This window comes from candidate division KSB1 bacterium (assembly GCA_034506255.1).
In the GTDB taxonomy this organism is placed as follows: Bacteria; Zhuqueibacterota; Zhuqueibacteria; order Zhuqueibacterales; family Zhuqueibacteraceae; genus Coneutiohabitans; species Coneutiohabitans thermophilus.
In genome coordinates, this window is record JAPDPX010000002.1 from 547,328 (window position 1) to 604,189 (window position 56,862).

Consider the following 56,862-nt stretch of genomic DNA (forward strand, 5'->3'; position numbering starts at 1 on the left):
ATCTCCCCGATGAGATCTTCGGCATCGAGCCCAACCGGCACGTGATCTATCTCGCCGTGAAGGCGCAGCAGGCCAATCAGCGCCAGGGTACCCACAAGACCAAGACCCGCAGGGAGGTGAGCGGCGGTGGCAAGAAACCGTGGAAGCAAAAAGGCCGCGGCGTGGCGCGTGCCGGCTCCACGCGCTCGCCATTGTGGGTGGGAGGCGGCCGCGTGTTTGGCCCGCAGCCGAGGGACTACAGCCAGTCCCTCAATCAAAAAGTGAAGAAGCTGGCGCGCCGCTCCGCTTTGTCGCTCAAGGCGAAAGCCGGTGAGATGGTGGTGGTGGAGGATTTCACCGTTGCCAGTGGCAAGACGCGGGAAATGGCCGGTATTTTGAAAAATCTTGGAGCGGACAAGCTCAAAACGCTGCTGCTGATACCGCAGGCCGATCCGGCTTTGTTGCGCGCGAGTCGCAATCTCTACCGCCTGCGGCTGCAGCTCGGCTCGGATGTCTCCACTTTCGAGTTGCTCAATTGTCAGAAGTTGTTCATCCAGGAGAGCGCCGTGTCGCGGCTCGCGGGAGTGTTGCAGCCATGAGAACCCCGGAAGAAATCTTGCGTCGGCCGTTGTTGACCGAGAAGAACTTGAAGCTGGCGGAGACCAGGAACAAATACGGCTTTGAAGTTTTGCCGGATGCCAACAAGTTCGAGATCAAACGCGCCGTGCAAAAGAAATTCAATGTCGAAGTCACCGCTGTTCATGTCGTCAGGGTCAAAGGCAAGAGCAAGCGCATGAACACCCGCCGCGGTGTCACTTCCGGCCGGCGCCGCAATTACAAGAAGGCAGTGGTGACGCTCAAGGCGGGCCAGAAGATCGATTTCTATGCGGGCCTGGCCGCCTGACGACAGCGCGGGACGGGCTCTGACACAGACCAGCGAGAGATCAGGATTTCATATGCCGATAAAAACATTCCGACCGCTGACACCGAGTTTGCGGTATCGCACGGTGTCGACGTTTGAGGAAATTACCAAAACCAAGCCGGAGAAGTCCCTGCTCGAACCGCTGCGCAAATCGGGCGGACGCAACAATCTCGGCCGGATGACCAGCCGGCACCGCGGTGGCGGCCACAAACGCCTGTACCGCCGCATTGACTTCAAACGCGACAAGGACGGCATTCCCGGCAAAATCGCCGCGATTGAATACGACCCCAACCGCTCGGCGCGCATCGCGCTGGTGCATTATGCGGACGGCGAGAAGCGCTACATTCTCGCGCCCATTGGTTTGAATGTCGGTGATGTTGTCACGTCGGGTCCGAATGCGGAGATCCGGGTGGGCAACTGTCTGCCGTTGAGCCAGATTCCCCTGGGCCTGACGGTGCACAATGTGGAATTGCGCCAGGGGCGCGGCGGCCAGCTCGCACGCAGCGCCGGCAGTGCGGTTCAGCTCGTGGCGCGTGAAGGCAACTATGCCCAGCTCAAATTGCCCTCCGGAGAGGTACGCATGGTGCGGGTGGAGAATCGCGCGACCATCGGCCAGGTGGGCAATACCGATCACGAAAACATCAGTTGGGGCAAGGCCGGTCGTTCGCGCTGGCTGGGCTGGCGGCCGCGGGTGCGAGGCGTGGCGATGAATCCGGTGGATCATCCCATGGGGGGCGGTGAGGGCAAAAGCTCGGGTGGGCGCCATCCCTGCTCGCCCTGGGGCCAGAAGGCCAAGGGCTTGAAGACGCGTCGGCGCAAGAAAGCCTCGAGCAAATACATCATCAAGTCACGCAAAGGTCTCAGTTTGAACAAGTCTCTCTAAGAGAGGTTGAACGCACATGCCGCGAAGTGTCAAAAAAGGCCCCTATGTCGACCCCAATTTGGCCAAGCGAATTGCGGAGATGAACAAGCGCAACGAGCGCAAGGTGGTCAAGACCTGGGCGCGCCGCTCGACGATCACCCCGGAGTTTGTCGGTCATACCCTGGCCATTCACAATGGCAACAAGTTCATTCCGGTGTTCATCAGCGAAAACATGGTCGGCCACAAACTCGGCGAATTTGCGCCGACCCGCACCTTTCGCGGCCATGCCGGCAAATCGGCAACCGAGAAAACGACGAAAGTGAAAGCCGCACCAGCAGCCTAGGAGAACAGACGAGTCATGGAAGCACGTGCCAAACTGCGCTACCTGCGCATGTCTCCACGCAAAGTCCGGCGGGTGATCAACCTTGTCCGCGGCAAGGGCGTCGAGGAGGCGCTCAATCTGTTGCATTTTACGCGCAAACGGGCGGCCCTGCCAATTGAGAAAACGATTCGTTCCGCGGTGGCGAACTACATCAACGGCACGGCATCCAAGAAGGCTTCCACCGAGGATCTTTTTGTCAGGCGGGCGTTTGTTGACGGCGGCTTCACCATGAAGCGATTCCGTGCCGGTTCGATGGGGCGGGCCTCGCGCATTCGCAAACGGTCCTGCCACATCACCATCGTGGTTTCAGACGGAGAACCGTTGGACAATCAAGCAAACTAGCGAGGAGGTTTTTTGGGTCAGAAAACGAATCCCATTGGTTTGCGCCTGGGCATCGTGCGCGACTGGGAATCGAATTGGTTCGGCGGGCGGAACTTCCAGCACAAGCTCAAAGAGGATCTGCACCTGCGCCGCTATGTGCGCAGCCGGTTGCAGCGCGCGGGGGTCTCCACCATCCAGATCGAGCGGGATCCCTCGGACAAGCGCATCACGGTGACGATTCACACGGCGCGGCCGGGCATCGTGATCGGCCGCAAAGGCTCCGAGGTTGACAAGCTGAAGGAAGAACTGCAGCGCGTGACCAGGAAGGAAATTCAGCTCAACATCACCGAGATCAAACGCCCGGAGCTGGATGCCTATCTGGTGGCGGAAAACATCGCACATCAGCTCGAAGCCAAGATCGCTTTCAAGCGCGCCATGAAAAAAGCCATCACCGGCACGATGCGCATGGGCGCGGAGGGCGTGCGCGTGTTGTGTTCCGGCCGGCTGGGCGGGGCGGAAATGGCGCGCACCGAGCAGTACAAAGAGGGCCGCATTCCGCTGCATACCCTGCGCGCGGACATCGATTTCGCACGCGCCACCGCCAAGACGACTTACGGCACCATCGGCGTCAAGGTGTGGATTTGCCGCGGGGAAATCATCGGCGGCCGCCACGTGTGAGCAAGGAGACCACAGGCCATGTTAATGCCGAAGAGAGTGAAATTTCGCAAGCAGCAGCGCGGCCGCATGAAGGGTACGGCGCAACGCGGCAATCACATCGCGTTTGGCGAGTTTGCCCTCAAAGCCCTGGAGCCGGCGTGGGTCACCGCGCGCCAGCTTGAAGCAAGCCGCGTCGCCATGACCCGGCATCTCAAGCGCGGCGGCAAGGTGTGGATTCGCGTGTTCCCGGACAAGCCGGTGACGGAAAAGCCCGCGGAGACCCGCATGGGCAAGGGCAAGGGCACGCCGGAATACTGGGTGGCGGTCATCAAACCCGGTCGCATTCTGTTCGAGATCGGCGGGGTGGCCAAAGAGGTGGCACAGGAGGCAATGCGGCTGGCAGCACACAAGCTTCCCATCAAAACCCGCTTTGTGAGTGCCAGCGATTTTGGCGAGTAAGTTCCTGTTTATTTCCCAAACCAACAGGCCGCAGGCTCATGAAAAGGTATGAGTTGAAAGAATTGACGCCGGCAGACATGGAACGCCGGCTGAAGGATTTGATGGAAGAGTATCAAAACTTCCGCTTTCAGCATGCGACGCGGCAGCTCGACAATCCCATGCGGTTGCGCATGATTCGTCGGGATATTGCGCGCTTGCAGACGATTTTGCAGGAATACCGCACGGGCCGGCGTGTCCCGCGCGAGGCCACCCGATAACCCCAGCAATCAATGACGAGCCAGTTTATGGAAAATACCGCGACCGCTGCACCCACGCGAAACCGGCGCAAGACCCGGATCGGCAAGGTGATCAGCAACAAGATGAACAAGAGCATAGTCGTCAGTGTCGAACGGCTGGTGCGGCATCCGCTTTACAAAAAGTATTTCAAACAAACCTCCAAGTTCATGGCGCATGATGAGGGCAACACCGCCGGTATCGGCGACACCGTCCTGATCATGGAGACGCGCCCGCTCAGCAAACGCAAGCGGTGGCGGCTGGTCGAAATTTTGGAGAAGGCCAAGTAAGGGCGCGGCGCCGCCAACAGACAGCGCAGGTTCGGCCGGAAACGAGAACGATGGCATCTTCCGCCGGTTGCTCGTGTTCCCGCCTCGCATCGACGGGAGTGGAATCATGGTACAAGAATACACGCGACTCAACGTTGCCGACAACACCGGGGCCAAGAAAGTCATGTGCATCCGGGTGATGGGTGGCAGCAAGCGCCGCTACGGCTCGGTGGGTGACATTATTGTGGTCACCGTCAAATCGGCGGCGCCCGGCAGCACGATCAAGAAGGGTGACATCAGCCATGCCGTCATCGTGCGCACCAAGCGTGAAGTCCGCCGCAAGGACGGCTCGTACATTCGCTTTGATGAGAATGCCGCGGTGCTGATCAACGAAGAGAAGGAGCCCAAAGGCACGCGCATCTTCGGGCCGGTGGCGCGCGAGCTGCGCGACAAACAGTACATGAAGATCATTTCGCTGGCGCCGGAAGTGTTGTGAGTGCCGGCGCGCGGCAAGAGGAAGGATCCCATGAGAATTCGCAAAAATGACCTCGTGATGGTGATCAGCGGCGACCACCGCGGCCGGCAGGGCAGGGTCCTGAAAGTTTTCCCGGAAAAGCAGCGCGTGATCGTGGAGGGCATCAATCTGATCAAGCGGCATACCCGGCCCAGCCAGCGCAATCAGCAGGGTGGAATCATTGAAAAGGAAGCCCCCATCCACGTGTCGAATGTGATGTTGATCGACCCCAAGCTCGGGGTTCCGACGCGGATCGGTATTCAGACCATCAACCATTCCAGCAAGAACTCCCGGAATCGGGTGCGCGTGGCCAAGAAAAGTGGTGAGATCATTGTCGAAGCGAAGGTGAAGTGATGGCAGAGAAGTCCAAAACCAGCACACCTGCGAAAGGCAAAGGCAAGGGCAAAGGCGAAGGCGCCGCCCCGGCCACGGTGGCTGAGAGCAAGGGCGGCAAACCGGTGCAGGAGAAGCTGCCGGCGGATTACGTTCCCGGGTTGCTGCTGAAATACCGCCAGGAAATCGTGCCCGCGCTGCAGAAACGGTTCAACTATGCCAACCCGATGCAGGTGCCGCGCCTGGCAAAAATCACCATCAACATGGGAGTGGGGGACGCCGTCGATGATCAGAAATATCTCGATGCGGCCATGAGTGATCTGGAGATCATTGCCGGGCAAAAACCGATTGTGACCCGCGCCAAGAAGTCGATCTCGAACTTCAAGCTGCGCCAGAACATGGCGATTGGCTGCATGGTGACCCTGCGGCGCTGGCGCATGTATGAGTTTCTGGAGCGCTTCATTTCGATAGCCGTGCCGCGCATCCGCGATTTTCGCGGGCTGCCCGACAAGGCCTTTGACGGCTTCGGCAACTATTCCATTGGGGTGAAGGAACAGATCATCTTCCCGGAAATCAACTACGACAAAGTCACCAAGATTCGCGGCATGAACATCACGTTTGTGACGACCGCCAAGACGGACGAGGAAGCCTACGAGTTGTTGTCGGGTTTTGGCATGCCCTTCCGGCGGAAGTAGCAAACTTTTATTGTTAGGGATTGAACGTGGCGAAAAAGTCATTGCGGGCCAAACAACAACGGCCACCGAAATTTTCCACTCGCCGGTACAACCGCTGCATGCAGTGCGGCCGGCCGCGCGCGTATCTGCGGCGTTTTGGTCTGTGCCGCATCTGTTTCCGCATGTTGTCCCTGGAGGGCAAGATCCCGGGCGTCACCAAGGCGAGTTGGTAAAACATAAAGATTTGGGAGCCTCTTCATGCAGACGGATCCGATTTCCGATTATCTCACGCGCATTCGCAATGCCGGCAAGGCCAGGCATCCCAAGGTGGACATCCCGGCCTCGCGCACCAAAATCAGCATCACCAGGATTTTGCAGCACTACGGCTACATCAAAGATTATTTGATCATCGAGGACGGGAAACAGAACCTCATTCGCATCTACTTGAAGTATGACGAATACGAGCGCCATGTGATTCGCGGGTTGCGCCGGATCAGTGTTCCCGGCTTGCGCAAATATGTCGGGGTCAAAAATTTCCCGCGCGTGTTCAACAATTACGGCCTGGCCATTCTGTCGACCCCCAAGGGTGTCCTCACCGATCGCGATGCCCGCAAGCTGCATGTCGGTGGCGAAGTCTTGTGTTACGTGTGGTAAGAAAAATTTGAGAAGGAATCATCCGTGTCGCGCGTAGGCAAAAAAGCGATTCCGATACCCGGCGGTGTCCAGGTGTCGGTGGACGGCGCTGCCGTCAAAGTGAAGGGGCCGAAAGGCGAGCTGACCTGCACGGTTCATCCTCAAATGGGCGTGCACGTCGAGGAGGGGACGGTGAGCGTAACCCGCCCCAATGATGAGAAATCATTCAAAGCACTGCACGGCCTGTATCGCGCCCTGATCAACAACATGATTCTGGGGGTGACCAGGGGTTTCGAAAAGAAACTCGAAATTGTCGGTGTCGGATACCGTGCAGAAATGAAAAGCAAGCGGCTGCTGTTGCAGCTCGGCTATGGCCATGCCCTTGCCTTTCAACCGCCCGAGGGCATCGCGATCACCTGCGAGTCGCCGACCAGCATCAAGGTCAGCGGCATTGACAAAGGTTTGGTGGGCCAGGTGGCCGCCAAGATTCGATCGTTCAAACCACCGGAGCCCTACAAGGGCAAAGGAATCAAATATAGCGACGAAGTGGTGCGTCGCAAAGCCGGCAAGACAGCAGCCTAGGTGAAGGTGCCGTCTCCGCCTTGGCGGGCGGGGGGCGAAGGCGGATCATCAAGCCGGCCCCTGTGACAACGCAACAATGCATGGTCTATTTATTCTGGGAGAGGTTATGGGATTCAAGCGCATTGCACCCCGTGTGCGGCGGGACAAAAAGAAGAAATCATTCCGCTTCCGCAAGAAGATTGTTGGCACACCCGGTCGCCCGCGTCTGGTGGTTTTTCGCAGCCTGAAAAACATCTATGCGCAGTTGATTGATGACAGCGCCAAGAAGACGCTGACGACCGTCTCGACGGTCAGCAAGGATATTCGGGAGGAGATCAAGAAAGCCGAGACGAAAGTCCAGGCCGCCAACATCGTCGGCCGCGCGCTGGCGCTCAAGGCCCTATCCATGAACATCAAAAGCGTTGTGTTTGACCGCAGCGGCTATGTTTACCACGGTCGCGTGAAGGCGCTTGCCGATGGCGCCCGGCAGGGCGGTCTGCACTTCTAACGGAGAGCCATGGTACGCAAAGAGAAAATCAGCTCGGGTGAACTGGAACTGAAGGAGTATGTCGTCGCGGTGAATCGCACCGCCAAAGTGGTGAAGGGCGGCCGCCGTTTTGGTTTCAATGCGATCGTCGTGGTGGGCGACGGCAAGGGGCATGTCGGCTGCGGCCTGGGCAAAGCCAAGGAAGTCACCGATGCCATCGCCAAGGGCGCCGAGGATGCCAAGAAGAATTTGGTGCGGGTGCCGGTGCTCAAGGGCACGCTGCCGCACGAAACGCAGGGCAAGTTTGGCGCGGGAAAAGTCTTTTTGAAGCCCGCGTCACCAGGCACCGGAGTGATTGCCGGCGGGGCGGTGCGTTCCATCATGGAGGCCGCCGGCATTCAGGACGTGCTGACCAAATCGCTGGGGTCGGCCAACCCGCATAATGTTGTGAAAGCCACCATGCGCGCCTTGAGCAACATCATGGATGCCAGCGAGGTGGCGCGCCGGCGCGGTATGATCGTACGCGAGATGTTCACCCGTACGATGATTGAAGACAGTGAAGTGAGGCCATGAGCACAGAGAAGAAATTGAAGATCACCCAGGTGCGCAGCGTCATCGGCCATCTGCAGAAGCAAAAGCTCACCATGAAGGCTTTGGGCCTGCGGCGCATTCGGCAAAGCGTGGTGCACCGTGACACCCCGCAGATTCGCGGCATGCTGGCCAAAGTGAGGCACCTGGTAACGGTTGAACAAATTTAAGCACACTTTTTAAAGCGGAATCGGCAGTCATGGACTTATCCAGTTTGAAATACGCCAAAGGCTCGCACAAGAAGGCCAAGCGCATCGGACGGGGCGACAGCTCCGGCCACGGTGGCACCTCGACGCGCGGTCACAAGGGCCAACATTCCCGCTCCGGCTCCAAGCGCAAGGCCTGGTTCGAGGGCGGCCAGATGCCGTTGCAGCGCCGCATTCCCAAGCGTGGCTTCACCAACATTTTCAAGACCGTGTTTCAGCCGGTGAATCTGACGTCGTTGAACCGCCTTGACGGGATCAGTTCGATCACGCCCGAGGTGTTGCGCCAGCATGGCGTGATCCGCAAACGCAATCTTCCCGTGAAGATTCTCGGCAAGGGAGAGCTCAGCCGGGCGGTGGAAGTGCACGCCCACGGGTTCAGCAAGGGTGCGCAGGAGAAGATCGCGCGGGCCGGAGGCAAAGCCATCGTCATTCAACCGGCAATCACCGCGTCCGCGCAAACCAAGAGCTGAAAGGTCATGATTCTCAGCAGTTTCAAAAACATCTTCAAGATTCCCGAGTTGAAGAAGCGTGTGATTTTCACGTTTCTGCTGCTCTTGGTGGAGCGGATCGGAACACACATTCCGGTTCCGGGCATCAACAGCCAGGCCCTGCTCGCCTACTTGCAAGACGCCCAGGGGGGCGGCATCCTCCAGCTCTATGATCTGTTTGCCGGCGGCGCCTTCAGTCGCGCCACTATTTTTGCGCTGGGGATCATGCCCTACATCTCGGCCTCGATCATCCTGCAATTGCTCGGCGCCGTGATGCCCTATTTCCAACGCCTGCAAAAAGAGGGCGAGGAAGGCCGTAAGAAGATCACCCAGTACACCCGCTACGGCACGGTGCTGATCGCCTTCATGCAGGCCTACGGCGTCAGCATCTTTCTGGAGAACATTCAGGCGCTGCCCAATGGCATGGTGGTCGTGCCCGATCCCGGCTGGGGCTTTCGTCTGCTCACCATGTTGACCCTGACCGCGGGGACGGTGCTGATCATGTGGTTCGGCGAGCAAATCACCGAACGCGGCATCGGCAACGGCGTGTCGTTGATCATTTTCATCGGGATCGTTGCCCGGCTGCCCGATGCTTTGCTCGATGAGTTCCAGCAGGTGAGCGCGGGCAACCGGGAGATTCTGACCGAGTTGTTTCTGCTCGCATTGATGGTGGTCACCATGGGGGTGGTGGTGCTGCTCACCCAGGGTACGCGCAAGATTCCTGTGCAATATGCCAAGCGCGTCATCGGGCGCAAGGTTTATGGCGGGCAGAGCACGCACCTGCCCCTGCGGGTGAACACTGCGGGGGTGATGCCCATTATTTTCGCGCAGTCGATCATGTTCATCCCGACCACGGTCAGCACCTTTTTCCCCAACAGCGAGCTGATGACCAACTTTGCCCGCTATTTCGACATCACCTCGTCGGTCTACTGGGTGATGGAGGGCGTGCTGATTGTCTTCTTCACCTATTTTTACACCGCGATCGCCTTCAATCCCGTGGATGTGGCGGACAACATGAAGAAATACGGCGGGTTCATCCCGGGCGTGCGGCCGGGCAAGAAAACCGCAGAGTTCATCGACAACATTTTGACCAAAATCACACTGCCCGGCTCGATTTTCCTGGCGCTCATCGCCGTGTTCCCCTACATCCTGCACAAGGCGATGAATGTGTCGCTCAACTTCGCCTCGTTTTTCGGCGGCACCTCGTTGCTGATCATCGTCGGCGTTGCGCTCGATTTTCTGCAACAGCTTGAATCTCATCTGTTGATGAGGCATTATGATGGTTTCATGAAGGGCGGACGTATTCGAGGGAGACGGTATGCCTCCTGAGGCCTCCGCTCACGGTGGCCTCCCGGATGCTTGATCCCGCACCGGTCTGGGTCCCTCATCGTTCATCGCGGAGAATTTGATCTCATGGAGCTCGTTTTCCTCGGATACCCTGGATCAGGCAAGGGCACCCAGGCCACCCTGCTGAGCGAGCTTTACCAAATTCCCAGGATTTCGACGGGTGATATTTTGCGGGCGGCGGTGCAGGCTGGCAGCCAGCTCGGTTTGCAGGCCAAGGAATTCATGGACCGGGGCGAGCTGGTGCCGGATGGCGTGATGATCGGGTTGGTGCTGCAGCGCATCACCGAGCCGGATTCGGCGGCGGGCTATATTCTTGATGGTTTCCCCCGCACCCTCAACCAGGCGCGGGAGTTGGATCACGTCTTCCTCGATCACAAGAAACAACTGACGGCGGTCATCAGCCTGGAGATTGAAAAGAAGAAAGTCATCGAGCGCCTGACCAGTCGGCGCGTGTGCGAACAGTGTGGCAAACTTTTCAACCTGGCCAGCGATCCGCCGCCGCCTTCCAACCGTTGCGACAACTGCAACGGGCGCATTTATCAGCGCTCCGATGACAACCTGGAAACGGTGCTGCATCGCATGGCCGTGTATGAGGAGCTGACGCGGCCGTTGAAAGACTATTACGGCGCGCAGGGGAAGCTGCTGCAGATCGACGGCAGCTTGAGCATTGCCAAGGTCCATGCCGACATCGTGAAACGGCTCGGTGAGCTGCCGGGCGTCGGACCAGCGAAACAGCGGGCATGATTCATATCAAGAGTGAAAGAGAAATCGCACGCATCCGGGAAAGCTGCCGGCTGACAGTGGAAACGTTTCACAAGATCGAGCAGGTGATTTGTGCCGGGATGACGACCTTCGAGCTCGATCAGATCATTGAAGCACATATTCGCGAACATGGCGGCCGGCCGGCCTTCAAAGGATACAAAATCGGCAAGGAGACCCCGCCCTTTCCAGCCAGCAGTTGCATCTCGGTGGAAGACGAGGTGGTGCACGGCATTCCCAGCAGGCACCGCAAGCTGCGCAATGGCGAGATCGTGAGCATCGATGTCGGCATCGAGTACGAGGGTTTTTATGGTGATGCCGCCAAGACCTACGCCATCGGGCAGGTGGATGAGCGGCGCGCGCGGTTGTTGCAGGTGACGCAGGAGGCGCTTTACCGCGGCATCGCCTGCGCGGTGGCGGGCAACCGGCTGTCCGACGTGTCGCATGCGATTCAGGTGCATGTGGAAAGCGCCGGCTTTTCGGTTGTGCGCGATCTCGTGGGCCATGGCGTCGGCCGCAAGCTGCATGAGGACCCGCAAATTCCCAATTTCGGCAGCCCGAATCGCGGGCCGCGGCTGAAGGAAGGCATGGTCTTCGCGATCGAGCCGATGGTAAATGCCGGCACCGCCGGGGTCAAAACCACTGCCGACGGCTGGACTGTGATCACCAAAGACGGCCAGCCTTCTGCCCATTTCGAGCACACGGTGGTGGTGCGCGATGGCGAGGCGGAAATTTTAACCAAAGGGTTGTAGTTTTATGCCCAAAGAAGAAGGGATTAAGGTCGACGGGACCATCATCGAAACCTTGCCCAATGCCTCGTTCCGCGTGGAGCTGGAGAACGGCCACAAAGTGCTGGCGCACATCTCCGGCAAGATGCGGATGCATTTTATCAAAATTTTGCCCGGCGACAAGGTCACCGTCGAACTCTCGCCTTATGATCTTTCGCGCGGGCGGATTACGTATCGCTACAAATAAGGCACACGGCGCATGACGCGGCAGGCCAGCACAAGGGAGACATGACGATGAAGGTTCGGTCCTCGATCAAGAAAATTTGTGAGAAGTGCAAAATCATCCGGCGCAAGGGCAAAATTCTGGTGATCTGCCCCGCCAATCCCAAACACAAGCAGCGTCAGGGGTGAGGTGGCGCAGGCACCACGGCGCATGACGGTGTGTCGGCGCCTGCCCGAGATGTTGAACCGGCTGGGATAAATCTGTCTGAATGGAGGCACACGGTGGCTCGAATTGCGGGCGTTGATTTACCTCGTGAGAAGCGAATCGATATCGCATTGACCTATATTTTTGGCATCGGGCGCAACAATGCGCGCGCGATCATCGCCGAGGCGGGGGTGGATCCCGCGGTGCGTGTCAAGGATTTGTCACCTGACGATATTGCCAGGATCCGCTCCGCGATTGGCGCCAATTACAAGGTGGAGGGCGCGCTGCGCGCGGAGATCTCGATGAACATCAAGCGGTTGATGGATATCGGCTGTTATCGCGGCTTGCGCCATCGCCGCGGGCTGCCGGTGCGCGGCCAGCGCACGCACACCAACGCCCGCACCCGCCGCGGCCGTCGCCGGGTGGTGGGCGGCAAGTCGACCGCCAAAGCGCCTGCCAAGAAGTAATGTGAAACGACTGCGAGCCCGGAATTTTTTGACCATCTTTTCCAAGGAGAGTGCAGCTTGGCTAATCCAAAGAAAAAGCGCACCAAGAAGAAAGAAAAAGTCGATGCCAACGGCCTGGCGCACATTCAGGCGACCTTCAACAACACCATCGTGTCGTTGACGGACATTTACGGCAACCTCATCGCGTGGGCTTCCGCCGGCAAAGTCGGGTTCAAGGGGTCGCGCAAGAGCACACCATTCGCCGCCCAGGTGGCGGCGGAAAATGCCGCGCGCGCGGCGATGGATTTGGGCTTGCGCCGGGTGGAAGTGCTGGTGAAAGGCCCGGGCTCGGGCCGGGAGGCGGCGGTGCGGTCGCTGCAGGCAGCGGGGTTGGAAATCTCCGCGATCCGCGACGTGACCCCCATCCCGCACAATGGTTGTCGTCCCCCGAAGCGTCGTCGCGTCTAATCGTCCGTTGGAGGAATTGAAAGTCTATGGCAAGATATATCGGCCCTGTTTGCAAACTCTGCCGGCGGGAAGAGAAAAAGCTTTTCCTGAAGGGCGCCAAATGCACGTCCCCGAAGTGCCCCCTGGAGAAACGCAACTTTCCGCCCGGCCAGCACGGCAAGAACCGGCGTTTCAAAGTCTCGGCCTACGGGCTGCAGTTGCGTGAAAAGCAGAAAATGCGCCGGATTTACGGCCTGCTGGAACGGCAATTTCACAATACCTACAAGAAGGCGCTGCGCGTGAAGGGCGTCACCGGCGAGAATTTGATGCGCCTGCTGGAGCGCCGCCTGGACAACATCGTTTATCGTCTGGGATTCGCACCGTCGCGCAATGCCGCACGGCAGTTGGTGCGCCACCGCCATTTCATGGTGAATGACCGCCTGGTTGACATCCCCTCCTATTTGGTGAAGAGCGGCGATGTCATCAAAGTGCGTGAGAAGAGCCGGAAACTGGAAATCATTCACGCCTCGCTGCGCAAGATGCGGGAAGGCAAGGCGCTGCCGTGGCTGGACCTCAACAAGGCCAACCTCACCGGCACCGTGCTCGAAATCCCGGCGCGCGCGGACATCCCGACGGAAGTGAATGAAGGCCTGATCGTGGAATTGTATTCGAAGTAAAGTGAACTTTCCGCTGCGCGTGACGGCCCGGAGGGCCGCCCGAATGAAGCCGGCCGACCCGGGAAGCGGCAGCCCGCCTGCCGACGCGATCACCACCGGACCGTCGAAAGTTCACATAAAAGCGGAGATCTCCAAACATGAATTGGCCGTATCTACAAATGCCCGAAGGTGTCGTGCTCGAGGAATCGAGCTATTCCAGTACCTTTGGCAGATTTATCGTGCAACCCCTGGAACGCGGGTTCGGAACGACAATTGGCAATGCTCTGCGCCGGGTCTTGCTGTCCTCCCTGCCGGGTGCAGCAATCACCATGGTCAAGATCGACGGTGTGCTGCATGAATTCTCCTCCATCCCCGGGGTGGTGGAGGATGTCACCCAGATCATCCTCAATCTCAAGGAGGTCCGCTTCAAACTCATCAACAAGAAGCCGGACCGGGTGATGCTGGAGCTGAACGGCCCCAAGGAATTCACCGCCGGCGACATTCAAAACGGCACCACCGATTTCGAGATTCTCAATCCCGACCATCATATCGCCACCCTCAACAAGGGCGCCAATCTCAAGATGGAGTTGCGCATCGGCCGTGGGCACGGCTATGTCCCCGCGGAGGAAAACAAGATGCCCGATCAGCCCATTGGCGCGATTCCGATCGATGCGATCTATACGCCGATCAAGAATGTCAGCTACCGCGTGGAGAATACGCGCGTGCAGCAGCGCATCGATTATGAGAAGCTGATTCTCGAAATCACCACCGACGGCAGCATCACCCCGGATGACAGCCTGACCTACGCCGGCAAGATTCTGCGCGATCACGTCAACCTGTTCATCAATTTCGACATCGAGCCGGAGGAGGAGGAGCCCTCCGAGATCGATGAAGAGTCGTTGAAAATTCGCAAGCTGCTCAAGATGCCGGTGGATGAGCTGGAACTGTCGGTGCGCTCCTACAACTGTCTGATGGCGGCAAACATCAAGACCATCGGCGATCTGGTGCGCCGTGATGAGCAGGAGATGTTGAAGTTCAGAAACTTTGGGCGCAAATCGCTGCAGGAGCTGACCCAGATTCTCGAAGAAAAGGGCCTGCACTTCGGCATGGACGTGGACCGCTACCTGCGCGCGGACAGCGAATAGACACAGGGAAAACTATGCGACATCGCAAAGACCTCAAAAAGCTGGGACGGACCGCCAGCCACCGCAAGGCCATGCTGTCGAATCTGGCCAGCTCGGTGTTCGAACACAAACATGTGCGCACTACCACCGCCAAGGCCAAGCAAGTCCGCCGGCTGGTGGACCGCCTGATCACGCATGCCAAGAAAAACACGGTGGCGGCCCGCCGGTTGGTGTTCAGCGAACTGCGGCGCCGTGACATCGTCAAGAACCTCTTCGATGAAATCGCGCCGAAATATGCCACCCGCAACGGCGGCTACACCCGGGTGTTGCGAATCGGCCGTCGCCAGGGCGATGGCGCCGAGCTGGCCATCCTGGAGCTGGTGGGCTATGAAGGCGTGCAGCTCGAAAAGCAGCAAGCCGCGGCCGAAAAGCGCGCGGAGCGCAAGAAACGCAAGCAGGAAGAAATGAAAGCGGAGGCCGAGCGTCAAGCCCGGGCGGAACGCCCCGAAAAAGAAGAGTGAACTCCCCGTTTCTTTTTGATGATACCTGCATGATAACCTGCCCGCGCCAGGCTGAACCCCGCCGCTGCCGATTCGGTGAGGTGACACCTGGCGTTTTTGTTTTCGACGTTTTCATTGCGGAGGGGTAAGATGACCACGAGCACAGCACGTCAGATTCGGGCGCCGCGCGGCACCACTCTTTCCTGCAAGGGCTGGGTGCAGGAAGCGGCCCTGCGCATGTTGATGAACAATCTCGATCCCGAGGTTGCCGAGCTTCCCGCGGCGCTGGTGGTCTACGGTGGCCGCGGCAAGGCGGCGCGCAACTGGGAGTGCTTCGATGCCATCGTGCGCTGCCTGCGCGAGTTGGAGTCGGATGAAACGCTGTTGATCCAATCCGGCAAACCGGTGGGCATGTTCCGCACCCATCGCGAGGCCCCGCGCGTGTTGCTCGCCAACTCCCTGCTGGTGCCGGCGTGGGCCAATGCCGCTTATTTTCGCGAGCTGGAAGATCGCGGGCTGATCATGTACGGCCAAATGACGGCCGGAAGCTGGATATACATCGGCACACAGGGCATCCTGCAGGGCACCTACGAAACATTTGCCGCGGCCGCTGCCAAACATTTCGGCGGCTCGCTGGCCGGCCGGTTGGTGGTCACCGGCGGCATGGGCGGCATGGGCGGCGCGCAACCTCTGGCTGCCACGATGAACGGGGCCGCCTGCCTGGTGGTGGAGGTCGACCGGCAGCGCATCGAGCGCCGCATCCAACAACGTTATTGCGACCGGCTCGCTGAAAATCTCGATGAAGCACTGGCTCTGCTGCTTCCTGCGCAGCAGAACAAACAGCCACTCTCCGTCGGTTTGGTGGGCAATTGTGCCGAGGTTTTGCCGGAGCTGGTGCGCCGCGAGGTGGTGCCCGATGTGCTCACCGATCAAACCTCTGCGCATGACGAACTCAACGGCTATGTGCCGCATGGCCTGCCCTACGCCGAGGCGCTCGCGCTGCGCGCCAGCAATCCCGCAGAATACATCAAACGCGCCTACGCCTCGATGGCCGTGCACGTGCGTGCCATGCTGGAGCTGCAAAAACGCGGTGCGGTCACTTTCGATTATGGCAACAATCTCCGCGCGCAAGCGCACAAGGCCGGTGTCAGCAACGCCTTCGATTTCCCCGGTTTTGTGCCCGCTTACATTCGCCCGCTCTTCTGTGAAGGCAAAGGCCCGTTTCGCTGGGCCGCGCTTTCCGGCGATCCGCAGGATATCGCGGTCACCGACGAGCTGGTGTTGCAGTTGTTCCCCGGCAATTCCGCGCTGCGCCGCTGGATCGAGATGGCGCGCACGCGCGTGGCCTTTCAGGGATTGCCGGCGCGCATCTGCTGGCTCGGCCTGGGCGAGCGCGCCCAGTTTGGGCTCGCGCTCAACGAGCTGGTCGCCGCCGGCAAAATCAAAGCGCCGGTCGTGATCGGCCGCGACCATCTTGACTGCGGTTCGGTGGCCTCGCCCAACCGTGAAACCGAAGCAATGCGCGACGGCTCGGATGCCATTGCTGACTGGCCGATTCTCAACGCTCTGCTCAACACCGCCTCCGGCGCCTCCTGGGTGTCGGTGCATCATGGTGGCGGCGTCGGCATCGGCTATTCGATTCACGCCGGACAAGTGATTGTCGCCGACGGCACCCCCGAGGCGGCGCGCCGTCTGGAGCGTGTGCTGACCAATGACCCGGGCATCGGGGTGGCGCGCCACGCCGATGCGGGCTACGAGCTGGCCCGGCAAGTGGCGCGTGAACGCAACGTCAAGATTCCCATGCTGCCGGCATGACGGCTCTCCTGATTCACAATGCCCGCCTCGCCACCCCGATTGCCATCCGGGGCGGGAAGCCGGAATGGACGGTGTGCGAGATTTTCCCCGCCGCGCTCTATTGTGAAAATCAGCGCATCGCACGTGTCGGCAGGCAGGAGACGGTGCTGGAGGATTTGCCCGCCTGCGATGAGCTTGATGCGCAGGGCCGGCTGTTGACCCCGGGTCTGGTCGATTGCCACACACATCCGGTCTTTTTCAATCACCGGGCGCATGAATTCGTGCTGCGCGTGCAGGGTGCCACCTATCAGCAAATTGCTGCCGCCGGCGGCGGCATTCGCTACAGCGTGCGGGATCTGCGCAGCGCCACCGCAGAAGAATTGTTGCAGCGCGTGCTGCACCGTCTCGATGTTTTTTTGGAACACGGCACCACCACCATCGAAGCCAAGAGCGGTTACGGCCTGAGCCTGGAGCATGAATTAATGTCGTTGCGGGTGCTGCAACGCGCCGCCGCCGCGCATCCGGTCGAAATCGTGCCGACTTTTCTCGGCGCCCATGAAGTGCCGGACGAATATCGCAGCCGGCGCAGCCAGTATGTGGATTTGATCATTCACGAGATGATTCCCGCGGTCGCCGCGCAGGGGCTGGCGCGTTTCGCCGATGTCTTTTGTGAGAGCCACGTGTTCAACCAGACCGAGGCCCTTCAGGTGCTGCAGGCGGCTGCCGCGCACGGTTTGCGGCCGAAGATTCATGCCGACCAGTTGTCTGAAAGCGGCGGTGCCCGGGTGGCGATTGCCACCGGTGCCGTTTCCGCCGATCATCTCGAACACACGCCGGCGGCCTTGCACGAGCCGTTGCGCCAAGCCGGGGTTGTGCCCGTGCTTCTGCCCGGCGCGGCTTTTTTCCTGGGCGCGAAACAGTATGCCGATGCCCGCGCGATGATTGCCGCCGGCCTGCCGGTCGCCATCTCCACGGATTTCAACCCCGGCTCGTGCATGACCGAAAGCCTGCCGATGATCATGACCCTCGCCTGTCTGGCGCTGCGCCTGACACCGGCGGAAGCGCTGGTGGCTGCGACCCTGCATGCCGCTCATGCCCTGGCGCAGGGGAACCAAATCGGTTCCCTTGAAGTTGGCAAGCAGGCCGATGCCGTCCTGTGGGAAGCGGACTCGATAAATGAAATTCCCTATCATTTCGGCATCAATCTGGTTTTCACCGTTGTCAAAAAGGGCCGCGTGGTTTTCACGCGCCATGCTGCACACCGGACTTTGTATGAGACACATCCCCACTGTTGAGCGCCATCCATGAGTTTACCGCTGAAGTTTAAGAAGTGGCTGCCGGTCGCGCTGGCTTTGGCCGCCGTGGCTTGTACCAATGATTCGCCGCTTGCCATAGATTCCGAGCTGCTGCTGCCCGGCCAGCGCGGTCAGGCCGCACTGCAACTGGGGCCGCTGGCAGCAATGCTCGACAGCTCCGCGGCCCGCCCCATCCCGGTCGCCACCGGTTATGTGCTCAGTGCCAATCTCGATGAAATCGAAAGCCGTGCGCTGGTGCGCTTTGACAGCCTGGTCGCGGTGAAGAATCCGATCACCAAGGCGGTGCTCAATGTGACGGTCTCGCGCACGGCCAACGACATCAACACCACCTACGCGCTCATGCAGGCACATGTGGTGCGCGCCGCCTGGGATCCGGCGACGGTGCAATGGGAGGATATGGCCGCCGGCCAGTTTGACGCACAGCCGCTGGCCACCAGTCTGGGCTCGCGCGGGGCGACATTGTACGCCTTCACGCTGGATACCAGCCTGGTCAATGCCTGGCGCCGCAAAGCACAACCCAACCACGGCTTCCTGATCGAGGTGTTGCCGGTGGGAGTCGGCATGGAGATCAGCGATTTCTCCCTGCAGCTTGAGGCGGCCGGCACCACCACCGCGATCAACCAGAAGGCCACGCGCACCGCTTTTGTGGCACGCCGCATTCCCGGCGCGGCTCTCCCTCCGGGGCCGGTTTATGTTGGCCATTATGTCGGGAAGAATGAGAAGTATCAGGCCGCGCTTTTTTTCAATCTGAATGCCATTCCCAAAGGCGCCACCATCAGCCGGGCAGTGTTTCGCGCGCAGATCGACACGACCGTGTCGCAGTTCGCGCACGGCCCGGTGAATTTGGAATTGTTCCTGCTGGCGGAGGCACAAGCGGATCCCCTCACGGCACCAGCCGACACACTGGGTCCCTCCCGCCAGTTCACGGTGACCGCGAGCAGCCGCCAGGTGGAGTCGGTGGTCACAGAGTTGATACAATACGCGATCAACAGGTCGGGTTTCCACGGTTTGTTGGTGCGCCCTTTGGGAACGCTGCTCGACCGCAGCCGCGTGGCTTTTTATTCGCGCGAAACCGATCTCAGCCGCGCGCCCCAGTTGCTGGTCCATTACACCCTGCCGCCGGCCGGGCGCTGAGCCGAACCGTTGTTCGGCAGCATGCACCAACCGTTGGCGGCCAACCAATTTCTGCTCCTGTCACCATGATGAAGCGTGCCCCTCATTGTGTTGTACTCCTGATCCTGCTGCTGGCAGTTTTGCCGGAATGGCTCGCTGCCCAGTCGATTTATTCACGGCGCGGCATCGGCCTGATTCGCTATCGTGACGAGGCCAAGGCCCTGGGCATGGGCGGCGTGAGCCTGGCGATCGCCGACAGCGTGTCGATCTACCTGCTCAATCCTGCGACCATGGCCAGCATCACCACCACCCACATTCAGGGCGGGTTTCTCTACGATCGCACCAGCTTCGCCAGGCAGGGCAGCAACTCGAGTTTTCAAGATGCCAATGTCAGCAGTGTCAGCCTCCTGCTGTCGCTCAAACGCGGCTACACCTTCGCCTTCGGTCTGCAGCCCTACAGCCGGGTGGAATATGCCTTCCGCGGCAAGGGTGCCACTGATTCCACGCAATATGAAGAATCACTGGTGGGATCGGGAGGGTTGGACAACGCCTACATCGCGCTGGGCGCAACCCTCGGCCGCTTCCGTCTGGGGGTGGCCGGTGATTTCTATTTCGGTTTGATCGAGCGCACCTGGGAGGTGCGCCACGCCAATTCCCTGTATCGCAGCACCAAGGATGCAATCACGATCAAACTGGGCGGCTTCGGCATGCATGGCGGCGTGCAGACACAGATCGGCAATTGGGAGGCGGGGGCGGTGTTCAGTCTGCCGGTGCAGCTCAGCACTGAGATCAGCCATTATCCCCAATTCGATGATGACCGCCTCGTTTTGTTCTCGCGTACTGTCGAATTGCCGGCGTGGTTCGGTGCCGGTGTGGGGTATCATCCCAATCCACACTGGCTGCTGGCCGCGCAATGGCGCCGGCAGCAGTGGGGCAAGGTCGATCCCGACAAGCTGCTCGACGCGCAGGGTGTGAACGCCAATCACTTCGGTCTGGGGGTTGAGGTTATGCCCAGCCGCGACCCGCTGGAAGGTTTCTTCAAACGGCTGCAATATCGTGCCGGCTTTACGCTCAGTGAGCTGCCCTATCGCGAGCCGGCCGGCGCCAATGATCTGCGCAAGCTGTCGGAATGGACCGTGACCGGGGGTGTGGGTTTGCCTTTCAATCGCGGCTTCAGCCGCATTGATTTTGCCATCGAATTCGGCGCACGTGGCGTGGAAGCGGGGAATTTGACCAGGGAAAAGATTTTTCGCTTTTCCGCCGCCGTCAGCGGCAGCGAACGCTGGTTTCAGCGCCGCAACCGGAATTGAGATGGCCGGACTGACCGGCGCCTGTGGCAACGTTCAAGGCCAAATCAGGACACCCTGGTTTGGCCTTTTGCATTTGTCGCCGCGGCCGGGAAAAATGATCGCGAGCGTTGAGATTTTCAGGAGAGCGGCAGAGGGTGATCCGGATCATTCACGTATCAGGGAGGATTTGAGGTTCTCGAGAAGGTGGAGATCCGCACGGCGTGGCAGAATGATCTCCGCCAGCGAAGCGCCGTTCAGGCGTTGATAGGCGCGCAGCAGATGGAGCGTCGCCAGAGTGTAAGACAATGAACTGGCCAGCGCCGCGCCCAGAATGCCGAAGCGCGGAATCGTGCAGAGATTGATGCCGAGATTCGCAAAAAAAGCCAGAGCCAGTGCCTGGTTGTTTTCCCGCGGATGGCCGCGGCCAACCAAATGGCTGGTGAGCAGATTGCTGAGCGCATACATCACCACGCCGGGCAACAACAACCACAGCGCCGGCACGGCCGGAACAAACGCCGGCCCGAAAACCAGCGTCACAATATGATCAGCCAGCAGCCCGAGCAGCAGCGCGGCCAGCAGGGTAAGCCAAAGGGTAAACCGGCAGACCCGCGAGGTGAGCTCCCGGGCTTCAAGCTCCGAAAGCCGGGAGGCCTGCGGCAGCAGTACCACGGACAAGGTCTGTGGCACGAACCAGAGTATCTCGGCGAGAACAGTGGCGGTGGAGTAGAAACCCACGGCCGTTGCGTCGAGCAGGGAATTGCAGAGAATGAAATCGAGGCGCCAGCTCAGCAGGTAGAGCACGATGCCGGGATAGGTTTTAAGACCGTAGCCCAGCGTCTCGCGAAACAGCCTGGAATGCCAGCGCAGGCCAAAGCGGGCTCGTTGATAAATCCGCCGGCAGGCATGCAGCGCCACCAGAGCATTCACCGCGCTCCACCACAGCATGGCGCTGGTCACGTGCAGACCGTGCCCCCACAGCAACAGCAAAAAACCGCACAACAGAAGCACCTGCCGGCTGAGATTGGGCAGGTTGAAGCCGCCAATATCATCGTCCGCCAGTGCAAGATAGTTGAAAATCAAAAACAGAAGGTGGAAGGGAGCCGCCCAGACGGCGAGTGCGGTGAGCGAGGGCGCGATGTCTTTGAACAATAGCGCATCTGCCCATGGCCGCAGCAGCCAGTAAAGCCCGAGCAGCGCCGCCCCGGCGGCCAGTGAGAAGATGAGCGCATTCTCAGCGGCCGGGCGCAGTTCCGCGCGTTTTTGGCCGAGCAGATAGATGTTGGCATTGGTAAGACCGAGGCTGATAACCTGCGCCAGCAGCATGGGCAGGAGCGTCAGCACGGCATAAAAACCCTTGCCCTCCGGACCCAGAAAGCGCGCGGTCAAAGCCGAGATGAGAAAGCCGAAGACGGCGATGGCGATGCGGCTCGCCAGGGTGAGCGAGCTCTTGCGCAGGAAGCTCATGTCACGGCCGGTTTCATACCGGCGGGCGCAGCCGGCCTCGGCTCCACCTGCCCCAAGCCATAGCCGATGAGGAACCAAAACATGGTGACCACCTCGGCGTCACCGAAAGTCCAATCAAAAAGCCCGGCAACCAGAAAACCGATCATGGCGGCACGCACTGCACGCACGAGTGATTGCCCTGCGGGATTCGCCTGTGCCAGCACCCGGCCAAGGCGGCGCCACACCTCCACCATCAACCAGCCGAAAGCAAGCAAGCCCACCGCGCCCACACTGACCAGCAGGGTAAAATAGGTGCTGTGATAATGGCCGATGTGAAAAACGTCATAGGCGATGCCCTCGTTGAAATCGGTGCCGGGTGGCGCATAGTTGCGCGTCAGCGCCGCCAGATCACGCCAGCCCACCCCGAACAGTGGATGGTCGGCGAAAATCTGCAGGGCATATTGCCATTGCACCAATCGCACCTGGGTGGTGGTGACGCTGGGATCGAAGATGCTCAGCATGCGTTGTTGCAGCGCCACCGGAGAAAACAGAAATGCCACCACCAGCACCGCTGCCGCAATGGGCAGTGCGCGCCGCCATTGCCGCGCGAGCAGATAGAGCACGCCGGCAGCATAGCCCACGTAAGCGCCACGGACCATGCTGAACAGCAAGGCCGGTAATTGCGGCAACAGGGCCAGCATCGCCAACCCGCGCTCTCGCCGGGAGGGCGCGGCCAGTGCCACTTGTGTCGCGATCAAGGCAAACATGGCGGCCAGCGCGCCCCAGGTCATGGTGGTCGATTGCGTGGCCATGACTTTGACATGCGCGCCGAGCAGGAAACGCAACAGGCCGTAGCCGGCGGTGCCGGCAGCCACCGCCACAAAAGTCCACAACAGCGGCCGGCGCCAGCCGGGATGGTGGCGCAGGGAATGAGCGACGCCATAGGCGCCCAGCACCGTCAGCAAATGCCGCAGGTTGCGCAAGCTCTCGGCTGGTGTCTCGGACAGCACGGTGGCCAGCACACAGGCAAGCGTGAAGGCGAGCAGCGGCCACTCAAAACCGAGTGTCAGCGCGGTCCAGGTGCCGTGCGTCCCTCGCCGGACGAACTGCAGGACAAGCGTGAGCGTCAGCAGTCCCAAACTCATGTGGGCACCGGCAATGGAAAAATTCACAAACGCAGCCAGGGCGAACAAAGCAAAAGCCTGGAGCAAGGTCAGCCATTTGTTACAACGCAATTGCGGGGCAGGCACAGCCATTCCGGAGGTTCCTTGCAGAGCATGAGTTCGGGGAAAGCGATCACACCGGCGCCGTTGGCTGAGGCCGGCGCCGGCAATATAGCGAAAACCGGTGCGGGTTTCAAAAACAAATCTTGCAAGGCGAAGACGAGGAAGGCCTCATCCTTTCGCCGGACGGGGCAGAAGGAGGTTGATGCTCCGCGGGAGCGGCAGGAGTTGGTTTATGAATTTTTTGAGTTCAGGATGACCCGGTCAAGTTGGTCCCGCAGTTGCATGGCCCGTCGCTGGCGGTCATTGGGTCGCGCGGCCGTCACCGACAAGTGTTCCCGCGCCCGCACGGGATCCTGCAGGATCAAATATCCCTTGGCCAGATAGAAATGCATCAGGTAGAAGGTCTGTATTCGGTTCAAGGAAGAATCCGCGGCGGCTTTGGCCACCACCGGCTCGCTGCGGCTGATCGCAGCAGCAACCATCGCGGCATCATAACGGGGCGCCAGAGGATTCCAAACCGACTGGTGCGCGAGTTTCAAACTGGCGAAGAGATCATAGAAGCTTGCGCGCAACAGCCGGTAGCCGTTGCGGTTTTCCTGCGCGATGAACCGCTGCGCGGCAGCTTGTGCCTGTTGGAACTCCCCCGCAATCAAATCGAGCTCGATTTCTTGGAGCGAAGTTGCCTCTGCATTCGCGGGGGCACCCGCCCGGCGCTCGGCGAAAGAGGCAAAATCCTCATGTTGAAGAGACCCCAGGCGATGAAAGGGGGATTGCCAAATTTGGCGCACGCCCACGCTGCCGAGATAGAAGGCGGGCACACAGCCCGCCAGCACGAGGGAGACCAGCCGGCGTGATGATTTGCGCTTGTGGCGGGCAAACAGGCAGGGCGGGGAAGCGGGCAGTTCCTTCTTTTCGATCCGCTCATCTGCCAGCACCGCAGCCACGATGCGCTCCGCGGCATCACTTTTCCGGCGGTAATAGGCCAGGCGTTTGCGGCACAGGCTGCATTCCTGCAAATGGGCGAGCACCGCGCGTGCGGTGCCCGCCGGCGTGAAGTGTTCACTCAGACACTCTGCCTGTTTTTTCTCGGCAAGATATTCCAGGATGGCGTCTGCGCTGGGATGGCTGGCCTGCAGGTAACGGCTGAGGCGTTGACGCCATCTCGCAGAGTCGCGAATGAGCTGTTGGCAGCTTTGACAATGCTGAAAATGTTGGTGGGCTTTCTGCAGCAGGGTTTCCGGAATCGGCTCGTCCAGGCGCAAAGCTCGCTTAACGCTTTCGTGCTCGGTGTGCGTCAAGTCCATGATGACGACCCTCCCCATAATTTGGATGCATCAGGCTAAACAGCTTTTTTTTTGCGCGAAAATACAGCAGGCGAACGGCCCCGATGGGCTTCTTCAAGTGCTGCGCAATGTCATCGTATTCCCAGCCATCCAGCACGCGCATGACGATAACCAGCCGCTGCTCCGGCTGCAGGTGTTGGAGAAGCAGTTCGATCTCCAACCGGTTCTCAAGGCGGGCAGTCTCATGCGACAGCTGCAGTTCCGGCAGGTCTCTGCCGGGTGTTTCAAACATCGCCTCGAGCGATTCGGAGCATTCGCGGTAACGCTTTCGAATGAATCTTTTTCTCGTCGCGGTACAAACCACCCCCAGCCATGCGGGAAGATGACGTATGCTGTGCAGCTTTCCCAGAAAGGCAGCGATCACCTCTTGCGCAAAATCTTCATCAGAAAGGCCGGACGGCAGGCGGTCGTGACGCACGAAGGCACGGGCGCATTTGCGCACATGTCTGCACAACATTGCAAGTGCCGCAGAATCGCCGGATTTGGCATCTGCCAGAAGCCGCTCCCAGTCTTGGATTTCCTTCCCTCCCCTGCTGTCACCGGCTTGCCAGTGCTTATCGGTGTTTTCGCCGGGCATGGGAACTCTCGATTTAAGTGGCGAGAAGCGACGCGCAGTTGCTCACGATACCGCAGCGAGATCCGGGGCAGACCGCCTGGTTACGTTGGAGCTTCAAAACTGCAGCCAAACATAAGCGTCGAAACTTTCAATTACAAGTGGAAATTGCTGCTTACTCGAAAACGAGCCCATCATGTGCTTGCCGCCCAAAGCGGCACGAGGCCTTGTGCCCACCAGATTGTGGCGGGGCAGGCCAGCGCCGGAACAGCCCTGGTGTCGGGGTTTATGGCTTGCCGGTTGTGCCAGTTCCGCGTTTTCAGGGTCGCCTCTGTGCCTGCCAGAGTTGATGGCGGCCGCGATACTCGCGTCGAAAATCATCAATGGTGGCAGCCAGACTCGTGCGGCGGCCGGGGGCGGTGTTTTTCCACACCAACTCCACCCGGCGGGCATGAGGCGAGAGCGGAATGGTCTCCACCTGTGGAGCAACCGCCTGCCGGTCAACCAGAATACTCGTTACCTCGGCAAATTTCGGTACATGAAACCACAGATAACGTGGTACCACCTGCCAGCGTTGTTCCAGGTCGATCACCAGCCGGTCTGCCAGCGTGGTGGCGGCAAGTGAGATTCGGCCAAATTTTGTGCTGGCTTGGGTCAGGGTGATTTTGCCGCCGGGCTTCATCCAGGCGGGAGATGCGGCGGGGAACAAATGCAAATCCCGGCCCTGCTCGCGCAGCAACATGTTGCGCACCAGTGTGATCAATTTTGCGCCTGGTGCCTCGCCGGGCAGATTTATCTCGAGCTCCTCCCGCTCGCTCCAGGGCTGCATTTTTGTCCCGATGAGTTGGTGGCTGGCGCTGGTGTGGAGCAGCAAAGCGTACAAGTCTTGTACTGCCATATCCGGCTCATTTCGGAGCAATGCCGCCTCCGCCAGCAGAAGGGTGATGTGTGGATCCAGGCTCCCGTCTGCCGGCCGGACATAAAGACCTTCTTCAAAACTGCTGCGCAGGGTGTGAATGGCTGCACTGACTCCGGCATCACCCGGGTCCACCACCTGTGCCGCAACCGCCGCCTGCAAAAGCTCACGGGCCTCTGCGTCCGTCATGCGTTTGCTTGCGCCGGTTGTCCCTGAGGTCGATGATCGGCGGAAAAGCTGTTGCCGCAGCGTGGCCTGCAACCCCTCATGCTGCTGCAGGTAATGCTCCGCCAGAGTGGACAGTCCGCTCACTCTGGCGATGGTGGCGGCATTCTCCAGGGCACATACCTGCCAGGCCACTGCTGGCGCCGGGGAATGGCCGGTGGCCTGCTGCAGCTTGTCCCGCACTGCTTGCAGGAAAGCCCGGCCGGTGGGCGATTCGTTGTTGAATTCGAGATGTTGCCGCACCGCACGGCTGAGGCGGGCAAGGGTTTCCCAAGTGGCGGTGGAGGTGGAGTCCACGGCATGGCGGTTTGCCGGCAGCCGCTGTATGATGCCCCGCAGTATTTTTTCCGCCAGTGAATGATGGCCCATCAAATCGAACGCGGCGGCGGCCTCACCCGCCTGACCGAAGTGGGAAGGATTTAGCCGCGCCGGCTCGCCGAACAGGATGGCATTGTAGATGAGGTGAGCCCGCAGCGTCTGTCCGATCTTGGCCTCCGGGAAGTCGAAACGGGCGCCGGCCTCCAGAAATTTTTGCCATTGTGCTGCAGTTTGCGCGGCTGCGAGTTGTGGATCGTGAGGAGAATCGCCCACGCCGGGAGCCAGAGGTCTTGCGGGAATCATCAGCACCAGCCGGCGAGATTCACCCGCTGCCAGGCTGAATTGGTAGGAGATCAAACCGGCCATTTCATGGGCGGTCAGCCGCGCACGTGCCGGCAGCTCGATGCGCGCCGGCGGCGTTTCGGGCAAAATGCAAATGACTTGCCCGCCACGCAGCACTTGCCGACCGGCTACGCGATATTGCCACTCCGGCTGAAATGGCATCGTCCCTGGCAGGCGCACCCCTTCACCACGAAAGCGCACGCCCACCCCCAAAGGTGCCGTCCGCAGGCCCTTGCCAGTGTTGGTTATCTCGATCTCGACATAATGCTGCGCCGCGCCGGCGGAATCAGCAGGCCAGGCAGTGAAAGTTTTGAAGCGGTAGCGCACGCTGTCCCGGCTTGTGCCGAAGCTCACGATCGGCAGATATTCATTTTGCAGGGTTTTGTCGCGGCAGGTGAGCGGCTGCAAATCCGTTCCGCCGAAAAACATGATCTCGCTGGCGCCGGTGTAGATGAAGCCCTCCGCGGTGACCTGTGCCATGGCTGTGGCGTTGTGCGCGCCCAACAACGCCCATGGCCGGCGCAGATATTCAAACGGCTCGGACTCATCCAGGCTCGGCTCCATCATGGCAGCCGGCCGGTGTTGCGCAACCGCGCTTTGGAGATTGCCAATGACCACCGGCCCCCGCAGCGCTGCCGGCAGCGTGCCGCGACCATCCACGCGAATCACCAGGCTGTTCGGCTGTTCGAATCTCACCGCGGGCGTGAGGTCCAAAACCGGCGGCTTCTCCGGTGTCGTCGCAGCCGTTGACTCCGCGGCAAACAACGATTTGTTGTTGAGCCAAACCTGACAGGCACCCGCGACCTCTCCCAGACGCAACCATACTTTTTCTCCGCGCCAACTGCGGTCGAGTGTGAACTGGTGGCGATACCATGAAACGCCCTCATAGCCGGGCGGATTGGCCTCCTGCCAGGCATCGCCCAGGCGCACCTTGGGCCAGAGCTGTTCGTGAATCTGACCGTCGCCCCAGCGCGTGGGACTGCCTTGCAACCAGGGGTCGATTTTGAAGGACCAGTTCTCCGCAGTGAGCAGCAGCGCTTTGGCGCGCTTCATGTGGAAGCCTTCGATATGAAAGCGCATCGTTTCCCCGGGTTGCAGCGCCACACGGCCGGACCAGCTCGGCCGCCAGATGCGTGGCAAATCCTGCTCATCGAGGGCGAAAAGCTGATTGATGGCAGTCAGAATCACGCCGCTGCCCGCCGGGTCGGCGACGAAGTCGAGCCAGAGCAGATCTTCCGCGGTGGTGCCCTCCGGCAGGGGCAGGGCGGTTTGCCGCGCATACGGCTCGGAGGAGGTGATCACGAGCTGCGGCGACCACAAGTGGGAGGCATATTCCCCCGCGGCGTTGCGATATTTGGCAATGAAAAAGCCACCGCTCTCCCGGTTTGCCTGCAGTGGTTGGGCGTGGAATTCCACGAAGAGATAACGGCGTAAATCCGCGATCGGCTCCTCGGCGGGACCTGTCAGCCTGTGCTGTTGCTCACGCCGTGCCTCCGCCGCACTCACTTGCCAGGTCCAGGGCTGCATCAACAGCAGGCGTTCGCGCGCCTCGCCCTCCGGCAGTTCCAGCCGCGGCGGCAGGGCGAAGCGCAGCCGGCTGGCCAGCGTGTCGGAGAGCATGTTGTTGCGGGTGATGATTTGCAGAGTGGGTTGATTGTTTTCCAGGCCCCCACGAAACTGCATGGTTTTGTGATTACGGCCCTGGTAGTAGGCGATTTTGCGTTCGCCATTGGGCTCCAGTTCAACGCGGTAGGCCCATTCAATATCGGCGTAGCGCCCCCAGCGGTGCAACAGCCCCGGCGGCGGTGTGCCGGCATCTTCATTGCTGTAGACCACGGTGTAAGTTAGCCGCCGCGGTCGCCGCGCGGCATCATATTCTGCCGTATAGGCAAGCAGGAGCGGCACATCCGAGTGGCGGCCATCGCGCCGGCCAAAAAGCAGAGGGGCATGGGCGAGCATGACGTAGTGGGGGTGATCCTCCTCGTAGAGGTCGAGCCGGACATTGACCATCTTCAGCTCGCGCTCACGTTCGCTCTTCGAGGAATCGGCGCGCAGCACTTCCAGGGTATGGCTGCCGGCGTTGAGATGGCCGAGATGCACTTCATAGTAATGAAAAGCGCGACCGCGGACCGTGACGACGTGAGAACGCAGTCTGCCATCCACCGCCACCCCCAGCACCACGCCGGGCACGGCGGATTCCTCCCAACTGGTTTCGGAATAAAGCTGCAGGGAGGCGATGGCCTGTGCCGGCTTCTTCAGGATAAACTCGGTACTCCAGCCCTCCTGGATCATGATCGTGCGGCTGTTCAACTTGAGCGTGTTCGAGGCACTGCCCAAGCCCTGCGCCAGGCTGGCGATGGGGAAGAAGATCGCCAGGCCGGTGAAAAATGTCAGCGTCCAAAGCCGATGGCTTTTTCTCATACTCCGCTCCCGCCTGGATGAAAGAGTGATCAGAAAATGTCGGACAATCGTCCGTCGTCTTGATCAATTCGATGTGTGTTCAGATGATGGCGAAGATGCTGGTGAGGGCAAATCCCCGTTCGTCATGGCCGGTTTTACGTTTGCCGGCGCCGCACCGGCAGCCGTCTCGTGCAGCGGTGCCGCGCCCTCACGCGCTGCCGCCGGCCTGGGTGGCAGCAATTTCAGCAGGTTTTCCAGCTCTTTTTTGATTTCGTAGAGGGCATCTTCGCTGCGCAAATCGTCGAAGGAGAGCGACAACTGTGGGCTGGCCTGCCGTATGGCTTTCAGGCGCTGCCGTGCGCCGGCAATGGTGTATTTCTCGCGGTACAGCAATTTTTTGATGAGGAAGATGAGCTTGATGTCTTCCAGGCTGTAGGCACGGTTGCCGGAGCGATTTTTCCGGGGCCGCAATTCGGGAAATTCCGTCTCCCAATAGCGCAGGACGTAGGCCTGCAACGAGGTGATGCGGCTCACTTCGCGAATCGAATAATGCGTTTTTTTTGCCCGGCGTGTGCTCATGTCCTGCTTAATCGTGCACCCCGGCAGGCGGCCATGGGGCGGCTAGTTCACGGTCTGGCCGGCATATTCGGGCCGCAGCCTGGCAATGGCATCCTGCAAGAACCCGGGAATGATGGCCCGGCGTGTGGCGGCCAGGCATTCCGGATCCTGCAGCCGGCGGATCAGCTCCTGGTATTTTTTCTCGCCGTGCCTGGCGATGATGTCCTGCTTGCGTTCCGGTTTGACGGCATGCACCAGCATGCTGCGCGGATCGGCCTCCGGATGAAATTGCACTCCGATGATTTCCGGCGAAACCCGGATGGCGGTGATCGAGCGTTCCAGTGGAACATGCGGCCGAATCTTTTCGAGCGAGAGAACCTCGGCACCCAAAGCTTGCAGTACCGTCGTGTTGGGCTCCACCACCTGCCAATCGCGGAAATCCGCGGCATAAAACGGATTTCCCAGGCTGGCATACAAACGCTCACGCTCGCCGGCTGGCGTTTTGTGAATCGGCATGATGCCGAATGATTTCGACCCCCGCTTGGTGACTGCCGCGAGCTTGAAGAAACGGCACATCATCTGAAAGGAATGACAGATGGCAAAGACATATTTGCGGGCGTGTGCCTGCGCTTCCCGCTGATTGTGCCGCCAGATCGCCTCCCACCATTGAAAGTAGCGGCGCTCCCACAATTTGCCTTCGCCGTCAAACGGGCTGCCCGGTCCGCCGGTGGAAATATAGATGTCGAAATCCAGCGTGCAAATTTCCGCCTTGTAGCGGGTTTCAAAAATCTCGTAGGTGACGGGTTGCGCCCAATATTTGCCGTCACTCTCAGTAAGCAGCTCTTTGATGCAGCGCATGCCCTCGTTGGGCAGGTTGTCATAGAGATCAAGCACGGCGACACGGATGGGCGCAACCGCGGCCGGCCTCCGTGGCACGGCAGGCCGCTGGCGTGTGTTTTCGGCCAGGTTTGAAGTTGACATGTGAACCGTCGAATATCAAGCACGGGATGATGACGTGCAGATGATAAGGCGCCGCTGAGCGCGCCCGCCCGGCCGCCGGTTGGCGGAAGTGCGGGTGAAGGCCATAGTCTCCGCCGCCCAACCCCGACAGGCGAGCCAAAATAGAAAAAAAACCGCGCAAGCGCAAGCGTTGTGCTGTTGCTGGAACAGACGCGTCACCCCCAATAAAAATCACCGGTTTCACAGGGGGTGTGCTTTTCCCCCGGTCGTTCCGGATTCACAAGAAGTAAAACCAAGCCCGGTGCCATCGATTTCTTGATTTCGAGCCGATTTGCAGTCGCCTGGCCTGACCAAGCGAGATCAGCCTTGAGAGGAAATCCTTCCCAATGCTTTGTTCCAAACAAATGAAGTGATATGGCAGCCAGCAGGGGGTGAAACGCACGACAACAAGATCTTTCAGGAAACTCCGCATTCGGTGCCTCCTGCCGCTACTTGAGCACAGATTTTGGGTATATGGTGGGTATTCCTGCCGAAATTCACAATACCTCATGGGCTAAGTCATTTTATTCTATGAGTAAGTCATGGGGAATCAGCAACTCTTTCCGTTAATCCTGGCTGCTGTCATCGTCGGTGTTGCCCTGGTGCGTGGCATGGAGCTTTACCACGAGGAAATTGCCCTCCATGATCAGCAGGAAATCCAGAAAACATTGATAGCGGCTGCCTTGCGTGCGCAATCATGGTACCGCACACCCACCGCAATGGGCGGAGGCGGCCGTTCGTTTGCGAGCATCACCTGGGCGAAGATCAATTTCAACTCGAACACGTCGATTGCCGTGCTGTCCATGTCGCACAAGAGGCGGGACAGTGTTCGCCTCACCGCTGTCAGCATCGAAAATCCTGCCCTGCGAATCAGCTACACGGTCTATCCCGATTCCCTCGTCCTGATGCCTTAAAGGGGAAGGCATCGCCGTGCCAAGCCACCACAGTAACCAGTCCCAGGAGCTTGAACTTTGTTTCTATCGGCTGCTTGCTCTGACGTCACGGCAACCCTGGGCACTGGAACCTTGCCGCAACGCTGCCACAAACAGCGCTTGCATGAGAATGATGCCGGCCTATATTCTCTCCCGCTGAGCCCAGCCTCACCTGCTTTGTGGACTCGCAAAGGGCGGAATAAAACCAACTGCATCGCGGTTTATTTTGTATCCGTCCGAGGTCGCAAGGTTTGGAGACAACGCTCCTGCACTGGCTTGGCAGTTGCAGGAGCCCCCCGGTGTTTTGCAAGCCCGGACTCAACCCGGCTTGGAAGGTTTTCAGACAGCTCCTGTTTCAGAACTAACTGCTGGAATTGCACCATCGCGGAGGTTGGCCGTCATGTCGTTTTTCGATCCGATCAAACGTGTGCAACGTCTGCGGCAGGCTGACCCCCGCCGCCAGCCGGATGCCGAGTTGCGTGAACGCATCCCCCCGGGCCAGTATCGCACGGAGAAATTCCCGGTGCTGACTTATGGAGAAACACCAGTGGTTGATTTGAAGGATTGGCGGCTCAAGGTGTGGGGTTTGGTGGAGAATCCGATCACGCTGACCTGGGAGGAATTTCAGGCGTTGCCACGCAAGAAGATTCACGTCGATATTCATTGCGTCACGCGCTGGAGCATGTTGGATACGGAATGGGAAGGGGTGCCGTTTTCTGTGATCGCGGAGCTTGCCAAGCCGCTGCCCACGGCCAGGGTGGTGATGGAGCATTCCTATGGCGGCTATACCACCAATATGCTGCTCGAAGAGATGTATGATGCCGGCGTGCTGCTCGCCGACACCTACGATGGCCGGCCGCTGGCACGTGATCACGGGGGGCCGTTGCGGTTGGTGGTGCCCAGGCTCTATTTTTGGAAAAGTGCGAAGTGGCTCAACGGGCTGGAGTTTCTCGCGCGCAACCTGCCGGGCTTCTGGGAGCGTTATGGCTATCACATGCACGGCGACCCCTGGACCGAAGAACGGTTTGGGTGATCGTCACAGTGCAGACGCTGCAGGCAGCCGGTGTTCACCCGCTGCCTTTTTATTTTTTTTCTGCCACCAACGCATGGCAAGCATTCCCGCCACCAGCACTCCCAGCAATGCCACCAACCAGTCACCATAGCGCGCATAGATCGTCGGCGGCATTTCCATCAGCGGCACGCGGGCGGTGAAGCAGGCGGCGGTATCGAAGGCGGTGCGGTGGGTGATCTCGCCGGAGGGCAGAATCACCGCGGAAATGCCGGTGTTGGTGCTGCGCACCTGCGCCATGCGCGCTTCGACACAGCGCAATTGCGAGAGCGCGAGATGCTGCTCCGGCTCCTGGAAGCGGCTGTACCAACTGTCATTGGTCACGTTCAGGATGAGGTTGGCGTTTTTTTGATCGTAAACACGCATGTAGTGCGGCGAGAGCGCTTCGTAGCAAATCAGCGGAGCGAGGCGAAAATCGCCATAAATCATCACCTCCGGGCCGGGGCCGGTGCCAAAGGTTGACACCGCCGGAATCCAGTCTTTGAGCGCCGGAAACCAGTCGGCGAAGGGCATGTACTCGCCGAAGGCCAGGAGAATGTGTTTTTTGTACAGCGCCACCGGCTCGAATTTCCCCGGTGCCGTCAGGCTCATTGAGTTGTAAATTTTGTAAACCGGTTTGCGTTCCCGCACATAGCCACCGGTGACGATCGGCGCACCGGCTCGTTCGGCCAGATCCGCCAGCTCCTGATGGGTCGGGTGGAATTCCGGAAAAGGATAGGGATAGCCGCCCTCCGGCCACAGCACGAGGTCGAGTTGCTCCCGGTTTGGCTGGATGAGTTTGCGCGTGAGGTCACGGTGGACTTCGAAAAATTTGTAGATCGTGGCGGTATCCCCGTACTGCGCCTGCAAACGCTCGTAGTTGCCAAGATTGCCCTGCACCACACCAATGTTCTTGTGCGTGGCGCACCGCATCTGTTCTTCGACCTGATGTAGACGAAAGTGACCGTAGCCAAGGCTGAACAACAGCATGGCCATCCCCGCGCCGGCGGTGATAATTTTTTCCGAATGGTCGAAAGCCGGTGACAAATTGTGCCCCAACCAATGGCGCAACCCGGGTTCGAGCAGGGCGAAGATGGCGTAGTTGACCAACAGGATTTGGAAGGTGAGCAGGAATGGACCGCCCAGATCCGCAATTTGAATCAATGGAATGATTTTGTAGATGGCATTGCCGACATACCAGTCGAACAGTTTGGGGAAGAACCGTTCGACGAGGACAAACACTGCCGGCACCCACAGCACCTGCCATTTCATGGAAAGAGGCCGGCGCAGCCACGCCACCAATCCGCCGGTGACCGCAAGATTGGCAGCGCCTACGGCCGCATATAACAGCATGATGGGCACGGCCAGCCACCACGGCAAACCGCCAAATTCAACTACTGTGTAAGCAATCCAGAAAAACCCGCCGAGTGCCATGACGAAGGAATACAGCCAGGTGTATCTCACTGTCTCCTTGATGCCGCTGCAATGATTGAGCAGCCAGAAATAAGGCACATAGGCGATTGCAACCAGCGGTGTCCAATTGATGGCGGGATAGGAGAGAAATCCAAGACACCCGCCGGTAATGGCCATGAAGAGTTTGAGCCGTCGCAATCCGGGCGCGGATGGGTCCATGTGTTGTGGACGGCGCACCACCGTGGTGGAGGGAGAGGGTTGGGAGCGTTTCATGATCGTCTCAGCCCCCGCCAACGCTCCAGTTCCCGCCGGTCTTTTTTGGTGGGCCGGCCCTTTGCCGGCCGGGGCAGTTGCCGCTCCGCTGCCTTCATCAGTTTCATCATCTCCAGCGTTTCGGGTGAAAGCTCGGGGGTGGTTTCCTCGTAGAGGAGTTTGGCATCCCTGGCGGAGAGACCGCGCGTGGGGATTTCCTTGATGGTGAGCGTGCGGTAGTGATGCGCGACTTTGACGGTCAAAACATCGCCAATATTTACCGGCTTCGAGGCTTTGGCGACATGGTCATTCACTTTGACACGGCCCAACTCGCATTCACGCGCGGCCTGTTCCCGGCTGGGAAAAATGCGGGCCAGCTTGAGCCATTTGTCCAGGCGCATGGTGCGCCTGAAGCCGGAGGGATCAGCAGTTCCTGCGGGCATGGTTCACAATCAATTATTGGTTTTCTTCAAAGAGAGAACCCTGTTGCCAGGCGATTTGCCGCTTGCAAGCACATATTTCCCGGCATCCTTCTCTGTTGCTTCCAGCGCCTGCCAAAGCCTTGCATCAGACTCCTCGATCGGCTCTTCTCCTACTTCCTTCAGAGAATGGCGTCGGATGAAATCGGCAGCCCTTCTCCTTCTACACCACTATTTATCCACTCATCCACTATTCATCGCACGCCGGTGAGGAGTGAGAGGCGAAATTGGCGGTTGCATCTTCCTGGCAGGGCGTTCCGGATTCGAGACGCGCGGTGCGGAGCTTGAGATGCCCGATCACTTGCGGGGCCCCTCCTCTTAGCGAAGCCGTTGCTCGATAAAGTATTTCGCCAGGGACGTTTCCTCCAAATTAATGATTTTGTCTCTGGGGGATATTTCTGCTGCGGGAAAAAAGAACCTTTCAATTGGATTTCGGAGTCAATGTTTCAACATGCTGCTGCAATTGGGCATGATCCTGGCGCAGCGCGGATATTTCTCCCTGCAACTGATCGACCTGCTTCTCGATCTTTGTGATTCTATCGTCCTGCAGCAGGGAGGTTCTTTTTGCCTCGGTCCAGACTTCTGTTAGTTGGTCGCGCCATTCTTTGGCTTTTTGATCAGTTCTCTGAAAAGCCTGGTTGCCCACCTCGGGAATCATGTGCTCCAGCGCATCAAAATTTTCCCTTGTGTAAGCATCGAGAGCGGCCAGGTTCTTTTCAACGCTGCTGATCCTCGTATTGACTTGTTCGAAACCGGCTTGCATTTCGCTGCGGAGCTGGCCGATCTGGTTCTGCATTTCGCTGCGGAGCTGCTCGTTGCCGGCCTGCATTTCACTGCGGAGTTGTCCGATCTGAGTCTGTGTTTCGCTGCGGAGTTGGCCGATCTGGGTCTGTGTTTCGCCGCGAAGCTGCTCGATCTGGTTGTGCATTTCGCCACGAAGCTGCCCGATCTGGGTCTGCATTTCACCGCGAAGCTGCCCGCTCAGGGCCTGCATTTCACCGCGGAGCTGTCCGACCTGGGTCTGCATTTCTCCGCGTAGCTGGCCGATCTGGATCTGTATTTCGCCTTGAAGCTGCCCAATCTGGGTTTGCATTTCACCGCGGAGCTGCCCGATCTGGGTCTGCATCTCGCCACGAAGCTGCGTGGTGGTCTGTTGGAAACCTGCCTCCATTTCGCCGCGAAGCTGCTCGATCTTTTCGATGATCGTATTCAAACTGGCACGGCGTGCGGTGGTTTTCTTTTTGGGTTTTCCCGGCATATGCTTTTCCCCGAGTTCAGAAAAGTCTGAGTTGTTGCTCTGCGATCTGGTCGTTGCTCTTTTTTGCCCTGGCCTGCCAATATTCGTAAGCCTTGAGTTGTTCTTCGATATCCGACAAGAAGCGCGACGCGGCAAATCTTCGGGACTTGCCAAAGAGCATGCGGCGGGCTGCACGCACGAGATAAAGCCGCTCCCGCGCGCGCGTCATGCCGACATAAAACAACCGGCGTTCCTCGGCGGGATCACCCTGCAATTCTTCCAATTGCATTGGCGTCAGGTGCTCTTCGCAGCCGATGATGAAGACGACGGGAAACTCCAGCCCCTTGGCGGCGTGCAGGGTCAGCAGCGAAATCTTCTCGGCCCGCGCTTCGATTTGATCCGCCTCGCGCTGCAGGGCAAGGGCATCCAGCAGCGCTCGCGGGGTGGAATGCCAGTGCGCCAGCCCTGCCAGACGCTGCCAATTTGGCCGGCAAACCTGCAGCAGCGGTGTCTCAGGTTGTGGCTGCAAATTGGTGAGCAGGTTGGCCAGCGCGGCATCAACACCACGGCTTTGTTGATCCTGAACAAAGCGTGCCATGACTTCTGCGGCAACGCGCAGCGCCATCGCCGGCCGCTGGCCCAGGTTCGTCTGCGCCATAAACCGTGTCAGCAGCAGCCTGTCCCGTTCCGGGGTCACCGTGAAATATTCCGCCAATTTTTTTGCCGAACTTTGACCAAACCCCGGTGTGAGAAGTGCGACGAATCCCGCAAAATCATTTGCATCGCAGGGCAGGCCAGCGGCCCAACGAATGACCGCCAGCAACTCGGGCATGCCTTTGCGCCGCGCCAGCGGCGTTTCGCCGGCCACCTGAAACGGCATGCCGGAATGTTGCAGGGCCTGCTCCAGCGGCGGCCGCAGCGCATTCAAACGATAAAGGATCGCAAAGTCACCAAAACTGTATCGACCTTCCGGCGATTGTGCCACCCGCGTTGAATCTTGGGAGAACAAGCTAGTGCCGCCCACCAGTTTTTCGATTTGATGCACCACAAACTCGGCCTCGGCTTCGGCAGTGGGCGCGGCATAAATGGTGAGATTGCCCGGCGTCAGCAGGGTTGGCGAAAGCGGCAGGGCCACGCAATCATCACCTGCTTCGATGACCTGTCCGCAGGCGGCGAGAATGATGGCGCCGGAACGATAGTTCTCCTCCAATCGCATGACCACGGCACCAGGAAAATCCTCGGCAAAGCGGCTGAAATAGCCGACCTCAGCACCGCGAAAGCCGTAAATCGCCTGATTGGGATCGCCGATGGCCGTGAGGCGGGCGCCGCCTTGCACCAGCAATTTGAGCAGGCGATGCTGCGCAGCATTGAGGTCCTGATACTCATCGACAAAAATCCAGTGATAGCGCTGCTGCAACGCCTGGCGTACTTCCGGAGTGTTTTCCAGCAGGCGGATGGCCTGCAACAAAAGGTCGTCGAAATCCCACACCTGCAGCCGCTGCAGCGCCGCCTGATAGGCTGCCTGCCGGCCTGCTTGTTCGGGCGTGGCGGGTGTGGTCAAGGTCGCCTTGTGCAGGGAAATTTCATCGAGCCAGCGGGAGCGTTCGGCAGTGGCGGCTAACGGCCACAATTCCTGTGCGATCATTTCCCGGCGCTCATCAGGGATAATCTCGAAATCACGTTGTTCGTCGGCATGTTCCCGCAGCAGGGCAAGGCAGAACGCGTGAAATGTCCCGATGGTGAGCTCTTCCGCCAGGCGGCCGGTTTGCTCCCGCAGGCGCTGACGCATTTCCTCGGCCGCCTTGTTGGTGAAGGTGATGGCGAGCATGCTGCGCGCCGGTTCCCCTGATTGCAGCAGATGCTGGATGCGATGCACCAGCGTGTGCGTCTTGCCCGTGCCCGGACCGGCGATGATGAGCAAATGGCCGTCCGCATAGGTCACCGCCCGGCGTTGCGAGGGATTAAGACGCTCCACCGGCGTTGGTGAGATGCGGGGAGACTCGTCCGGCGGCAAGGTGAGCGGCGACAGGGGCGGCTGCACCTGCACCGCCGCGGCAGCGACATTGGCCGTGGCCTCTGTTTCCGCCGGGGTATCTGTCAGCTCGATTGCGACCAGGCTGACCTGCCGGAGAAATTCCCGGCGTTCTGCCGGCGTGAAAAGCTGAATCACACCGTACTCGCCGTCATAGCCAGCCGCGATCTTGACCTCCCCGCAGCGCATGCGACGGATGCCCTCCGCCACCACCGGCGAGCTCAGCCGCTCAATGTCTGCGAGTGGCGCCTCCTGCAGGATATGGAGTTCATTGCCGAGCCGCCGCAGCAGGTTCCAAAAGATCTCATCGACGCCCTTGCTGCCGGCCTTTTTGCCCGTGGCCTCGGCAATGATTTCCGGCAGCGGGATGAGATGGGTGTAGGGGCGCCAGCGCGGCGGCTTCTCGCCTTCGGGACGGTCCGCCAGCGCCTCCACACGCGCCATGACACCCACTGTTACCGGCTTGCCACAGACCGGACAATTGCCCTGGTGCTGCGCGGTTTCCCGCGGGTGCAGGCGGGTCTGACAGGTGCGATGACCATCAAAATGATACTTGCCCTCCTCGGGGAAAAACTCGATCGTGCCGAGAAAGCCCGGATCATCCTCCCGTTGCCAGGCGCGGTAAATGGCGGGATAGGAGAGCTCAGTGTCGAAGAGATTTGCTTCACGTGCCAGCTTTTGTGGAGAATGGGCATCCGAATTCGACACCAGCACAAAGCGATCAAGCTGTTTGAGCCGCCAGTTCATCGGCGGATCGGAAGACAGCCCGGTTTCCACAGCGAAAAGGTGCGGTGTGAGATCGGCAAAGCAATCGTCGATGGCATCGAAACCGCCCTTGGAGCCGAGCACCGAAAACCAGGGCGTCCAGATGTGAGCCGGCACCAGAAAAGCCAGCGGGTCAGAGGCCAGCACGATCTCGAGCAGATCCCGGGAGTCCAGGCCGAGAATCGGCCGGCCATCCGCGCGAATATTGCCGATGCTTTCCAGACGGGATTGGATCTTGAGCGCGGCTTCGAAGCCGGGGACAAAGACGATATTGTGAATCTTGCGCACCCGGTCGAGGCGCTTGTAGATGTTGGAAATTTCGGCAGTGAGCAGAAAGCGAACCTCACTGGCGCAGGCTTTGGGCACTTCACCCGGCGTCAGGCGCCGGTAATCTTCTTTGAGGCGAAACAGCCCCGTCTCAGCCGGTTCCAATTTTTCGCGCAGTTCGCTGAGCCAGCCGGGATGGACGAAATCGCCGGTGCCGACCACCGTCAGGCCCTTGAGCTGCGCCCACAGGCTCAGATACTCGAGATTGAGCTGTTTGCTGGTAGCGCGCGAATAGTGGGAATGCAAATGCAAGTCGGCGTAGAACTTCATGGGAGCACGGTGCCTGGCCCGATGATGGCCAAGTTCTGGAATGAGCCTCGGCGATGCAGTGGTCACGGTGGCTGCCGCAACCGGTAGCCGTTTCCGCGTCATAATTTCCGCCGTGCTGCGGCGGTGCGGAAAACAGCGCGGCATGCTACGAAATGGCCGGCAAAGTCGCAAGCGAAAAGATCAATGGTGCCGGCCGGCGCGGCCGCGATCAGGCCAACTCCTGATTTTGCTGAGCCTGCCGTTGCCAAGATTTCTATTTGACTTTCAGAAAAGTTCGGTTATATTTTGCGCCTGTTTTAAAAGAGGGCTGGCGGTGCGAATCATCGGGCTGGCAAAACACATGACCATGCAAAAAAAAGCTGCCAAAAAAACATCATCAGACCGGAACAGTCAGCCGGCGGGGCGCAAGCAGTCCGACGGCGCAGTTGCCGAGCATGAGAATGGCTTAACCGCCGCATCGAAATTATCTGGAGGCGGTATGAATCTGGATGAAATTAGAGAGCTGGTGAAGATTGTTGAAAGCAGTGGCATCATGGATTTGGAGGTCACCCAGCGCGGCAGCAAGGTTCGCATTTCAAAGTATCCCGGCAATGCGCATGCGCCCGCGCCGATGACTGCCGGTCACTTTGTCGTGCCGGATCAATACCTGCGGCCGCCCCTGCCGGCCGCCGGTGCGCCCGCCCCCAGCGCCGGGCACGAGCCTCCTGCCAGCAGCGCCCCGGCCCCTGCCAGCCAAAAAAATTTCGTCGAGATCAAATCTCCAATGGTGGGCACCTTTTACCGCGCGCCCGCGCCCGATGCCGAGCCGTATGTCAACGTTGGCGACACCATCTCCAAAGGCCATGTTTTATGCATCATCGAAGCCATGAAACTCATGAATGAAATTGAGGCGGAGTTTGCCTGCCGCATCATCGAGATTCTTGTGGAAAATGCGCAGCCGGTCGAGTACAACCAACCTCTTTTCCGGGTCGAAAAACTTTGAAAAAAGTTCTGATCGCCAATCGCGGCGAGATTGCGCTCCGCATCATCCGCGCCTGCAAGGAACTGGGGATCAAAACGGTGGCGGTTTATTCCGATGCGGATGCGGACTCGCTGCACGTGCGCTTCGCCGATGAGGCCGTTTGCATCGGTGCCGGACCCAGCAGGGAAAGCTATCTCAATATCCCGCGCCTGATCAGCGCCGCCGAGGTCACCAATGCAGATGCGATCCACCCCGGCTATGGCTTTCTCGCCGAAAACGCCCACTTCGCCGAAATCTGTGCCTCCTGCAACATTCGCTTCATCGGACCGACCGCCGCAATGATCAGCGCCATGGGCGACAAGGCGCTGGCCAAGGAGACCATGCGCCGGGCGGGCGTGCCGACCATCCCGGGCAGCGAGGGCACACTCCCCAACGCCGATGCGGCACTCGCCTTTGCGGAAGAATTCGGTTTTCCAGTCATTATTAAAGCGGCTGCCGGCGGCGGTGGCCGCGGCATGCGGGTGGTGCGCGAAAAAAGCGAACTGGTGCGCTCCTTCGAGCAGGCCCAAGCGGAGGCCGGCGCCGCTTTCGGCAACCCCGCGGTCTATATCGAGAAATATTTCGAGCAGCCGCGCCACATCGAAATCCAGCTCATCGGCGATTCCCACGGCAATGTGGTGGCGCTGGGCGAGCGGGAATGTTCGATTCAGCGCAAGCATCAAAAACTCATCGAGGAAGCGCCTTCGCCGGCACTGACGGAAGAGTTGCGCCAGCAAATGTGTGAAGCCGCGGTGCGCGGAGCCAAAAGTGTCAACTATGAAAATGCCGGCACCATCGAGTTTCTCTTCGACAACGGCAAGTTTTACTTCATGGAAATGAACACCCGCATCCAGGTCGAGCATCCGGTGACGGAATCGGTATTCGGTCTGGACCTGGTGAAGGAACAGATTCGCGTGGCGCGCGGTGAAAAAATCGACAATCTCAACCCCAATTTCAAAATGCGCGGCCATGCGATCGAATGCCGGATCAACGCCGAAGATCCCGACAAGGACTTTCGTCCCTCCCCGGGCCGCATCGTCACCTGGCATGTGCCCGGCGGCATCGGCATCCGCGTCGATACCCACGCCTATGCCGGCTATCTCATCCCGCCTTTTTACGATTCCCTGATTGCCAAGCTCATTGCCCACGGCAAATCGCGGGCGGAGGCCATTGAACGCATGGAGCGCGCGCTCGAGGAATTCATCGTCGAAGGCATCGCCACCACCATTCCCTTTCATCAACGGGTCATGGCAGACCCCGTGTTTCGGTCCGGCAATCTCGATGTCAAATTTGTGGAAAATTTCTTCCGTCGCGCCGCGACGGCGAAGCCGCAATAATTTCACCTGGTGAGGAGAAGGTCATGCACGTCCCGGCAAACCTGCTTTATACCAAAGAGCATGAATGGGTCAGGATCGAAGGTGACGTCGCCACCGTTGGCATTACCGATTATGCGCAGGGCCAGTTGGGTGACATCGTCTATGCAGAATTGCCCGCCGTGGGCGCCACCACCACGCAAATGCAGCCCTTCGGCACCGTCGAAGCCGTAAAGGCCGTCTCGGATTTGTTTGCCCCGTTGAGTGGCACCGTGCTTGAGGTCAACACCGCCCTGGCGGAAAAACCGGAACTGATCAACCAGGACTGCTACGGCGCGGGCTGGATGATCAAATTGAAAATCACTAATCCCGGCGAACGCCAGGCTCTGCTCGCCCCTTCCGATTACGAAAAGTTGATTGCCTGAAGCCGGAGCCGCGGCAAGCAACGCGGTCTCTGCATTACGCGCCGGCTCGAGTTGATGAGTGGCTGTGCCGGGCACAGCCCGGGAGGGGAACGAGAAGCACCCGTTTGCCGCTGTCCGCCCGGGCTTGTTGCCAATCTCTGCAACCACATCGCACTGCCGGTATTGTCTTGTGCTTGGCTAAAAGCCGCATGGCGGGATGCTTCGAATGGGCCCGGGCATGCTCAGGGTCGTGGCGAGGGCGGAAAACAGGTCCTGGATGCCGGCAAAAAAGCGCTTGACAATCACTGCCCGAATTTCTACTTTTGCACCGTTTGAAAAATAGAAACAATTCATTGCCTGTTCAATTTCGTGGAGCCAGCCTATTCGACGTTCGCTACGGGATTCGATAAAAAAATGACAGTGGTCTTGTTTGCTTTGCTTGTGGCAAACACGCGCGAATCCCGACGAAGCGAGTGTTCGGTAGTCGCTGCTTGGAACCGAAACGCTGGGTGAGTGACTTTTAGCCGAAGTGCAACACGGGCGGCGAAAAAGTCAGGACAAACACCCTGAGGGCTGCGTCGTGAGGCCCGCGTTGTCGGTTTTTTTGTTTTATAGAACATGCCAACTCGTTTTATCTTTTCCAGTCAGGAGATTTTGCTCATGAAAAAAATCCTCGTGCTTTTCTGCCTGTGCACTTTGCTGTTTCCCGTTTCGCCGGTCTGGGCGCAAGGGCCGGGCAGCAGTGGTGTCCTTTTTCTGTTGATTGCGCCGGGCGCGCGCGCTGCCGGCATGGGTGAATCCTTTGTCGCCATCGCCGATGATGCCACTGCGACCTACTGGAATCCGGCTGGTCTGGCATTTCAGGAAAGAACGCAAATCGCGCTGATGCATTCCAACTGGCTGCCGGAGTTGGCCAGCGATTTGTACTACGATTACGCCACCATCGTGCGGCCGATGGGAAACATCGGCACCGCCGGCCTGTCGCTCACCTTCATCAATCTCGGCACGCAAATCATCACCGGGGAAACCAGCCCCGATCCGCTGGGAGAGTTCAGCAGTTATGAACTGGCACTGGCCGGTTCCTGGGGCACGAAGCTTTCAGCCAACAGCGCTGCCGGCGTGACGCTGAAATTCATCTACAGCAACCTGGCACCGCGCGGCGCCGGCGCCGAGCAGGGCGATGGTCGCGCCACCGCCTTTGCGGTGGATTTGGGTTATTTGCATCGCAACCTTCTCATCGACCGCTTCAACTTCGGTGTGAATCTGACCAATGTCGGGCCGAAGATCAGTTACATCGATGCCGCGCAGGCTGATCCGCTGCCCACCAATTTGCGCCTGGGTTTCAGCTATCATCTGATCAAGCAGGAATTCAACAGCCTGATGATCGCAACTGAATTCGACCGCCTGCTGGTGGCGCCCAGGCCGGAAGGCGGCGCGGATCCGGTGTTCAAGGCGCTGGTGACGGCGTGGACCGATGAGCCACTCAAGGACGAGTTGAAGCACATCATCTACAATATCGGCGCAGAATACTGGTACAACAATTTCGTCGCCCTGCGCACCGGCTATCATTATGACAGGGTTGGTCGTGTCAAATACGTCTCCTTTGGCGCCGGCCTGAAATACTCCAGCCTCGGCCTCGATTTCGGATACGTCTCCGCCGGTGAAGGCCATCCCCTGAGCAATACCATGCGTATTTCGCTCGGTATTGGCTTGTAGCAGGTTGCACGGTTTAGGCAATGGCATGCCAGCCCGGTGGAGCGTTGCAAGGCAGATAATGCACCACGCCCGGCGCGCCGGCATGCCATTGCGCATCAATTCCCGCGCCGCGGCGGTTTTTCTCTCCTGTCAAATTTGACCACCCGTTTGAAATCTTATGCGCCACCGCCTGCTTGGTTATGCCCTGACATTGTTGTCCCTGCTGCCACTGCTCACGTCGGTTGGGGCCACTTCCTCTGTGAAAAGCCCGGGTTGGCAGGGACACCGCCGGGCCTTGCGGCCGGATTATCGTCCCAGCCGTCCCAGCCAGCGCCTGCTGCAAACTCCGCTTCTGGCAAAATCTTCAGCTAAATTTCTTGCCACCGCAATTCCCGACACCCTGGAGCTCCTCGCCCTGCGGGTGGAGTTTCCACGCGATGCCAGCGACCAAACCACCGGCAATGGCGGTTTCATGCTGGCACCCGATCCCAATAAGACCATCGATCCGCCGCCCCACAATCGCGCCTATTTCGAAGCCCAACTGACGGCACTGGCCAATTACTACAAAAGCGTTTCGCGTGGCAAAGTCATCTTGCGCTTTCAAGTTTTGCCACCTGGCGACACGGCCGCCTATCAACTGCCGCAGGAGATGAAGTATTACGGCCCCGGCCGCGACAGCGCGATACGCGACAAGCGCCTGGCCGAACTCTTCCGTGACGCCATTCTCGCTGCCGAGGCCGCCGGCAATGTGGATTTCTCCCGCTTTGACAGTTTTATCATTTTTCATGCCGGCATCGGTGAAGATTTCGACGAAGACGTCGATCTCACCCCCAACGACATCCCCAGCGCCTTTTTGAACCTGAACGATTTGCGCAAAGAACTGGGCAACAACGATCCCGGCTATCGCGGCCTCGCCGTGCAAAACGGCACCTTTTTCATTGAGGACGGCCTCATCCTGCCTGAAACACAGTCGCGCGAGATTGCCGGCAGCGGCGTGCTCGAGTTTGGCCTGCTGGGCACTTCCGCCCTGATGTTTGGTTATCAGCTCGGCCTGCCCAATTTGTTCAACACTGAAACCGGCGCCTCCGGCATCGGGCAATTCGGCTTGATGGATCAGGGCTCGAACAACTATCAAGGTCTGCTGCCGGCCATGCCCGAAGCCTGGTCCAGGGTTTTTCTCGGCTGGGAGGAGCCGATCGTCGTCACCAACGGTGAGAATCTCGAGGTTGCGGCGGCGCTGCACGGCGATCCCCGCAAGATCTATAAAATTCCGATCACCGACAGCGAATATTTTCTCATTGAAAACCGCCAGCGCGATGTTAATGGCGACCGCATTGCCACCGGGCGCGATGCCAGCGGCGTGCGCATTCAATTTCGTGAAGAGACCTTCGCCGCCGAACAACCCATCGGCGTGATCACGCAGGTCGATGAATACGATTTCGGACTGCCCTACGCCGTCGACCAAAACAACCGTGCCCTCCCCGGCCCCGGCATTTTGATCTGGCATGTTGATGAGAACGTCATTCGTGCAAACTATGCCAGCAACCGTGTCAATGCCGATCCCGCTCATCGCGGTGTCGATCTCGAAGAAGCGGATGGCGCACAGGACATCGGCCGCTTCTATGGCTTTCTCGATCCCGGCTCCGGCAGTGAACTCGGCCTGCCAGAGGATGCCTGGTGGTCGAAGAATCCCGTGATTACGGAATATTTGCGCCCTGGCGAGCCGGTGACCTTCGGACCCAAAACCATTCCGAGCACGGCAGCAAACAACGGTTCGTACACCGGCATCATGATCACGAATTTTTCCGATCTCGCGCCGGTGATGACGTTCTCCGTGCGCAATCCGTTTGCCATGCCGAACTTCCCGCAATATGCCGGCGGCATGGGCGCGGTGTTGCTCTCACCCCTGCTGGCGGATCTCACCGGCGATGGCAGGGCGGACATCGTCGCGGCGACGGCCGCCGGGGAAATTTTCGCCTGGCAGGCGGACGGCAGCAAGGTCGTTGCCAATGCCGAGGTCGCACTCCTCACTCAACCCAATGGCCTGGCGACGCAGACACCGCGCGCCACATTGGTGACGGGTGGGCCGTTGGCTTCTCCGCCTGCGCTCGCCGATCTCGTGGCCGATGGCCGCGCCGAGGTCATTGCCCTGCGGGCAGAGGGAAAACTCCAGGTCTGGCAGGCAAAAGATGACGATGGCAACGGCCGCGCCGATTTGGCCTGGCAGGTCGAGATTGGTGCCACGCAATCCAACCCGGTGGTGCGCGTGGCAACCAAGAACGTTTTTTGCGGCAATGAAGCGGGTGCGGTGTTGGCCTTCTCCGGCAACGGCGAATTGCGCTGGCAAACCACGCTGCCGCGGCCGGTGCGCGGCCTTGCACTGCTGGAAAGTGGCGTGCTGGTGACGCTGGATCATGGCGCTGCGATTCTGAGTGAAGACGGGGCTGTGCTGGCAGATGATCTGTCAAGGTCACGCGGCCCGGCGCCTGCCGGCGCATTTGCTCTGGCTGACATCGACAACGATGGCCGGCTCGAGGGCTTGGTGCCCGAGCAGGATGGCCGGTTGTTTTTTCCGGTCAGACCAAGCGATGAACAGCATGTGCTCGATTTTGGTGAAGTCATCGGCGGGCTGGCCCTGGCCGACCTCGATCGCGATGGCCGCAAGGAAGTCGTGCTCGCCGCCGGCAATCGTTTGTTTGCAGTGAAGCACAACGGCGTGTTCGCCGGGAATTTTCCCGTCCCAATTGGCCCACCACAACAAACGGCCGATGCCACACGGCACGGGATCATCCCCATCATCGCGGACGTGGACGGCGATGGCAGCCAGGACGTGCTCGTGACCGGCGTCGCGGGGGACATTTACGCCTATCGCGGCAATGGCTCTTTGATCGAGGGCTTTCCGCTGGCCATGCCGGGACCGGGCCGTGGTTCTCTGGCGGCTGGTGATCTCGACAATGACGGCCGACTGGAACTGGCGGGTGTTTCCGGCAGCGGCTTTGTGCATGTCTGGCGTCTGGCCGAAAGCAGCACATCATCGGACTGGCCGATGTATCATCGCGAGGCCGCGCAAACCAGTTTCAATCCGGCGCGCGAAACCCCCGTGATCGTGCCTGGCGAGTTGATGCCGGAGCAGTCGGTTTACAACTACCCCAATCCCGCGCGCGACGGTGCCACGCGCATTCGCTATCGCCTGAATGCCGCGGCGCAGGTGAAAATCTCGATCTTCGATCTTGCCGGCGACCTGGTGGCCGAGCTTGCCGGTCCGGGGCTGGCGCAGGCGGATAACGAAGTCGAATGGCAGCTCGCGGATGTGCAAAGCGGCGTGTATCTGGCAAAAGTCGAAGCCCGGGGCGAAGCGGAAAAGGCAACGAAGATCATCAAGATTGCGGTGGTGAAATAATGATGTTGAAGCAAACGGTTGCAGTGTGTGGCCGTGCTGCGTGTGACAAAGGTGATGCACCGGGTTGGCGGCGTGGCGCGGCTGCCCTGAATCGTGTGCCACGCCATCCCGCACGGATCGTGCTGGCCGCCCTTGCGGTTTGCGCCAGCCTTGCGGCTGCCCAGGACGAGCCGCGTTGGACGCATCCCGAGCTGAAATGGCAGACCATCGAGACCGAGCACTTCTTCGTGCATTTTCACGAGGGAGCTGAACAAACCGGCAGGCTCACCGCCAAGATCGCCGAGGAGATTTACACTCCGATCACCTCACTGTATGGCTACCAGCCGGACGGCAAGGTGCATTTCATCATCAGAGACTATGACGATTTTTCCAACGGCGCGGCCTATTACCTCGACAACAAGGTGGAAATCTGGGCGAGTGCGATGGATTTTGAATTGCGCGGGACGCACAGTTGGCTGCGCAATGTCATCACGCACGAATACACCCACATGATTTCACTGGGCGCCGCGCGCAAAATCACGCGCCACCTTCCCGCCGCCTATGTGCAGTGGCTCGGCTACGAAGATGAGAAGCGGCCGGACGTGCTGTACGGCTATCCCAACCGCATTCTCTCCTACCCGCTGCCGTTCACCATCATGCCGCCCTGGTTTGCGGAAGGCGTGGCGCAATACCAGCGGCCGGAATTGGAATATGACCTGTGGGACTCGCATCGCGACATGCTGCTGCGCACCGCGGTGGTGGAAGACAAGCTGCTCACCTATTCCGAAATGAACGTCTTCGGCAAGAACAGCATCGGCAGCGAGCGGGTTTACAATCAGGGCTATTCGCTGGTGACTTACCTCGCGGGCAAGCACGGCGCGGCCGTCTTGCAGCAGATCGCCGCCAACATGCGCAGTCCCCTGCGTTTCTCTTTCGACAGCGCCATCAAGAAAGCCACGGGCAAAAGCGGCGGTCAAATTTATGACGAGTGGAAAAAACACCTGCAACAGACTTATGCACAGCAGTTGCGCGCGATCCAAGGCCAGGTGGTCGCCGGAGAACTGCTGCAAGCCAAAGGCTCGGGCAATTTTTATCCGCGCTGGTCGCCGGACGGCAGCCGGCTGGCCTACCTCAGCAATGCCGGTGCGGACTATTTGGGCCAAACGGCCCTGGTGATGCGGCAGGGGGCGGATGGCAGGGACGAGTTGATCAGGAGCGGCGTGCACCACGCTTTTTCCTGGTCGCCCGACGGCACGCAACTCGCTTACTCGCGCAAATCGGAAAAAAATCCGCACCACGCGGTGGTGTATGATTTGTATCTGTACGACATCAAGAAGAAAAAAGAAAAACGCCTGACGCATGCGGCACGTGCCCACAGCCCGAGCTGGTCGCCCGACGGCAAAATGCTGGCCTGTGTGGTGAACGGTGACGGCAGTCAAAATATTGCACTCTACGACCTTGCAGCGGATCGCCTGAAAATCATCACTTCCCACCAAACGCAGGAACAAGTCTACACCCCGCAATGGTCCCCGGATGGCCGGCAGCTTGTGTATGCCTATTCGCATGCGCGCGGCCGCAGCCTGCGGCTGTGCGACCTGGCGAGCGGAGAGGTCACGCCGGTCAATTTGCGGTATGCCCTGATGGCGGAATCATCGGACGCCCGGCCCGGCGATGCACGCGATGCCGTCTTCAGCCCCGACGGCCGGAAAATCTATTTCAGTTGGGATGTGACCGGCATTTTCAACATCTACAGTCTCGACCTCGCCACCCAGCAAGTCACCCCGCTGACGAACGTCGTGGGTGGCGCGTTCATGCCTTCGGTCAATCGTGAAGGCGGGTTGTTGTTCAGCATCTTTGTCGCCGAAGGTTACAAAATCGCACATCTCAAAACGCCCCAACCGCTGCCGCCCGATGTGACGCGCTATCTACCCCCCGCGGAGAGGCAGCTTCAGCTTGCGGCGGTCACTGGCGATCTCGCGCATCTCAATTTGAGCGGCATCAAGCACGGCGCCTATGATGACCGGCAAATCCCCGACTTCGCGGTCACACCCTACCGCGGTCATTATTCGGCGGTTGCGATTTTGCCGCGTGTGATGGTGGATTACGGCAAACTGAAGCTCGGCAGTTACTTCTACTCCAGCGAAATCCTGGACAACATCAGTTTCATCGGCGGGGCGGCCCTCAATCGCGACAAGGATTATGACCTTTTTCTGCTGGTGGACTATGACAAGCTCGGGCCACAGTTGTCTCTGGAAGCCTACAACCAGGCCCGCCACGCGCGCGCAGAGGGCTACGGGTTTCTCTACAACCTGACGGAAGTGAATCTCGGAACACAACGCTGGTGGAGCAGCCGGCATCATTCCCAGTTCCGTCTCATTTACAGCCGCTACAATGCCAAGATTTCGTTTGTCGAGCGCGGTTTCAAGCAGAGTTTCGGATATACCTACTATGAAGGCAAAGCGCTGGCCTTTCGTCATCACTTCCGGCAGCAGGTGCGCGCGGTGGACGGCGACATCAATCCCCGCATGGGCCGCGAGGTGGAATTCCGCTACACGCGCGAATTCAACAATTTCATCAATTCCGATCCCGACAAAGCCTTCACGTTGACCGACTATGGCACCTTCGTCGAGAACTATGAACCGCACAACGTGCATCGCGTTGAGCTGGCATGGACCGAGCGCCTGCCCCTGCCCGGACGCACGGGGCTCACGCTGTCTGGCCGCGGCGGCTGGCTCGACCGCGAGGTGAACAGCTTTTTTTATTTTTTTGCCGGTGGTTTGGATGGTGTGCGAGGGTATCCTTACTACAGCATGGAAGGCCGTTACCTGCTGCATGGCCGCCTGACCTATCGCCTGCCACTGTTCCGTCATCTTGATTTGTCACTGCTGCATCTTTATCTCGACAAGATCTGCTTCGCCGTGTCATACGATTATGGCGGCGCATTCTCCCAAACCAGGGGCTGGCGTGACAAACTGCACGACAGCATCAATTTGCAGTTGCGTTCGGAATTGTTCTCGTTTTACGGCTTTCCGACGCGCCTCTCATGCGATGCCGCCTATGGTTTCGACAAGTTCGTTCTGCGCCGCGAGGGCCAGGCGCCCCTGACCTATGGCCGGGAATGGCGCTATTACCTGACCGTCGCGTTTGATTTCCTGGACAATTAAACCTGCGGATACCTGTTATGAGCAGCTCGAAGAGTGTGGCATGGGTGTTCTGCCTGGTCGGCGCCTTTGTCGCCGCCACGCGCGCGCAATCAGCAGCCGATGCCACCGCTTTGTCCATGTTGGAATTTCCGCTCACGGCCTGGTGCCAGGCTGCCCGGCAGGATCTGGTTTGGAGCAGCCACACCCCCGGCCTTTCTCTGCAGGCTCTGTTTCAGGATGGGAAACCGGCGGTTGCGCGGCGGTCGGTCGTGCGGGCGGCCATTCTTTCCGCCGTTCTTCCCGGTGCGGGCCAGATTTACAATCGTTCCTACCTGAAAAGCCTGTTGTTTTTGGGAATGGAAGCCGGCGCGTGGGGGGCTTATGCCAAATTCACCCGCAGTGGCAACCGGAAAACCGACGCGTTCGAACGTTTCGCCGATCAGCATTGGAGTGAAGGCAGGTATTGGGACTCGATCGACCGCGCCTTTGGTTGCAGCCCCGGTGATCGCGCGTGTGAGAGGCAGAAAGAGCGCGAGAATTTCAGCCACTATCTGCCGGACAGCAAGAACCAAACCTATTATGAAAACATCGGCAAGTATGATCAATTCAATGCCGGCTGGGATGACAGCATCAGTGGCGAAATTCTGCAACGCGATTCGCAAAACCGCCTGCTCTACACCACCATGCGCCGCGAGGCCAATGAGCAATTCCACAAGGCGACGCTCTCTTCGAGTCTGGCCATGGTCAACCATTTGGTGAGCATGGCGGAAGCGGCCTTTGCCGCGCACAAGTTCAACCAGACTCAGGCCAGGGGCGCCTCCATCGGCATGCGTTTGCAGAAACATCACGAAGAATTGCTGCCGGTGCTGGCGGTGCAGATGTTGTGGTAGGCTTTGAAAATTCCAATGAGAAAGATGAAACCAAACAATTGCAATCGCCTCCTGCTCGCGCTGCTGTTGCTGGGCTCGGGTTGGGCCCTGGCGCAGGACATAGACAACGCGCCGCATGGCATGGCCGTGGAGGCCAAAGCACCACCGCCCGCCGCCGGCGCAGCCTTCTCACCAGTGGGGCCGGCCGGACGCATCGGGATCGGCAGCGCGTTTCTGCGCTCCGCGCTGATTCCCGGCTGGGGACAAAAGGTGGTGGGCGCACGCACGGCCGCACGCAATTACTTCGTTGCCGATGCAGCACTTTGGCTCGGCGTAATCTCTTTCAATGTGTACGGCAACTGGCTGAAGGAAGATTACCGCCTGTTGGCGGCCGAGCACGCGCATGCCCGGGTCGCAGGCAAGAGCGACAAGTATTTTGTCGACCTCGGCAATTACAGCAGCCTGGAGGACTACAACCAATCCCGCCTGCAGCGCCGCGACGTGAACTCGCTTTATGATCCTGCCACGCATTACTGGCGCTGGGATTCGGAAGCCGAGCGCGCACGCTTCAAGCGCACGCGTTTGCGCAGCGAGCGGGCTTTCAATCGCGGCGAGCTGGTGATTGCCGGCATCCTCGCCAATCACCTTATCAGCGGCATTCATGCGGCCTGGCTGGCCAATCGGCACAATTCGCAGTTGGAAAAAGAGGGGCAACAAGGAATGAGCTCTGTTCCGGCAGTGGGGGTGACGTCAAACGGGCGGGAGATTCGTCTGCTGGCGCGCTGGGAGTTTTGAAAGAGGTGAGGAGGGAGGGGAGAGCTTCAGGCCAGCACGCCCAATTCTTTTGCCACAGCATAGGTGTCGAATTCGGGCCCCTGCCACAACCACTCCAGTTTGATCCAAAAGCCCGGGACGACCGCCGAGTGAATTTTGCCTTCCTGCGGCGCGATGGGGTGATAGCGCCGATCTTCCCCCAGTGAATAAACCGCGACCCGTTGTTGTGGCCGGTCGATGATCCAATACTCGCGCACGCCGGCGGTTTCGTACTCGATGTATTTTTCATGCCAGTCGCGGATGGCGCTTTTCGGGGAGACGAATTCCACCAGCAAATCGGGCGCGCCTTCGACGTGGGTTTCGTGGACGAGGTGGCGGATCACATCCGGGTTGCGCCGCAAGCCGGCACGCAGGCGAACCTGCACATTTCCGGTCGCATACACCGAGCCCAAGCCGTGCTTTGATGCAAACAAATCCAGCAAACTGCCAAACCACGTTTCCTGCCTGCTGTTCAGCGTTGCTTGGGGCGACATGACAATGACCTCCCCATCGACATAGTCGGCCCTGGTGTCTTCGTCACACCAGGCTGCGAACTCCGCTTCGCTCGCAAAAAATCGCGGGGCCGGCGTTTGCGTTTCAGAGGGTTTGACAGCAACGGCACTCATGGTAATTGTCTCTCATATAAATTCGGTATTTTGAAACTCCCTGCAGACGGCGGAACTTTACAAAACCGCGGTTTCAAACGCAAGATGGGAATTTTCGCGGGCTGTCCGGCTTCGTGCGCTTCATGCCCTCACCTGCCAAACTTGCAAATCACGCCTTTTTCCGCTATATTGGCCGCGTTTGTTTTGACGCCGCTACGCAATGATTCATATTGCGCAGGAACAACCGGGAGCAGTGACAGCAACAATGGAAGGGATGACATCATGGCGAGAACCCGAGTGCTGATCATGGGAGCGGCGGGACGCGACTTCCACAATTTCAATGTCAAATACCGGGAGAGCGACTCGCATGAAGTTGTGGCTTTCACCGCAACGCAAATCCCCAACATTGACGGCCGGCGTTATCCAGCGGCCCTGGCCGGCCGGCTTTATCCCCAGGGCATTCCCATTTATGCGGAAAGCGAGCTGGCAGATTTGATCCGCCGGGAACGCATCGACGAAGTGATTTTTTCCTACAGCGATATTTCCCACGAATACGTGATGCACCGGGCGAGCCTGGTGAATGCCGCAGGCGCCTCCTTCACCCTGCTGGGCACGCGCGCGACCATGCTGTCCTCCAGCAAGCCGGTGATCGCCATCTGTGCCGTGCGCACCGGCTGTGGCAAGAGCCAAACCACGCGCCGGGTCGCACAGATTTTGAAAGGATTCGGCAAGAAACTGGTGGCGGTGCGGCATCCCATGCCCTACGGGGATCTCGCGGCGCAGGCCGTGCAGCGCTTCGCCAGCTTCGCGGATCTTGCGGCCCACAAATGCACCATTGAAGAGCGGGAGGAATATGAGCCGCACCTGAACATGGGCACGATCGTGTATGCCGGCGTGGACTACGCCGCGATTTTGGCGCGTGCCGAGCCGGAAGCCGACATCGTGTTGTGGGACGGCGGCAACAACGACACGCCTTTCTTCAAACCCGACCTGCATATCGTCGTGGTCGATCCGCTGCGGCCCGGCCACGAAACCCGTTACCATCCCGGCGAGACCAACTTGCGCATGGCGGACGTGGTTGTCATCAACAAGGAAGCCTCGGCGCCGCCGGAGAACATTGAGCAGGTGCGGCAGGCGGTGCGCGAGCACAATCCCACCGCCATCATCGTGGATGCGGCCTCGCCTATCACCGTGGCGCAGCCGGAAATCATTCGCGACCGCCGCGTGCTGTGCATTGAAGACGGCCCCACGCTGACGCACGGCGGGATGACGCTGGGCGCCGGCATCGTGGCGGCCCGGCGCTTCGGCGCGAAGGAGGTGGTCGATCCCCGGCCCTTCCTCAAGGGCAGTCTGGTGGAAACCTTCCGGCACTATCCCGGCATCGGCATCCTGCTGCCGGCGATGGGCTATGGTGAGCAGCAGATGCGCGATCTTGAAGCCACCATCAACGCCACGGACTGTGACAGTGTGATCATCGCGACGCCGGTGGACCTGCGGCAGTTGCTGCAGATCAACAAACCCAGTACGCGCGTCACCTACGAATTGCAGGAAATCGGCCGGCCGACGCTCGCCGACGTCCTGCAACGCTTTGCCTGAGTCATGAACGAAAAATGCATGGTCATCGCCATTGGCGGCAACGCCATTACGCGCGAGTTTGAAGACGGCAACATCTACCAGCAGTTTGCCAACACGCGCCGCAGCCTCAAGAGCCTGGTGCGCTTGATTGAGGAGGGGTATCGCGTCGTGATCGTGCATGGCAACGGCCCGCAAGTCGGCAACGCCCTGATTCGCGTGGAAACTTCGCGCCATCTCGTGCCGCCCCTGCCGCTGGGCGTGATCGTCGCCGATCTGCAAGGCGGCATGGGGTACATGATTCAGCAATCGCTGCGCAACATGCTGCACCGCCACGGCCTCGAGCACGAGGTGGTGACGGTGGTGACGCAGGTGGTGGTGAATGCCGAAGACCCTTCGATCAAACAGCCCAGCAAGTTCGTCGGGCCGGTTTACACCGCGGAGCAAGTGCCGGAGCTGCGCGAGCGCTATGGCTGGCAAATGAAGGAGGATGTCGGACGCGGCTGGCGGCGTGTTGTGCCCTCGCCCGAGCCGGTGGCGATTGTCGAGCGCAAGGTGATTCGCGAGCTGGTGAATCTCGGCCATGTGGTGATTGCCGCGGGCGGCGGCGGCATCCCCGTCTACTATAATCCCCACGAATATCCCGAGCTGCTGGAAGGCATCAATGCGGTGATCGACAAGGATCTCGCCGCCGCCGTGCTCGCCCGGGATATTGGCGCGGACGAGCTGGCGATTCTGACGCCCATCGAAAAGGTTGCCATCCATTACCGCCAGCCGAATCAACAATGGCTGGATCGTGTCACGCTCGCCGAGCTGAGGCGTTATTATGCCGAGGGCCATTTTCCCCCGGGCAGCATGGGCCCGAAGATACGCGGGGCAATCAATTTTTTGGAAGGAGGGGGCCGTCGTGTGCTGATCACTTCCATCGAGGCGTTTGAAGCAGCCTGGCAGGGCACGACGGGAACCGTGGTGGTGCGCTGATGGCGCCTGAGCAAGGTGGTGATGCCGGCTGAAAAAAACGACCGGGGCGGCCGGCATGGGGATGGTGTACGCAACAACTTTGTCCGTCGTGAGGATCCCGGTCGCCTGCAAAAGCGGATCATCCGAATTTTGCGTACATTTTGCGACAGCAAGATGAAAAGAATCGCAAAATCAGTTCCGTGCCTTCTCTGCTGAGAGCCACTTGCCCTAACGTGATAGCGAGCGGCCCAACCCCGCCAGGGGTGAAATGTTTATAGGGGGTGAAATGTTTATAGTAATTGTCAACACCTCCAACTTCAAACTCCTTTAGGAGTGACATGTAACGGCGTTTGCATTCAATTCAAGATGAGATCAATGAGCATGCACGATACACATGTCACCCCGCTGGGGTTTCATTTCGGCGAACGGCACTTGGCTATAAACATCTCACTCCTATCGGAGTTCATCAGATGCCAAGAACAGTCATGTGGCCATGTACGCTTGACTCGGATGATCTGAAAAAAGCCGCCGGCCGGCGGCAATTTCCTGGTGGTCGAAATTTTGAAAAAATCAGGGAGGCATGTCTTGCATGCCATTCTCTTTTCTGAATGACCAAAATCATATCCGGAAACAAGCCTGAGGAGGAGCATTGAAGATTCATGAATATCAAGCGAAGGAGATTCTGCGCCGATTTGAGGTGGCGGTGCCGGCGGGCAGGGTTGCCAAAACAGCGGAAGAAGTCGGTGTGATCGCGCACGAGCTCGGCGGCCGGGTGGTGGTGAAGGCGCAAATCCATGCGGGCGGCCGGGGCAAGGGCGGCGGGGTGAAACTGGCGCAGAACGCCCACGAAGCCTATGAAATCGCCCGTCAGATGCTTGGCAGGCAGCTGGTCACACCACAAACCGGACCGGAAGGCCGACAGGTGCGCCAGGTGTTGGTCGAGCAGGCGCTGAGTATCGCGCGCGAATTGTACGCCGGCATCGTGCTGGATCGTTCCGCGTTTCAGCTCGTGTTCATGGCCAGCACCGCCGGCGGCGTGGAAATCGAGAAGGTGGCGGAGGAGACGCCGGAACTGATTCTCAAGGAATACATCGACCCACTCACCGGCTTGCGGGCGTCACAGGCGCGCAAGCTGGCCTTTGGTCTGGGTCTGCAAGGCGAGGCCTTCAAGAACGCGGTGAAATTTTTTCAGGCACTCTACCGCGCCTACGTGGCCTCCGATTGCTCGCTCGCCGAAATCAATCCTCTGATCGTGACCACTGACGGCCGGGTGCTGGCGCTCGATGCCAAGATGAACTTCGACGACAATGCGCTTTACCGCCATCCCGACATTCTTGCCTTGCGCGATTTCAACGAGGAAGATCCGCTGGAGGTCGAGGCTTCGAAGTACAATCTCAATTACGTCCGTCTGGACGGCAACGTCGGCTGCATGGTCAACGGTGCGGGCCTGGCGATGGGCACGATGGACATCATCAAG

At 59.5% G+C, this 56,862-nt stretch carries 58 protein-coding genes (2 of these 58 only partly in view); 46 read left to right on the top strand and 12 right to left on the bottom strand.

The window, feature by feature from the left end; genetic code table 11:
• From rplD to ONB52_05930, 33 genes are all read left to right on the top strand, one after another.
• Positions 1-578, top strand: the 3' portion of a protein-coding gene (rplD, locus tag ONB52_05770; protein ID MDZ7415652.1) for a 50S ribosomal protein L4. Its footprint begins 52 nt before the window's first position; the window shows 578 of its 630 coding nt (coding positions 53-630); the start codon falls outside the window, past its left edge; it ends in the stop codon at positions 576-578.
• Entirely contained in the window at positions 575-883 is a 309-nt protein-coding gene (rplW, locus tag ONB52_05775) for a 50S ribosomal protein L23 (protein ID MDZ7415653.1), read from the top strand. The genes rplD and rplW overlap by 4 nt, the downstream gene beginning before the upstream one ends.
• A gap of 52 nt (positions 884-935) precedes the next feature.
• On the top strand, positions 936-1,784 hold the full coding sequence (gene rplB / locus ONB52_05780) for a 50S ribosomal protein L2 (protein MDZ7415654.1): 849 nt from the start codon (positions 936-938) through the stop codon (positions 1,782-1,784).
• 16 nt (positions 1,785-1,800) lie between these two features.
• Entirely contained in the window at positions 1,801-2,106 is a 306-nt protein-coding gene (gene rpsS / locus ONB52_05785) for a 30S ribosomal protein S19 (GenBank protein MDZ7415655.1), read from the top strand.
• A gap of 15 nt (positions 2,107-2,121) precedes the next feature.
• Positions 2,122-2,487, top strand: coding sequence for a 50S ribosomal protein L22 (gene rplV / locus ONB52_05790; protein ID MDZ7415656.1), 366 nt, complete (start codon positions 2,122-2,124; stop codon positions 2,485-2,487).
• A 12-nt stretch (positions 2,488-2,499) separates the two neighbouring features.
• Positions 2,500-3,144 (top strand): 30S ribosomal protein S3, encoded by a 645-nt coding sequence (rpsC, locus tag ONB52_05795; GenBank protein MDZ7415657.1) that lies wholly within the window; start codon positions 2,500-2,502, stop codon positions 3,142-3,144.
• Positions 3,145-3,162: 18 nt separating this feature from the next.
• On the top strand, positions 3,163-3,582 hold the full coding sequence (gene rplP, locus ONB52_05800) for a 50S ribosomal protein L16 (GenBank protein MDZ7415658.1): 420 nt from the start codon (positions 3,163-3,165) through the stop codon (positions 3,580-3,582).
• Between the two features lie 38 nt (positions 3,583-3,620).
• Positions 3,621-3,839 (top strand): 50S ribosomal protein L29, encoded by a 219-nt coding sequence (gene rpmC, locus ONB52_05805; GenBank protein ID MDZ7415659.1) that lies wholly within the window; start codon positions 3,621-3,623, stop codon positions 3,837-3,839.
• A gap of 27 nt (positions 3,840-3,866) precedes the next feature.
• Positions 3,867-4,145 (top strand): 30S ribosomal protein S17, encoded by a 279-nt coding sequence (rpsQ, locus tag ONB52_05810; GenBank protein ID MDZ7415660.1) that lies wholly within the window; start codon positions 3,867-3,869, stop codon positions 4,143-4,145.
• Positions 4,146-4,251: 106 nt separating this feature from the next.
• On the top strand, positions 4,252-4,620 hold the full coding sequence (rplN, locus tag ONB52_05815; GenBank protein ID MDZ7415661.1) for a 50S ribosomal protein L14: 369 nt from the start codon (positions 4,252-4,254) through the stop codon (positions 4,618-4,620).
• A gap of 30 nt (positions 4,621-4,650) precedes the next feature.
• Complete coding sequence (rplX, locus tag ONB52_05820; GenBank protein ID MDZ7415662.1) at positions 4,651-4,992, top strand: 50S ribosomal protein L24; 342 nt, start codon at positions 4,651-4,653, stop codon at positions 4,990-4,992.
• A complete protein-coding gene (gene rplE, locus ONB52_05825) occupies positions 4,992-5,666 on the top strand; it encodes a 50S ribosomal protein L5 (GenBank protein MDZ7415663.1) in 675 nt (224 codons plus the stop codon). The genes rplX and rplE overlap by 1 nt, the downstream gene beginning before the upstream one ends.
• A 26-nt stretch (positions 5,667-5,692) precedes the next feature.
• On the top strand, positions 5,693-5,878 hold the full coding sequence (locus ONB52_05830; protein ID MDZ7415664.1) for a type Z 30S ribosomal protein S14: 186 nt from the start codon (positions 5,693-5,695) through the stop codon (positions 5,876-5,878).
• 25 nt (positions 5,879-5,903) lie between these two features.
• Positions 5,904-6,299 carry a 30S ribosomal protein S8 gene (rpsH, locus tag ONB52_05835; GenBank protein ID MDZ7415665.1) on the top strand — a complete coding sequence of 132 codons (396 nt, stop codon included), beginning with the start codon at positions 5,904-5,906 and terminating at the stop codon, positions 6,297-6,299.
• A 24-nt stretch (positions 6,300-6,323) separates the two neighbouring features.
• Positions 6,324-6,860 carry a 50S ribosomal protein L6 gene (rplF, locus tag ONB52_05840; GenBank protein MDZ7415666.1) on the top strand — a complete coding sequence of 179 codons (537 nt, stop codon included), beginning with the start codon at positions 6,324-6,326 and terminating at the stop codon, positions 6,858-6,860.
• Positions 6,861-6,966: 106 nt separating this feature from the next.
• Positions 6,967-7,347 (top strand): 50S ribosomal protein L18, encoded by a 381-nt coding sequence (rplR, locus tag ONB52_05845; protein MDZ7415667.1) that lies wholly within the window; start codon positions 6,967-6,969, stop codon positions 7,345-7,347.
• A gap of 9 nt (positions 7,348-7,356) precedes the next feature.
• Complete coding sequence (rpsE, locus tag ONB52_05850) at positions 7,357-7,899, top strand: 30S ribosomal protein S5 (GenBank protein ID MDZ7415668.1); 543 nt, start codon at positions 7,357-7,359, stop codon at positions 7,897-7,899.
• The gene (rpmD, locus tag ONB52_05855) at positions 7,896-8,084 is read left to right on the top strand and encodes a 50S ribosomal protein L30 (GenBank protein ID MDZ7415669.1); all 189 of its coding nucleotides are present in this window, start codon (positions 7,896-7,898) and stop codon (positions 8,082-8,084) included. The genes rpsE and rpmD overlap by 4 nt, the downstream gene beginning before the upstream one ends.
• A gap of 29 nt (positions 8,085-8,113) precedes the next feature.
• Positions 8,114-8,590 (top strand): 50S ribosomal protein L15, encoded by a 477-nt coding sequence (gene rplO / locus ONB52_05860; protein ID MDZ7415670.1) that lies wholly within the window; start codon positions 8,114-8,116, stop codon positions 8,588-8,590.
• 6 nt (positions 8,591-8,596) lie between these two features.
• Entirely contained in the window at positions 8,597-9,937 is a 1,341-nt protein-coding gene (gene secY / locus ONB52_05865) for a preprotein translocase subunit SecY (protein MDZ7415671.1), read from the top strand.
• 84 nt (positions 9,938-10,021) lie between these two features.
• Positions 10,022-10,699 (top strand): adenylate kinase, encoded by a 678-nt coding sequence (locus ONB52_05870; protein ID MDZ7415672.1) that lies wholly within the window; start codon positions 10,022-10,024, stop codon positions 10,697-10,699.
• Positions 10,696-11,466 carry a type I methionyl aminopeptidase gene (gene map / locus ONB52_05875; GenBank protein ID MDZ7415673.1) on the top strand — a complete coding sequence of 257 codons (771 nt, stop codon included), beginning with the start codon at positions 10,696-10,698 and terminating at the stop codon, positions 11,464-11,466. Before ONB52_05870 ends, map begins: the two co-directional genes overlap by 4 nt.
• 4 nt (positions 11,467-11,470) lie before the next feature.
• Positions 11,471-11,689: a translation initiation factor IF-1 gene (gene infA, locus ONB52_05880; protein MDZ7415674.1), complete on the top strand. Its 219-nt coding sequence runs from the start codon at positions 11,471-11,473 to the stop codon at positions 11,687-11,689.
• Positions 11,690-11,736: 47 nt separating this feature from the next.
• Positions 11,737-11,853: a 50S ribosomal protein L36 gene (rpmJ, locus tag ONB52_05885; GenBank protein MDZ7415675.1), complete on the top strand. Its 117-nt coding sequence runs from the start codon at positions 11,737-11,739 to the stop codon at positions 11,851-11,853.
• Between the two features lie 93 nt (positions 11,854-11,946).
• Positions 11,947-12,336 carry a 30S ribosomal protein S13 gene (rpsM, locus tag ONB52_05890; GenBank protein MDZ7415676.1) on the top strand — a complete coding sequence of 130 codons (390 nt, stop codon included), beginning with the start codon at positions 11,947-11,949 and terminating at the stop codon, positions 12,334-12,336.
• 57 nt (positions 12,337-12,393) lie between these two features.
• Positions 12,394-12,783 carry a 30S ribosomal protein S11 gene (rpsK, locus tag ONB52_05895; GenBank protein ID MDZ7415677.1) on the top strand — a complete coding sequence of 130 codons (390 nt, stop codon included), beginning with the start codon at positions 12,394-12,396 and terminating at the stop codon, positions 12,781-12,783.
• Positions 12,784-12,809: 26 nt separating this feature from the next.
• Entirely contained in the window at positions 12,810-13,439 is a 630-nt protein-coding gene (gene rpsD / locus ONB52_05900; GenBank protein ID MDZ7415678.1) for a 30S ribosomal protein S4, read from the top strand.
• A gap of 137 nt (positions 13,440-13,576) precedes the next feature.
• Complete coding sequence (locus ONB52_05905) at positions 13,577-14,563, top strand: DNA-directed RNA polymerase subunit alpha (protein MDZ7415679.1); 987 nt, start codon at positions 13,577-13,579, stop codon at positions 14,561-14,563.
• Positions 14,564-14,577: 14 nt separating this feature from the next.
• Positions 14,578-15,063, top strand: a complete 486-nt coding sequence (gene rplQ / locus ONB52_05910) for a 50S ribosomal protein L17 (protein MDZ7415680.1) — start codon at positions 14,578-14,580, stop codon at positions 15,061-15,063.
• A 129-nt stretch (positions 15,064-15,192) separates the two neighbouring features.
• Positions 15,193-16,857: a urocanate hydratase gene (gene hutU, locus ONB52_05915; GenBank protein ID MDZ7415681.1), complete on the top strand. Its 1,665-nt coding sequence runs from the start codon at positions 15,193-15,195 to the stop codon at positions 16,855-16,857.
• Positions 16,854-18,131: an imidazolonepropionase gene (hutI, locus tag ONB52_05920; GenBank protein ID MDZ7415682.1), complete on the top strand. Its 1,278-nt coding sequence runs from the start codon at positions 16,854-16,856 to the stop codon at positions 18,129-18,131. The genes hutU and hutI overlap by 4 nt, the downstream gene beginning before the upstream one ends.
• A gap of 9 nt (positions 18,132-18,140) precedes the next feature.
• Complete coding sequence (locus tag ONB52_05925) at positions 18,141-19,286, top strand: DNRLRE domain-containing protein (GenBank protein MDZ7415683.1); 1,146 nt, start codon at positions 18,141-18,143, stop codon at positions 19,284-19,286.
• Positions 19,287-19,351: 65 nt separating this feature from the next.
• Complete coding sequence (locus ONB52_05930; protein MDZ7415684.1) at positions 19,352-20,575, top strand: hypothetical protein; 1,224 nt, start codon at positions 19,352-19,354, stop codon at positions 20,573-20,575.
• Positions 20,576-20,719: 144 nt separating this feature from the next.
• Here the strand turns inward: ONB52_05930 and ONB52_05935 are convergent, their stop codons facing one another.
• From ONB52_05935 to ONB52_05965, 7 genes are all read right to left on the bottom strand, one after another.
• Positions 20,720-22,018, bottom strand: a complete 1,299-nt coding sequence (locus tag ONB52_05935; protein MDZ7415685.1) for an oligosaccharide flippase family protein — start codon at positions 22,016-22,018, stop codon at positions 20,720-20,722.
• Positions 22,015-23,253 (bottom strand): O-antigen ligase family protein, encoded by a 1,239-nt coding sequence (locus tag ONB52_05940; GenBank protein ID MDZ7415686.1) that lies wholly within the window; start codon positions 23,251-23,253, stop codon positions 22,015-22,017. Before ONB52_05940 ends, ONB52_05935 begins: the two co-directional genes overlap by 4 nt.
• Positions 23,254-23,453: 200 nt before the next feature.
• On the bottom strand, positions 23,454-24,527 hold the full coding sequence (locus ONB52_05945) for a hypothetical protein (protein MDZ7415687.1): 1,074 nt from the start codon (positions 24,525-24,527) through the stop codon (positions 23,454-23,456).
• Complete coding sequence (locus ONB52_05950; GenBank protein ID MDZ7415688.1) at positions 24,493-25,143, bottom strand: RNA polymerase sigma factor; 651 nt, start codon at positions 25,141-25,143, stop codon at positions 24,493-24,495. Before ONB52_05950 ends, ONB52_05945 begins: the two co-directional genes overlap by 35 nt.
• A 295-nt stretch (positions 25,144-25,438) precedes the next feature.
• Positions 25,439-29,341 (bottom strand): hypothetical protein, encoded by a 3,903-nt coding sequence (locus ONB52_05955; GenBank protein ID MDZ7415689.1) that lies wholly within the window; start codon positions 29,339-29,341, stop codon positions 25,439-25,441.
• Positions 29,342-29,404: 63 nt separating this feature from the next.
• Positions 29,405-29,899, bottom strand: a complete 495-nt coding sequence (locus ONB52_05960) for a MerR family transcriptional regulator (GenBank protein MDZ7415690.1) — start codon at positions 29,897-29,899, stop codon at positions 29,405-29,407.
• 42 nt (positions 29,900-29,941) lie between these two features.
• Complete coding sequence (locus ONB52_05965) at positions 29,942-30,859, bottom strand: GMP synthase (GenBank protein MDZ7415691.1); 918 nt, start codon at positions 30,857-30,859, stop codon at positions 29,942-29,944.
• A gap of 560 nt (positions 30,860-31,419) precedes the next feature.
• Between ONB52_05965 and ONB52_05970 the strand changes: the two genes are divergently transcribed.
• Both ONB52_05970 and ONB52_05975 read left to right on the top strand, forming a co-directional pair.
• Positions 31,420-31,791 carry a hypothetical protein gene (locus ONB52_05970; protein MDZ7415692.1) on the top strand — a complete coding sequence of 124 codons (372 nt, stop codon included), beginning with the start codon at positions 31,420-31,422 and terminating at the stop codon, positions 31,789-31,791.
• Positions 31,792-32,209: 418 nt separating this feature from the next.
• The gene (locus ONB52_05975; GenBank protein MDZ7415693.1) at positions 32,210-32,842 is read left to right on the top strand and encodes a sulfite oxidase-like oxidoreductase; all 633 of its coding nucleotides are present in this window, start codon (positions 32,210-32,212) and stop codon (positions 32,840-32,842) included.
• A 3-nt stretch (positions 32,843-32,845) separates the two neighbouring features.
• On the opposite strand, the gene lnt is transcribed toward ONB52_05975, so the two are convergent.
• The 4 genes from lnt to ONB52_05995 form a co-directional block, all read right to left on the bottom strand.
• Complete coding sequence (gene lnt, locus ONB52_05980) at positions 32,846-34,543, bottom strand: apolipoprotein N-acyltransferase (protein MDZ7415694.1); 1,698 nt, start codon at positions 34,541-34,543, stop codon at positions 32,846-32,848.
• Positions 34,540-34,965 (bottom strand): RNA-binding S4 domain-containing protein, encoded by a 426-nt coding sequence (locus ONB52_05985; GenBank protein ID MDZ7415695.1) that lies wholly within the window; start codon positions 34,963-34,965, stop codon positions 34,540-34,542. The genes lnt and ONB52_05985 overlap by 4 nt, the downstream gene beginning before the upstream one ends.
• Positions 34,966-35,422: 457 nt before the next feature.
• The gene (locus ONB52_05990) at positions 35,423-36,259 is read right to left on the bottom strand and encodes a hypothetical protein (protein MDZ7415696.1); all 837 of its coding nucleotides are present in this window, start codon (positions 36,257-36,259) and stop codon (positions 35,423-35,425) included.
• Positions 36,260-36,275: 16 nt separating this feature from the next.
• A complete protein-coding gene (locus tag ONB52_05995) occupies positions 36,276-39,632 on the bottom strand; it encodes a UvrD-helicase domain-containing protein (protein ID MDZ7415697.1) in 3,357 nt (1,118 codons plus the stop codon).
• A gap of 478 nt (positions 39,633-40,110) precedes the next feature.
• Between ONB52_05995 and accB the strand changes: the two genes are divergently transcribed.
• The 8 genes from accB (at position 40,111) to ONB52_06035 (ending at position 52,230) form a co-directional block, all read left to right on the top strand.
• Complete coding sequence (accB, locus tag ONB52_06000) at positions 40,111-40,614, top strand: acetyl-CoA carboxylase biotin carboxyl carrier protein (protein MDZ7415698.1); 504 nt, start codon at positions 40,111-40,113, stop codon at positions 40,612-40,614.
• A complete protein-coding gene (accC, locus tag ONB52_06005) occupies positions 40,611-41,969 on the top strand; it encodes an acetyl-CoA carboxylase biotin carboxylase subunit (GenBank protein MDZ7415699.1) in 1,359 nt (452 codons plus the stop codon). Before accB ends, accC begins: the two co-directional genes overlap by 4 nt.
• 23 nt (positions 41,970-41,992) lie before the next feature.
• Positions 41,993-42,370 (top strand): glycine cleavage system protein GcvH, encoded by a 378-nt coding sequence (gene gcvH, locus ONB52_06010; GenBank protein MDZ7415700.1) that lies wholly within the window; start codon positions 41,993-41,995, stop codon positions 42,368-42,370.
• A 639-nt stretch (positions 42,371-43,009) separates the two neighbouring features.
• A complete protein-coding gene (locus ONB52_06015) occupies positions 43,010-44,065 on the top strand; it encodes a PorV/PorQ family protein (GenBank protein ID MDZ7415701.1) in 1,056 nt (351 codons plus the stop codon).
• 157 nt (positions 44,066-44,222) lie between these two features.
• Complete coding sequence (locus ONB52_06020) at positions 44,223-47,444, top strand: FG-GAP-like repeat-containing protein (protein ID MDZ7415702.1); 3,222 nt, start codon at positions 44,223-44,225, stop codon at positions 47,442-47,444.
• Positions 47,444-50,587, top strand: a complete 3,144-nt coding sequence (locus tag ONB52_06025; GenBank protein MDZ7415703.1) for a DPP IV N-terminal domain-containing protein — start codon at positions 47,444-47,446, stop codon at positions 50,585-50,587. Before ONB52_06020 ends, ONB52_06025 begins: the two co-directional genes overlap by 1 nt.
• Positions 50,588-50,604: 17 nt before the next feature.
• The gene (locus tag ONB52_06030; GenBank protein ID MDZ7415704.1) at positions 50,605-51,456 is read left to right on the top strand and encodes a DUF5683 domain-containing protein; all 852 of its coding nucleotides are present in this window, start codon (positions 50,605-50,607) and stop codon (positions 51,454-51,456) included.
• A 24-nt stretch (positions 51,457-51,480) separates the two neighbouring features.
• Positions 51,481-52,230, top strand: a complete 750-nt coding sequence (locus ONB52_06035; protein ID MDZ7415705.1) for a hypothetical protein — start codon at positions 51,481-51,483, stop codon at positions 52,228-52,230.
• A 26-nt stretch (positions 52,231-52,256) separates the two neighbouring features.
• Here the strand turns inward: ONB52_06035 and ONB52_06040 are convergent, their stop codons facing one another.
• The gene (locus ONB52_06040) at positions 52,257-52,874 is read right to left on the bottom strand and encodes a Uma2 family endonuclease (protein ID MDZ7415706.1); all 618 of its coding nucleotides are present in this window, start codon (positions 52,872-52,874) and stop codon (positions 52,257-52,259) included.
• 261 nt (positions 52,875-53,135) lie between these two features.
• Here ONB52_06040 and ONB52_06045 point away from each other — a divergent pair, with 261 nt between their 5' ends.
• From ONB52_06045 to sucC, 3 genes are all read left to right on the top strand, one after another.
• Positions 53,136-54,449 (top strand): cyclic 2,3-diphosphoglycerate synthase, encoded by a 1,314-nt coding sequence (locus ONB52_06045; protein ID MDZ7415707.1) that lies wholly within the window; start codon positions 53,136-53,138, stop codon positions 54,447-54,449.
• A gap of 18 nt (positions 54,450-54,467) precedes the next feature.
• Positions 54,468-55,406 (top strand): carbamate kinase, encoded by a 939-nt coding sequence (locus ONB52_06050; GenBank protein ID MDZ7415708.1) that lies wholly within the window; start codon positions 54,468-54,470, stop codon positions 55,404-55,406.
• Between the two features lie 628 nt (positions 55,407-56,034).
• Positions 56,035-56,862, top strand: the 5' portion of a protein-coding gene (sucC, locus tag ONB52_06055; protein MDZ7415709.1) for an ADP-forming succinate--CoA ligase subunit beta. It continues 339 nt past the right edge of the window; the window shows 828 of its 1,167 coding nt (coding positions 1-828); its start codon is at positions 56,035-56,037; its stop codon lies beyond the right edge, outside the window.

Coding starts and splice junctions, on each gene's coding strand:
- ONB52_05925 (MDZ7415683.1), top strand. CDS start 18,141: ATGAGTTTACCGCTGAAGTTTAAGAAGTGGCTGCCGGTCGCGCTGGCT.
- rpsD (MDZ7415678.1), top strand. CDS start 12,810: ATGGCAAGATATATCGGCCCTGTTTGCAAACTCTGCCGGCGGGAAGAG.
- rpmD (MDZ7415669.1), top strand. CDS start 7,896: ATGAGCACAGAGAAGAAATTGAAGATCACCCAGGTGCGCAGCGTCATC.
- rplO (MDZ7415670.1), top strand. CDS start 8,114: ATGGACTTATCCAGTTTGAAATACGCCAAAGGCTCGCACAAGAAGGCC.
- ONB52_05870 (MDZ7415672.1), top strand. CDS start 10,022: ATGGAGCTCGTTTTCCTCGGATACCCTGGATCAGGCAAGGGCACCCAG.
- rpmJ (MDZ7415675.1), top strand. CDS start 11,737: ATGAAGGTTCGGTCCTCGATCAAGAAAATTTGTGAGAAGTGCAAAATC.
- ONB52_06015 (MDZ7415701.1), top strand. CDS start 43,010: ATGAAAAAAATCCTCGTGCTTTTCTGCCTGTGCACTTTGCTGTTTCCC.
- ONB52_05950 (MDZ7415688.1), bottom strand. CDS start 25,143: ATGCCCGGCGAAAACACCGATAAGCACTGGCAAGCCGGTGACAGCAGG.
- ONB52_05985 (MDZ7415695.1), bottom strand. CDS start 34,965: ATGCCCGCAGGAACTGCTGATCCCTCCGGCTTCAGGCGCACCATGCGC.
- ONB52_05960 (MDZ7415690.1), bottom strand. CDS start 29,899: ATGAGCACACGCCGGGCAAAAAAAACGCATTATTCGATTCGCGAAGTG.
- ONB52_05940 (MDZ7415686.1), bottom strand. CDS start 23,253: ATGGCTGTGCCTGCCCCGCAATTGCGTTGTAACAAATGGCTGACCTTG.
- ONB52_05970 (MDZ7415692.1), top strand. CDS start 31,420: ATGGGGAATCAGCAACTCTTTCCGTTAATCCTGGCTGCTGTCATCGTC.
- ONB52_05930 (MDZ7415684.1), top strand. CDS start 19,352: ATGATGAAGCGTGCCCCTCATTGTGTTGTACTCCTGATCCTGCTGCTG.
- rpsS (MDZ7415655.1), top strand. CDS start 1,801: ATGCCGCGAAGTGTCAAAAAAGGCCCCTATGTCGACCCCAATTTGGCC.
- ONB52_05905 (MDZ7415679.1), top strand. CDS start 13,577: ATGAATTGGCCGTATCTACAAATGCCCGAAGGTGTCGTGCTCGAGGAA.
- ONB52_06050 (MDZ7415708.1), top strand. CDS start 54,468: ATGGTCATCGCCATTGGCGGCAACGCCATTACGCGCGAGTTTGAAGAC.
- ONB52_05955 (MDZ7415689.1), bottom strand. CDS start 29,341: ATGAGAAAAAGCCATCGGCTTTGGACGCTGACATTTTTCACCGGCCTG.
- rpsH (MDZ7415665.1), top strand. CDS start 5,904: ATGCAGACGGATCCGATTTCCGATTATCTCACGCGCATTCGCAATGCC.
- hutU (MDZ7415681.1), top strand. CDS start 15,193: ATGACCACGAGCACAGCACGTCAGATTCGGGCGCCGCGCGGCACCACT.
- ONB52_05975 (MDZ7415693.1), top strand. CDS start 32,210: ATGTCGTTTTTCGATCCGATCAAACGTGTGCAACGTCTGCGGCAGGCT.
- ONB52_06025 (MDZ7415703.1), top strand. CDS start 47,444: ATGATGTTGAAGCAAACGGTTGCAGTGTGTGGCCGTGCTGCGTGTGAC.
- rplV (MDZ7415656.1), top strand. CDS start 2,122: ATGGAAGCACGTGCCAAACTGCGCTACCTGCGCATGTCTCCACGCAAA.
- ONB52_06020 (MDZ7415702.1), top strand. CDS start 44,223: ATGCGCCACCGCCTGCTTGGTTATGCCCTGACATTGTTGTCCCTGCTG.
- infA (MDZ7415674.1), top strand. CDS start 11,471: ATGCCCAAAGAAGAAGGGATTAAGGTCGACGGGACCATCATCGAAACC.
- ONB52_05965 (MDZ7415691.1), bottom strand. CDS start 30,859: ATGTCAACTTCAAACCTGGCCGAAAACACACGCCAGCGGCCTGCCGTG.
- ONB52_06030 (MDZ7415704.1), top strand. CDS start 50,605: ATGAGCAGCTCGAAGAGTGTGGCATGGGTGTTCTGCCTGGTCGGCGCC.
- ONB52_05935 (MDZ7415685.1), bottom strand. CDS start 22,018: ATGAGCTTCCTGCGCAAGAGCTCGCTCACCCTGGCGAGCCGCATCGCC.
- rplW (MDZ7415653.1), top strand. CDS start 575: ATGAGAACCCCGGAAGAAATCTTGCGTCGGCCGTTGTTGACCGAGAAG.
- ONB52_06045 (MDZ7415707.1), top strand. CDS start 53,136: ATGGCGAGAACCCGAGTGCTGATCATGGGAGCGGCGGGACGCGACTTC.
- rplR (MDZ7415667.1), top strand. CDS start 6,967: ATGGGATTCAAGCGCATTGCACCCCGTGTGCGGCGGGACAAAAAGAAG.
- rplQ (MDZ7415680.1), top strand. CDS start 14,578: ATGCGACATCGCAAAGACCTCAAAAAGCTGGGACGGACCGCCAGCCAC.
- ONB52_06040 (MDZ7415706.1), bottom strand. CDS start 52,874: ATGAGTGCCGTTGCTGTCAAACCCTCTGAAACGCAAACGCCGGCCCCG.
- rplB (MDZ7415654.1), top strand. CDS start 936: ATGCCGATAAAAACATTCCGACCGCTGACACCGAGTTTGCGGTATCGC.
- hutI (MDZ7415682.1), top strand. CDS start 16,854: ATGACGGCTCTCCTGATTCACAATGCCCGCCTCGCCACCCCGATTGCC.
- ONB52_05990 (MDZ7415696.1), bottom strand. CDS start 36,259: ATGCCGGGAAAACCCAAAAAGAAAACCACCGCACGCCGTGCCAGTTTG.
- ONB52_05945 (MDZ7415687.1), bottom strand. CDS start 24,527: ATGGACTTGACGCACACCGAGCACGAAAGCGTTAAGCGAGCTTTGCGC.
- rplP (MDZ7415658.1), top strand. CDS start 3,163: ATGTTAATGCCGAAGAGAGTGAAATTTCGCAAGCAGCAGCGCGGCCGC.
- rplX (MDZ7415662.1), top strand. CDS start 4,651: ATGAGAATTCGCAAAAATGACCTCGTGATGGTGATCAGCGGCGACCAC.
- rplN (MDZ7415661.1), top strand. CDS start 4,252: ATGGTACAAGAATACACGCGACTCAACGTTGCCGACAACACCGGGGCC.
- rpsQ (MDZ7415660.1), top strand. CDS start 3,867: ATGGAAAATACCGCGACCGCTGCACCCACGCGAAACCGGCGCAAGACC.
- rplE (MDZ7415663.1), top strand. CDS start 4,992: ATGGCAGAGAAGTCCAAAACCAGCACACCTGCGAAAGGCAAAGGCAAG.
- rpsE (MDZ7415668.1), top strand. CDS start 7,357: ATGGTACGCAAAGAGAAAATCAGCTCGGGTGAACTGGAACTGAAGGAG.
- accB (MDZ7415698.1), top strand. CDS start 40,111: ATGAATCTGGATGAAATTAGAGAGCTGGTGAAGATTGTTGAAAGCAGT.
- map (MDZ7415673.1), top strand. CDS start 10,696: ATGATTCATATCAAGAGTGAAAGAGAAATCGCACGCATCCGGGAAAGC.
- lnt (MDZ7415694.1), bottom strand. CDS start 34,543: ATGAAACGCTCCCAACCCTCTCCCTCCACCACGGTGGTGCGCCGTCCA.
- rpmC (MDZ7415659.1), top strand. CDS start 3,621: ATGAAAAGGTATGAGTTGAAAGAATTGACGCCGGCAGACATGGAACGC.
- ONB52_06035 (MDZ7415705.1), top strand. CDS start 51,481: ATGAAACCAAACAATTGCAATCGCCTCCTGCTCGCGCTGCTGTTGCTG.
- gcvH (MDZ7415700.1), top strand. CDS start 41,993: ATGCACGTCCCGGCAAACCTGCTTTATACCAAAGAGCATGAATGGGTC.
- secY (MDZ7415671.1), top strand. CDS start 8,597: ATGATTCTCAGCAGTTTCAAAAACATCTTCAAGATTCCCGAGTTGAAG.
- ONB52_05995 (MDZ7415697.1), bottom strand. CDS start 39,632: ATGAAGTTCTACGCCGACTTGCATTTGCATTCCCACTATTCGCGCGCT.